Annotated in this window: 51 protein-coding genes and 1 pseudogene (2 of these 52 cut by a window edge); 34 read left to right on the top strand and 18 right to left on the bottom strand. The window is 70.7% G+C overall.

Annotation, left to right across the window (positions count from 1 at the left end; translation table 11 throughout):
- The 4 genes from ACQEVY_RS40085 to ACQEVY_RS40070 form a co-directional block, all read left to right on the top strand.
- Positions 1-827: the 3' portion of an ABC transporter ATP-binding protein gene (locus ACQEVY_RS40085; protein WP_432954768.1), read on the top strand. 94 nt of this gene lie to the left of the window's left edge; 827 of the gene's 921 nt are visible here — the last part of the coding sequence; the start codon falls outside the window, past its left edge; its stop codon occupies positions 825-827.
- Positions 828-838: 11 nt separating this feature from the next.
- Entirely contained in the window at positions 839-3,406 is a 2,568-nt protein-coding gene (locus tag ACQEVY_RS40080; protein WP_432954767.1) for an ABC transporter permease, read from the top strand.
- Positions 3,407-3,452: 46 nt separating this feature from the next.
- A complete protein-coding gene (locus tag ACQEVY_RS40075) occupies positions 3,453-4,334 on the top strand; it encodes an LLM class F420-dependent oxidoreductase (RefSeq protein ID WP_432954766.1) in 882 nt (293 codons plus the stop codon).
- Between the two features lie 127 nt (positions 4,335-4,461).
- Positions 4,462-5,154, top strand: a complete 693-nt coding sequence (locus tag ACQEVY_RS40070; protein ID WP_328773127.1) for a FadR/GntR family transcriptional regulator — start codon at positions 4,462-4,464, stop codon at positions 5,152-5,154.
- A gap of 36 nt (positions 5,155-5,190) precedes the next feature.
- On the opposite strand, the gene ACQEVY_RS40065 is transcribed toward ACQEVY_RS40070, so the two are convergent.
- Entirely contained in the window at positions 5,191-6,369 is a 1,179-nt protein-coding gene (locus tag ACQEVY_RS40065) for an aminotransferase class V-fold PLP-dependent enzyme (protein ID WP_432954765.1), read from the bottom strand.
- Between the two features lie 414 nt (positions 6,370-6,783).
- On the opposite strand from ACQEVY_RS40065, the gene ACQEVY_RS40060 reads away from it, so the two are divergent.
- From ACQEVY_RS40060 to mug, 11 genes are all read left to right on the top strand, one after another.
- On the top strand, positions 6,784-7,503 hold the full coding sequence (locus ACQEVY_RS40060; RefSeq protein ID WP_432955646.1) for an amino acid ABC transporter ATP-binding protein: 720 nt from the start codon (positions 6,784-6,786) through the stop codon (positions 7,501-7,503).
- Between the two features lie 127 nt (positions 7,504-7,630).
- Positions 7,631-8,533 carry a glutamate ABC transporter substrate-binding protein gene (locus tag ACQEVY_RS40055; protein WP_432954763.1) on the top strand — a complete coding sequence of 301 codons (903 nt, stop codon included), beginning with the start codon at positions 7,631-7,633 and terminating at the stop codon, positions 8,531-8,533.
- 19 nt (positions 8,534-8,552) lie between these two features.
- A complete protein-coding gene (locus ACQEVY_RS40050) occupies positions 8,553-9,203 on the top strand; it encodes an amino acid ABC transporter permease (RefSeq protein ID WP_432954761.1) in 651 nt (216 codons plus the stop codon).
- A complete protein-coding gene (locus tag ACQEVY_RS40045) occupies positions 9,200-10,021 on the top strand; it encodes an amino acid ABC transporter permease (RefSeq protein WP_432954760.1) in 822 nt (273 codons plus the stop codon). The genes ACQEVY_RS40050 and ACQEVY_RS40045 overlap by 4 nt, the downstream gene beginning before the upstream one ends.
- A gap of 83 nt (positions 10,022-10,104) precedes the next feature.
- The gene (locus ACQEVY_RS40040) at positions 10,105-10,530 is read left to right on the top strand and encodes a GNAT family N-acetyltransferase (RefSeq protein WP_432954758.1); all 426 of its coding nucleotides are present in this window, start codon (positions 10,105-10,107) and stop codon (positions 10,528-10,530) included.
- A gap of 184 nt (positions 10,531-10,714) precedes the next feature.
- Complete coding sequence (locus tag ACQEVY_RS40035) at positions 10,715-12,064, top strand: hemolysin family protein (protein WP_432954757.1); 1,350 nt, start codon at positions 10,715-10,717, stop codon at positions 12,062-12,064.
- The gene (locus ACQEVY_RS40030; RefSeq protein ID WP_432954756.1) at positions 12,061-13,074 is read left to right on the top strand and encodes a hemolysin family protein; all 1,014 of its coding nucleotides are present in this window, start codon (positions 12,061-12,063) and stop codon (positions 13,072-13,074) included. Before ACQEVY_RS40035 ends, ACQEVY_RS40030 begins: the two co-directional genes overlap by 4 nt.
- Before the next feature lie 110 nt (positions 13,075-13,184).
- Positions 13,185-13,967: an SGNH/GDSL hydrolase family protein gene (locus tag ACQEVY_RS40025; protein WP_432954754.1), complete on the top strand. Its 783-nt coding sequence runs from the start codon at positions 13,185-13,187 to the stop codon at positions 13,965-13,967.
- Positions 13,968-14,147: 180 nt separating this feature from the next.
- Positions 14,148-14,486, top strand: a complete 339-nt coding sequence (locus ACQEVY_RS40020) for a DUF4326 domain-containing protein (RefSeq protein ID WP_432954752.1) — start codon at positions 14,148-14,150, stop codon at positions 14,484-14,486.
- Between the two features lie 82 nt (positions 14,487-14,568).
- A complete protein-coding gene (gene purB / locus ACQEVY_RS40015) occupies positions 14,569-16,011 on the top strand; it encodes an adenylosuccinate lyase (protein WP_432954751.1) in 1,443 nt (480 codons plus the stop codon).
- Positions 16,008-16,556: a G/U mismatch-specific DNA glycosylase gene (mug, locus tag ACQEVY_RS40010; protein ID WP_432955644.1), complete on the top strand. Its 549-nt coding sequence runs from the start codon at positions 16,008-16,010 to the stop codon at positions 16,554-16,556. The genes purB and mug overlap by 4 nt, the downstream gene beginning before the upstream one ends.
- Before the next feature lie 4 nt (positions 16,557-16,560).
- Here mug and ACQEVY_RS40005 read toward each other — a convergent pair whose 3' ends face one another.
- The 3 genes from ACQEVY_RS40005 to ACQEVY_RS39995 all read right to left on the bottom strand — a co-directional run bounded on the left by ACQEVY_RS40005 (position 16,561) and on the right by ACQEVY_RS39995 (position 18,749).
- Positions 16,561-17,004 (bottom strand): hypothetical protein, encoded by a 444-nt coding sequence (locus tag ACQEVY_RS40005; protein ID WP_432954750.1) that lies wholly within the window; start codon positions 17,002-17,004, stop codon positions 16,561-16,563.
- A gap of 63 nt (positions 17,005-17,067) precedes the next feature.
- Positions 17,068-17,805 (bottom strand): ABC transporter permease subunit, encoded by a 738-nt coding sequence (locus ACQEVY_RS40000; protein ID WP_432954748.1) that lies wholly within the window; start codon positions 17,803-17,805, stop codon positions 17,068-17,070.
- Positions 17,806-17,807: 2 nt separating this feature from the next.
- Positions 17,808-18,749, bottom strand: coding sequence for an ATP-binding cassette domain-containing protein (locus ACQEVY_RS39995; RefSeq protein ID WP_432954746.1), 942 nt, complete (start codon positions 18,747-18,749; stop codon positions 17,808-17,810).
- A 108-nt stretch (positions 18,750-18,857) separates the two neighbouring features.
- Between ACQEVY_RS39995 and ACQEVY_RS39990 the strand changes: the two genes are divergently transcribed.
- The 3 genes from ACQEVY_RS39990 (at position 18,858) to ACQEVY_RS39980 (ending at position 21,952) form a co-directional block, all read left to right on the top strand.
- On the top strand, positions 18,858-20,015 hold the full coding sequence (locus ACQEVY_RS39990) for a sensor histidine kinase (protein WP_432954744.1): 1,158 nt from the start codon (positions 18,858-18,860) through the stop codon (positions 20,013-20,015).
- Between the two features lie 14 nt (positions 20,016-20,029).
- The gene (locus ACQEVY_RS39985; protein ID WP_432954742.1) at positions 20,030-20,695 is read left to right on the top strand and encodes a response regulator transcription factor; all 666 of its coding nucleotides are present in this window, start codon (positions 20,030-20,032) and stop codon (positions 20,693-20,695) included.
- Positions 20,696-20,794: 99 nt separating this feature from the next.
- On the top strand, positions 20,795-21,952 hold the full coding sequence (locus ACQEVY_RS39980; protein WP_432954740.1) for an ROK family transcriptional regulator: 1,158 nt from the start codon (positions 20,795-20,797) through the stop codon (positions 21,950-21,952).
- Positions 21,953-22,430: 478 nt separating this feature from the next.
- Here the strand turns inward: ACQEVY_RS39980 and ACQEVY_RS39975 are convergent, their stop codons facing one another.
- Together ACQEVY_RS39975 and ACQEVY_RS39970 are read right to left on the bottom strand one after the other, a co-directional pair.
- Positions 22,431-23,192: a GntR family transcriptional regulator gene (locus ACQEVY_RS39975; RefSeq protein WP_432954738.1), complete on the bottom strand. Its 762-nt coding sequence runs from the start codon at positions 23,190-23,192 to the stop codon at positions 22,431-22,433.
- A gap of 129 nt (positions 23,193-23,321) precedes the next feature.
- Complete coding sequence (locus ACQEVY_RS39970; protein WP_432954736.1) at positions 23,322-24,212, bottom strand: RNA polymerase sigma-70 factor; 891 nt, start codon at positions 24,210-24,212, stop codon at positions 23,322-23,324.
- A gap of 217 nt (positions 24,213-24,429) precedes the next feature.
- On the opposite strand from ACQEVY_RS39970, the gene ACQEVY_RS39965 reads away from it, so the two are divergent.
- Positions 24,430-25,305, top strand: coding sequence for an alpha/beta fold hydrolase (locus tag ACQEVY_RS39965; RefSeq protein ID WP_432954735.1), 876 nt, complete (start codon positions 24,430-24,432; stop codon positions 25,303-25,305).
- A 153-nt stretch (positions 25,306-25,458) separates the two neighbouring features.
- Here the strand turns inward: ACQEVY_RS39965 and ACQEVY_RS39960 are convergent.
- Positions 25,459-26,244 (bottom strand): annotated as a pseudogene (locus tag ACQEVY_RS39960) (DMT family transporter); the annotation flags it as partial.
- A gap of 47 nt (positions 26,245-26,291) precedes the next feature.
- Between ACQEVY_RS39960 and ACQEVY_RS39955 the strand changes: the two are divergent.
- From ACQEVY_RS39955 to ACQEVY_RS39945, 3 genes are all read left to right on the top strand, one after another.
- Positions 26,292-27,791 (top strand): PLP-dependent aminotransferase family protein, encoded by a 1,500-nt coding sequence (locus ACQEVY_RS39955; RefSeq protein WP_432954733.1) that lies wholly within the window; start codon positions 26,292-26,294, stop codon positions 27,789-27,791.
- A 533-nt stretch (positions 27,792-28,324) separates the two neighbouring features.
- On the top strand, positions 28,325-29,914 hold the full coding sequence (locus ACQEVY_RS39950; protein WP_432954731.1) for an alkaline phosphatase D family protein: 1,590 nt from the start codon (positions 28,325-28,327) through the stop codon (positions 29,912-29,914).
- A 97-nt stretch (positions 29,915-30,011) separates the two neighbouring features.
- On the top strand, positions 30,012-31,358 hold the full coding sequence (locus tag ACQEVY_RS39945) for a GNAT family N-acetyltransferase (RefSeq protein WP_432954730.1): 1,347 nt from the start codon (positions 30,012-30,014) through the stop codon (positions 31,356-31,358).
- Here the strand turns inward: ACQEVY_RS39945 and ACQEVY_RS39940 are convergent.
- Complete coding sequence (locus ACQEVY_RS39940; RefSeq protein WP_432954728.1) at positions 31,355-32,596, bottom strand: trans-sulfuration enzyme family protein; 1,242 nt, start codon at positions 32,594-32,596, stop codon at positions 31,355-31,357. The genes ACQEVY_RS39945 and ACQEVY_RS39940 overlap by 4 nt on opposite strands.
- Positions 32,597-32,656: 60 nt before the next feature.
- On the opposite strand from ACQEVY_RS39940, the gene ACQEVY_RS39935 reads away from it, so the two are divergent.
- Together ACQEVY_RS39935 and ACQEVY_RS39930 are read left to right on the top strand one after the other, a co-directional pair.
- Positions 32,657-33,157 carry an Lrp/AsnC family transcriptional regulator gene (locus ACQEVY_RS39935; protein ID WP_432954726.1) on the top strand — a complete coding sequence of 167 codons (501 nt, stop codon included), beginning with the start codon at positions 32,657-32,659 and terminating at the stop codon, positions 33,155-33,157.
- Positions 33,158-33,250: 93 nt separating this feature from the next.
- Positions 33,251-34,942 (top strand): DUF885 domain-containing protein, encoded by a 1,692-nt coding sequence (locus ACQEVY_RS39930; protein WP_432954724.1) that lies wholly within the window; start codon positions 33,251-33,253, stop codon positions 34,940-34,942.
- Positions 34,943-35,086: 144 nt separating this feature from the next.
- On the opposite strand, the gene ACQEVY_RS39925 is transcribed toward ACQEVY_RS39930, so the two are convergent.
- The 3 genes from ACQEVY_RS39925 to ACQEVY_RS39915 form a co-directional block, all read right to left on the bottom strand.
- Entirely contained in the window at positions 35,087-35,932 is an 846-nt protein-coding gene (locus ACQEVY_RS39925) for an SDR family oxidoreductase (protein ID WP_432954723.1), read from the bottom strand.
- A gap of 317 nt (positions 35,933-36,249) precedes the next feature.
- The gene (locus ACQEVY_RS39920) at positions 36,250-36,765 is read right to left on the bottom strand and encodes an immunity 21 family protein (protein ID WP_432954721.1); all 516 of its coding nucleotides are present in this window, start codon (positions 36,763-36,765) and stop codon (positions 36,250-36,252) included.
- Positions 36,766-36,847: 82 nt separating this feature from the next.
- On the bottom strand, positions 36,848-37,318 hold the full coding sequence (locus ACQEVY_RS39915) for a rhodanese-like domain-containing protein (protein ID WP_432955643.1): 471 nt from the start codon (positions 37,316-37,318) through the stop codon (positions 36,848-36,850).
- 189 nt (positions 37,319-37,507) lie between these two features.
- Between ACQEVY_RS39915 and ACQEVY_RS39910 the strand changes: the two genes are divergently transcribed.
- The gene (locus ACQEVY_RS39910; RefSeq protein WP_432954719.1) at positions 37,508-37,960 is read left to right on the top strand and encodes an Lrp/AsnC family transcriptional regulator; all 453 of its coding nucleotides are present in this window, start codon (positions 37,508-37,510) and stop codon (positions 37,958-37,960) included.
- A gap of 18 nt (positions 37,961-37,978) precedes the next feature.
- Here the strand turns inward: ACQEVY_RS39910 and ACQEVY_RS39905 are convergent, their stop codons facing one another.
- Together ACQEVY_RS39905 and ACQEVY_RS39900 are read right to left on the bottom strand one after the other, a co-directional pair.
- A complete protein-coding gene (locus tag ACQEVY_RS39905) occupies positions 37,979-40,978 on the bottom strand; it encodes an AAA family ATPase (protein WP_432954717.1) in 3,000 nt (999 codons plus the stop codon).
- Complete coding sequence (locus ACQEVY_RS39900; protein WP_432954715.1) at positions 40,975-42,138, bottom strand: exonuclease SbcCD subunit D; 1,164 nt, start codon at positions 42,136-42,138, stop codon at positions 40,975-40,977. The genes ACQEVY_RS39905 and ACQEVY_RS39900 overlap by 4 nt, the downstream gene beginning before the upstream one ends.
- Before the next feature lie 391 nt (positions 42,139-42,529).
- On the opposite strand from ACQEVY_RS39900, the gene ACQEVY_RS39895 reads away from it, so the two are divergent.
- From ACQEVY_RS39895 to ACQEVY_RS39860, 8 genes are all read left to right on the top strand, one after another.
- Positions 42,530-42,928, top strand: coding sequence for a hypothetical protein (locus ACQEVY_RS39895; RefSeq protein WP_432954713.1), 399 nt, complete (start codon positions 42,530-42,532; stop codon positions 42,926-42,928).
- 212 nt (positions 42,929-43,140) lie between these two features.
- Positions 43,141-45,555, top strand: coding sequence for a hypothetical protein (locus ACQEVY_RS39890; RefSeq protein ID WP_432954711.1), 2,415 nt, complete (start codon positions 43,141-43,143; stop codon positions 45,553-45,555).
- A 91-nt stretch (positions 45,556-45,646) separates the two neighbouring features.
- The gene (locus tag ACQEVY_RS39885) at positions 45,647-47,053 is read left to right on the top strand and encodes a hypothetical protein (RefSeq protein WP_432954709.1); all 1,407 of its coding nucleotides are present in this window, start codon (positions 45,647-45,649) and stop codon (positions 47,051-47,053) included.
- A complete protein-coding gene (locus tag ACQEVY_RS39880) occupies positions 47,050-48,366 on the top strand; it encodes a serine/threonine protein phosphatase (RefSeq protein ID WP_432954707.1) in 1,317 nt (438 codons plus the stop codon). Before ACQEVY_RS39885 ends, ACQEVY_RS39880 begins: the two co-directional genes overlap by 4 nt.
- On the top strand, positions 48,363-49,586 hold the full coding sequence (locus ACQEVY_RS39875; RefSeq protein ID WP_432954705.1) for a protein kinase domain-containing protein: 1,224 nt from the start codon (positions 48,363-48,365) through the stop codon (positions 49,584-49,586). Before ACQEVY_RS39880 ends, ACQEVY_RS39875 begins: the two co-directional genes overlap by 4 nt.
- 41 nt (positions 49,587-49,627) lie before the next feature.
- Positions 49,628-50,338, top strand: coding sequence for a vWA domain-containing protein (locus tag ACQEVY_RS39870; protein ID WP_432954704.1), 711 nt, complete (start codon positions 49,628-49,630; stop codon positions 50,336-50,338).
- Entirely contained in the window at positions 50,335-50,763 is a 429-nt protein-coding gene (locus ACQEVY_RS39865) for a hypothetical protein (protein ID WP_432954702.1), read from the top strand. The genes ACQEVY_RS39870 and ACQEVY_RS39865 overlap by 4 nt, the downstream gene beginning before the upstream one ends.
- Before the next feature lie 70 nt (positions 50,764-50,833).
- A complete protein-coding gene (locus tag ACQEVY_RS39860; protein ID WP_432954700.1) occupies positions 50,834-52,009 on the top strand; it encodes a hypothetical protein in 1,176 nt (391 codons plus the stop codon).
- On the opposite strand, the gene ACQEVY_RS39855 is transcribed toward ACQEVY_RS39860, so the two are convergent.
- The 3 genes from ACQEVY_RS39855 to ACQEVY_RS39845 all read right to left on the bottom strand — a co-directional run bounded on the left by ACQEVY_RS39855 (position 52,004) and on the right by ACQEVY_RS39845 (position 54,083).
- Positions 52,004-52,636: a YigZ family protein gene (locus ACQEVY_RS39855; RefSeq protein ID WP_432954698.1), complete on the bottom strand. Its 633-nt coding sequence runs from the start codon at positions 52,634-52,636 to the stop codon at positions 52,004-52,006. The genes ACQEVY_RS39860 and ACQEVY_RS39855 overlap by 6 nt on opposite strands.
- A 92-nt stretch (positions 52,637-52,728) precedes the next feature.
- Positions 52,729-53,301: a SixA phosphatase family protein gene (locus ACQEVY_RS39850; RefSeq protein ID WP_432954696.1), complete on the bottom strand. Its 573-nt coding sequence runs from the start codon at positions 53,299-53,301 to the stop codon at positions 52,729-52,731.
- Positions 53,298-54,083 (bottom strand): hypothetical protein, encoded by a 786-nt coding sequence (locus tag ACQEVY_RS39845; RefSeq protein WP_432954694.1) that lies wholly within the window; start codon positions 54,081-54,083, stop codon positions 53,298-53,300. Before ACQEVY_RS39845 ends, ACQEVY_RS39850 begins: the two co-directional genes overlap by 4 nt.
- 217 nt (positions 54,084-54,300) lie before the next feature.
- On the opposite strand from ACQEVY_RS39845, the gene ACQEVY_RS39840 reads away from it, so the two are divergent.
- On the top strand, positions 54,301-55,194 hold the full coding sequence (locus tag ACQEVY_RS39840; protein WP_432954693.1) for an arginase family protein: 894 nt from the start codon (positions 54,301-54,303) through the stop codon (positions 55,192-55,194).
- Positions 55,195-55,203: 9 nt separating this feature from the next.
- Here ACQEVY_RS39840 and ACQEVY_RS39835 read toward each other — a convergent pair whose 3' ends face one another.
- Complete coding sequence (locus ACQEVY_RS39835; protein ID WP_432954691.1) at positions 55,204-55,944, bottom strand: class I SAM-dependent DNA methyltransferase; 741 nt, start codon at positions 55,942-55,944, stop codon at positions 55,204-55,206.
- A gap of 58 nt (positions 55,945-56,002) precedes the next feature.
- On the bottom strand, positions 56,003-56,420 hold the 3' portion of the coding sequence (locus ACQEVY_RS39830; protein ID WP_432954689.1) for a VOC family protein. The gene runs 38 nt beyond the window's last position; only the last 418 of its 456 coding nucleotides appear in the window; its start codon lies beyond the right edge, outside the window; its stop codon occupies positions 56,003-56,005.

Genomic DNA, 56,420 nt, shown 5'->3' with positions numbered 1-56,420 from the left:
GCGAGACGACCGTGCTCGCCCTCGACTCAGTCGACGTCGATATCGCGCGCGGTCGTTTCACGGCGGTCATGGGTCCGTCGGGCTCGGGGAAATCCACGCTGATGCACTGTCTGGCGGGGCTCGACTCCGTGTCGGCCGGACAGGTCTGGCTGGGCGACACCGAGATCACCGGGCTGCGGGAGCGCGAGCTGACGCGGCTGCGCCGGGACCGGATCGGCTTCATGTTCCAGTCGTTCAACCTGATCCCGACGCTGAACGCGATCGAGAACATCACGCTGCCCATGGATATCGCGGGCAAGAAGCCCGACGAGAAGTGGCTGAACCAGGTCATCGACACGCTTGGTCTGCGCGACCGGCTCAAGCATCGGCCCGCGCAGCTGTCCGGCGGGCAGCAGCAGCGCGTCGCCTGCGCCCGCGCGCTGGCCTCACGCCCCGAGCTGATCTTCGCCGACGAGCCGACGGGCAACCTCGACTCACGGGCCGGACTCGAAGTCCTCGGCTTTCTGCGGGAGGCCGTCGATGAGCTGGGCCAGACCGTCGTCATGGTCACGCACGATCCGGGCGCGGCGGCCCACTCCGACCTGGTGCTCTTCCTCGGGGACGGCCGGATCGTGGACCAGATGGCGCGGCCCTCGGCGGAGGCTGTGCTGGAACGCATGAAGCGCTTCGACACCATCCGCGGCCCGTTCGAGGACGGCGCCGCCCCCGATCAGGGCGTCGCACCCGGCCAGGGCAGCGCACCCGATCACGGCGTCGCCCTCGGCAAGGGCACCACTAGCGACCAGGGCACCGCTTCCGACCAGGGCATCGCCCGCGACCAGGACTGAGGCAGGCCGTCGTGCTGAAGGCGACACTGAGGAGTTTCCTCGCGCACAAGGGGCGGCTGCTGCTCTCGGCGCTGGCCGTCCTGCTGTCCGTGGCGTTCGTCGCGGGCAGCCTGATCTTCTCGGACACGGTCACCCGTACCTTCGACCGGCTCTTCGCGTCCACGTCGGCCGACGTGACCGTGCTGCCGCGCGAGGATCTGGACTCGCAGTTGCCCTCCGGGGCCGTCCAGACCGTGGACGCGAGCATCCAGGACCGTATCGCCCGGCTCGACGGCGTCGCCGACACGCATCTGGACGTCTCCGTCGAGGGCGTCACCGTCGTCAACAGCAAGAACGAGTCCGTGGGCCCGACCACCGGCGCGCCCACCATCGCCGCCGGTTGGTACATCACCGATCGCAGCCCCGTGGAACTGACCTCCGGCCATGAGCCGCGCGGGCCCGGCGAGGCGCTGATCGACGCGGACACGGCCGACAACAAGGACGTAGGCATCGGTGACACGCTCACCGTGATCGCACAGCCGGGTTCGTTCAAGGTGAAGATCGTCGGCATCGCGACCTTCACCACCACCAACCCGGGTGCGGCCCTCGTCTTCCTCGACATTCCGACCGCGCAGACCAAGCTGCTGGGCAAGGAGGGCCTCGCCACCAGCATCGCGGTGACCGCGGAGGAGGGCGTGAGCGACGCCGCTCTCAAGCAGCGCGTATCTCGCGAGGTCGGCACCGAGACCTATGAGGTGGAGACCGCCGACGAGCAGGCAGAGTCCGCCGCCGCCGAACTGGGCGGCTTCCTCGACGTGATCAAGTACGTGATGCTCGGCTTCGCCGGAATCGCGGTACTGGTCGGCGTGTTCCTGATCGTCAACACCTTCTCCATGCTGATCGCCCAACGCACCCGCGAACTGGGCCTGTTGCGCGCCCTCGGCGCCGACCGGCGGCAGGTGCGCCGGTCCGTGCTCCTGGAGGCGACCCTGCTGGGCCTGGTGGGCTCAACGCTGGGCCTGGCCACCGGGATCGGGCTCGCGTTCGGGCTGATCGAGCTCATGAGCCTGCTCGGCATGAACCTGAAGTCCACCGAGATGGTCATCGGCTGGGCGACCCCCGTCTCGGCGTACGCGGTCGGCGTCGGCGTCACCTTCGTCGCCGCGTATCTTCCGGCGCGACGGGCCGCCGGAGTGTCGCCGATGGCCGCGCTCGCGGACGCCGAAATCGCCGGTGTGGGGCGGCCGTTGCGGGTACGGGCCATCGTGGGGACGGTCGTCGGAGCGCTCGGCTCCGCCGCGCTCGTCGGGTGCGTGACCGCGACGGAGACGGGATCCGCCGCTTCCCTGCTGGGACTCGGCGTCGTCCTGACCCTCATCGCGACCGTGATCGCCGGGCCGCTGCTCGTACGGCCCGTGATCCGCGTCCTCGGCGGAGCGTTCCCGGCCGTGTTCGGCTCGATCGGGCGGATGAGCCAGCGCAACGCGCTGCGCAATCCGCGTCGTACGGGTGCCACCGCGGCGGCGCTGATGGTCGGCCTCGCCCTGGTCGGCGGGATGTCCGTGGCCAGCGAGTCCATGACCAAGTCCTTCGACCAGCAGATCGACGAGACGCTCGGCGCCGACTTCGTGGTGCAGAACAGCAACTTCCAGCCGTTCCCGCAGGAGATCACCGAGAAGGTCGACGCTACGGACGGCGTCGGAATCGTCGTACGCCAGCGGTTCGCAGCCATCGCGGCACGGCTGCCCGACGGCGACCGCGTCGAGACGGGCGCAGCAGGCTACGGCGACCAGCTCGACGAGGTCGCCAACATCACGTACGCGCAAGGCGACACGGCGGCGGCGCTGGCCCCCGGAAACATGGCCATGGACGTCGACTACGCCAAGGACCACGACGTACGCATCGGCAGTGTCATTCCCGTCGAGTTCCAGGGCGGCCGGCAGACCGAACTGCGGGTGGCCGCGCTCACCGACCAGGAGGGCGGCGAGGGCTTCGGCGCGCAGGGAGCGATGTACTTCGGCTTGAAGACACTTGAGGAGCACGTGCCGGGCGGTCAGGACTCGACGCTGTACGTGAACGCCGCCTCGGGCACCTCCGTCGACACGCTGCGCGAGCGCCTGGATCAGACGCTCGACCCGTATCCGCAGGTGGAGGTGCGCGACCAGGCCGACTACAAGGAGCTGATCCGCGGCCAGATCGCCGTACTGCTCTATCTCGTCTACGCCCTGCTGGGCCTGGCGATCATCATCGCGGTGCTCGGTGTGGTCAACACCCTTGCCCTGTCGGTCGTGGAGCGCACCCGCGAGATCGGGCTGCTGCGTGCGATCGGCCTCGCCCGGCGGCAGTTGCGGCGGATGATCCGGCTGGAGTCGGTGGTGATCGCCGTGTTCGGCGCGGTGCTCGGGCTGGCGCTGGGGCTTGTGTGGGGCGTGTGCGTGCAGCAGGTTCTGGCGTTGCAGGGCATGACGGCGCTGGCGATCCCATGGGGCACCATCGTCGCGGTCGTGGTGGGTTCGGCGGTCGTGGGCATCGTGGCGGCGCTGCTGCCCGCCTTGCGTGCCTCACGGATGAACGTTCTGGCGGCCATCGCGCACGAGTGATGTACTCGGCTGAGGTACTCAAGTCCCTTGAGGGTGAGGAGAGTTCATGCCGCGTCCGTTCCGGTTCGGTGTCAACCTGATGCAGCCCGCGACCGCCGAGGAGTGGCGCGCGAAGTGCCGGCGGGCCGAGGAGCTCGGGTACGACGTGATTCTGGTCCCCGACCACCTCGGTATGCCCGCACCATTCCCGTCCCTGGTCGCGGCGGCGGAGGCGACCGAGCGGCCGCGGCTCGGGACCTTCGTGCTCAACGCCGGTTTCTGGAATCCGGCGCTGCTGGCCCGCGAGGTCGCCACCACGGACGCGCTGACGGGCGGCCGTCTCGAACTCGGCCTGGGCACCGGCTATGTGGCGGCCGAGCACGAGAGCGCGGGCATTCCGTGGGGATCGCCGCGTGAACGGGTGGACCATCTGGCGCGTACGGTCGAGGAGTTGGACCGGCTGCTCGGCTCTGAGGAGCACCAGCCGCAGGCGATGCAGAAACCCCGTGTGCCGCTGCTGATCGGCGGCAACGGCGACCGGATGCTGAAGCTCGCCGCCGAGCACGCTGACGTCGCGGCGTTCACAGGCGCCCGGTCGATGCCGGACGGCATGCTCGAGGCGATCACGGCCGAGGAACTCGGCGAACGGGTCGCTCTGTACCAGGAGTTGGCCGCCGGCCGGAAGGAACCGGCCGAGCTCAATCTGCTCATCCAGATCGTCGCCATCACAGAGGACCGGAGCGCCGCCATCCAGGAGTGGCTGCCCCACGTCCCCTACCTCACCGAGCAGCAGGTACTGGACCTGCCGATCGCGCTCCTCGGAACGCTGGACGAGATCGTCGACCAGGTGCGTGCCCAGCGCGAGCGGTACGGGTTCTCGTATCTGACGGTGCTGGAGCCGAACATGGAGGCGTTCGGGCCGGTGATCGAGGCGTTGCGCGGCGAGTGAGTGAGTGAGTGAGCGTGCTCGTTCATGAACCGGTTGGTGCTGCTCGGCGCTTCAGGCTGGGCTGATTGACTGCTTCTTCCCTGCATGGGAGGCTGGTCCTACCAGTAGTACCAGATCCGGGAGTCCCATGTCACCGCAGAATCCCCCAGGCAGGCGCCGCAAGCCGGAGCTGGTCGCCGAGCAGTTGCTCGAGAAGATGCGCGGCGGCAAGCTACCGGTCGGTGAGCGGCTACCGTCGGAACGCGAGCTGGCGGGCGAGTACGGCGTGAGCCGTAACGCGGTCCGGGAGGCGCTGGCCGTTCTGCAGCTCAGCGGGCATGTCGACACCCGGCTGGGCGACGGCAGCTATGTCGCCGAGCCGGAGCGCGTCCTCCCCGAGGCGGGCGATGCCGGACTCACCGCCGCGCTGAACATCAACGAGCTGCTTCAGGCTCGGGAGGCCCTGGAGCTGGCCAGCGCGCTGATGGCGATCCGCAAGGCCACGCGGTCCGACCTGCTCAAGATGGACGCCCTGGTGGCCGAGATGGAAGAGCATCTCGAGCAGGAGGACTACGAGGCGTATCTGCGGACGACGATGGACCTGCACCGGGCGGTCGCGGCCGCGTCCCGTACACCGCTGCTGGTGAGCCTGGTGACGGAGCTGACCACCAGACACCAGAACCACGAGTGGCTGCTGCACGGCCAGTACACGCCGACGATCGGCGCCTATTCGCTCGACGTCCACAAGGCGCTCGTACAGGCGATCCGCGACAAGGACGTCGCGTCGGCGTACGAGGCTACGACGCAGCACTACCACGACTACCCGGTGCTGCAACGCTGATCAGTACGGAAGTCGCTGGACACGGACGCCTCCTCCTCAGGCCGCTCGGTGGGCGCGCTTGTCCAGGCCCCGCCGCAGGATCCCGGCCAGCAGGTCCACGTCGTCGGAGTTGTTGTACAGACCGAATGAGACTCTGATCCCGTCCCGTACAGACGACACCCTCACGTTCTCGGAGGCGAGGAACTCGGGCCAGCCGGGCGCCTGAAGAGCCAGTACGTAGATGTGCGAGCGGCGCTCACGCTCCCTCGGTCCTGCCAACGGGATGCCCAGGGCGTCCAGGTGCTCGATCAGCCGGTCGCCGAGATCCAGTACGTGCTCTTCTACGCGGCGCACACCCACCTCCTCGAAGAGGGCCAGGGCGGCGCCCAGGGCGTGGATCGCGGGCAGGTTGAAGTTGCCGATCTCGAAGCGCTGGGCGTCGGGGCGGAGTTTGACCTGCTCCGTTCCGATGACGAGGTCCTCGTCGGTGTCCGCCATGCCGGCGAGCGCCGTGTACGTGGGCGGCAGCCGCTCGGCGTCGTACGGCGTGAACAGCAGGCCGAGCCCCTGGGGTACCAGCAGGCCCTTGTGGCACCCCGCGGCGAGGGCGGTGACCCCGAGTTCCCGCGCGTCCACGTCGAGGACGCCGAGGGACTGCATGGCATCCACGACCACTTCGGCGCCGTGCCGCTTCGCGAGCCTTGCGATGGCCGCGACGTCGTTGCGCTGGCCGTTGTGGAACATGACGTGGGACAGCGCTATGGCACGGGTCCGGGCGTCCACGTACGGCGCGAAGGTGTCGGCGTCGGCCCACTTCTTGCCGGGCCCGCCGTCCTGCGGCACCAGCCGGACCTCCAGGCCTTTGGCGCGCAGGCCCAGCCATGCGTACAGGAGGTTGGGGTGGTCGCCCTCGAGCAGCAGCACATTGTCACCCGGTTCCCAACGCAGGCCGTGGGCTGCGATGTTGAGCCCCTCTGAGGTGTTCTTGGTGAAAGCGATCTCCCGGGGGTTCGCGCCCAGGAAACCGGCCAGCCGGGCCCGGACCTCCTCGACGCGGGTCAGCCAGTGCGTCTTCGGGCCTGCGGTATGCAGGGCCTGGTCGTAGAAGGCGTCGAGGCCCGCTCGGACCGTCAGGGAGAGGGGGGTCTGGTGAGCGGCGTCCAGGTAGAGGAACTGGTCCGCCGCCGGGAACCGGGAGCGCAGTTGCGCGATGTCGATGGTTCGGGTGGCACTCACTGGCGCGTTCCTTTTCCGCGCCTGCGCCGGCAAGGCACATCGACGCTCGTCGCATAACGCCCCTCGGGATCGGCTTGCATATCCGAGAGGCATTGGTTGAACCGGTAGGACCAATCTGCCCTACCATCGCCACCGAGTCAAGAGGATCTCGGCCGGAGGTCCGACGCTCAGTTTCAGCTGGTCACCGCAGCTCGCAACGCAGATGTCACAGGCCATTCCAGATCGACCCTTGACAGAACCCGCCCCCAGCCAGTCCACTGGTCCTACAGGTTGGACCAACTCACACCCGGTCGCCCCCACCGCCTGCTCTCCACAGCGAGGTAGCAGTTCATGTCTTCCTTGAAGAACCACGGCACCGAGACCATCGCCGACGCATCACCGGAGGAGGCGAGCCACCAGGCCCCGCTGCTGTCCATGCGGGGCGTCAACAAGCACTTCGGCGAGTTGCACGTCCTGGCCGACATCGATCTCGATGTCGGCGCGGGAGAGGTCGTCGTCGTGATCGGCCCCTCCGGCTCCGGCAAGTCGACGCTGTGCCGCACCATCAACCGGCTGGAGACCATCGGTTCGGGGAGCATCACACTCGACGGACGTGAACTGCCGAGCGAAGGAAAGGAGTTGGCCGCACTCCGGGCGGACGTCGGAATGGTGTTCCAGTCCTTCAACCTCTTCGCCCACAAGACGGTGCTGGAGAACGTAACGCTCGGCCCGGTGAAAGTCCGGCGAATACCCCGGGCTCGGGCCCAACAGCAGGCGCTGCGGCTGCTCGACCGGGTGGGAGTGGTCGCCCAGGCGCACAAGTACCCCGCTCAGCTCTCCGGGGGCCAGCAGCAGAGAGTGGCGATCGCCCGCGCCCTGGCCATGGACCCCAAGGTGCTGCTGTTCGACGAGCCCACCTCCGCTCTCGACCCCGAAATGGTCAACGAGGTCCTCGACGTCATGGTCTCGCTGGCCCGCGAGGGGATGACCATGGTCGTCGTCACGCACGAGATGGGGTTCGCGCGCAGTGCCGCCGATCGCGTGGTCTTCATGGCGGACGGCCGCATCGTCGAAGAGGCGCTTCCCCAAGACTTCTTCTCGGCGCCGAAGAGCGAGCGGGCCAGGGACTTCCTGTCCAAGATCCTCACGCACTGAAGTCCCGCACTCAGGTCACTCAAGTCACCCACGAAGTCGCCCTCCGCGTGGCCCACCACGTCACCCCACGACGTCATCAACCACCCTGCTTCACCCACCTGTTGACAGCCCTGCCAGGAGCACCGCCATGACCATGACCCAGCTCAGACGTGCCCTCGCCGTGACGGCCACCACCGTTTCCCTCGCCCTCGCCCTGTCCGCCTGCGGAGGCGGCTCGGCATCCACGGACGACACCGCCGAGGTCGCCGCCAACCCCGACTTCGCCGCCGGCACCACCATGGCCCAGCTCGCAAAGGCCGACAGGATCACGATCGGTACGAAGTTCGACGTACCGCTCTTCGGTCTGAAAGGACTCGACGGCGAACCCGCGGGATTCGACGTGGAGATAGCAAAGATCATCGCGGGAAACCTCGGCATCGCGGCGGGAGACATCGACTGGGTCGAGACCCCCTCCAAGGTCAGGGACGAGTACCTCGCGCAGGGCAAGGCGGATCTGATCACCGCGACCTACACCATCACCGACGAGCGCCGCACCCGCGTGACCTTCGCCGGGCCCTACTACAACGCCGGCTCGACGCTCATGGTCAAGAGCGACAACGAGGAGATCACCGGGCCCAAGTCCCTCAAGAAGTCCGGTCTCAAGGTCTGTACGGCGACCGGATCCGTCGACGCCGAGGTCATCAAGGAGTACCTCTCGAAGCCCGAATCGCAGCTCGTCCAGTTCGACGTGTTCAGCAAGTGCGCCGAGGCTCTGCGCACCGGCCAGGTGGACGCCGTCACCACCGACAGCGCCATCCTCCTCGGCTTCGTCTCCACCTCCAAAGGCAAGTTCAGGACCGTCGGAGACACCTTCTACGACCAGCCTTTCGGCATCGGCATCAAGAAGGGCGACGTCGAGTTCTGCGAGTTCGTCAACGACGTACTCACCGAGTCCGTCAGCGACGGCAGTTACGCGAAGGCATGGGAGAAGACCGTCGGCGACGCCGCCCCGAAGACTCCCGAACTGCCCCGACTCGGCCCCTGCGAGTGAGGCGGTCCGGAGGAGTGTCATGGATGTGATCACCGGCAACGCCGGCCTGTTCTGGTCCGGCTGGCTCAGAACCGTCGAGATCTGCCTCTACGCGGCCATCGGCTCCCTCGCGGTCGGCCTGGCCGTGGCGGTGGCCCGGGTCTCGCCCGTCCCCGTGCTGCGGAGCCTGGGCGCGCTGTGGGTCCAGTGGCTGCGCAACTGCCCGCTCACCGTCGTGTTGTTCTTCATGGCGTTCGGCCTACCCGAAGTCGGCCTGCACGGCAGCTACTTCTGGTTCGGTGTGACGGGACTGGTCTGCTACACCTCGGCCTTCGTCTGCGAGGCCGTACGCAGCGGAATCAATGCCGTGCCGGCCGGTCAGGCGGAAGCGGCGCGGTCCATCGGGCTCACCTTCGGCTCGGGCTTGCGGCAGGTCGTCCTGCCGCAGGCACTGCGGTCGATGGTCCCTCCCCTCGGCAACGCACTGATCGCCATGATCAAGAACTCGGCGATCGTGGGCGCCTTCGGTGTGGGCGGTGAGCTGTTCAGCGTCGCCGACACCCTCACCTCGGCCCGAGGACTCCCCGCCCTGCCCACCCTCACCGGCGTCGTGGTCGGTTACCTCCTGCTGATACTGCCCTTCGGGTTTCTGCTCGGCACCCTGGAACGAAAGGTGGCGATCGCCCGGTGAGCGCACCGAACACCGCCCCCGCGCTGTACGACGCCCCTGGCCCACGGACCCGAAGGCGCATCCGCTGGGGCACGGCCGCGGTGGTGCTCGTATTCGCCGCCCTGCTCGTCACCCTGGTCACCAGGCTCGATGCCCAGGGTCAGTTCGCCGAGGCCAAGTGGGGGCCGCTGCTCGATCCGACCCATGAGCAGTTCGGGCAGGTATGGGACTTCCTGGGCGCGGGCCTGCTCGCCACGCTGCAGGCGGCCGCCATCGCCATCGCGCTCTCCCTCCTCCTGGGCACCGTCCTCGCCGTCACCCGGTTCACGGCCGCCGCCTGGTACCGGTGGGCGGTCGTGGGCTGCATCGAGTTCCTGCGCGGCGTACCGGTCGTCATGTCCGTCTTCTTCGCCGCCCGCGTCCTGCCGGAACTCGGCGTCGACCTGCCGGTGATGTGGTTCCTCGTCATCGGACTGACCCTGTACAACTCCGTGGTCATCGCCGAAGTCATCCGCGCCGGCATCCAGGCCCTGCCCAAGGGCCAGGCCGAAGCCGCCCAGGCCATCGGCCTCACCCGGAGCGCGACCCTGCGCCTCGTCCTGCTCCCCCAGGCGTTCCGCATCACGCTCCCCGCCCTCATCGGGCAGCTCGTGGTCGTACTGAAGGACACCTCACTCGGCTTCATCATCAGTTACGAGGAACTGCTGCGCCGGGGCCAGATCGCCGTACAGACACTGGAGAACCCCCTCCAGATGTTCTTCGTCATCGGAGCGATCTTCATCGGGGTCAACTTCAGCCTCTCGAAACTGGCGGAAGCCGTGGAGCGCCGGGCGGGCTGAACGCGGCGGCCGGCCGATCTCCGTGATTCCCCGGCACGGGAATCTGTTCGCCAGACAGGCCGACGATCTGCTTGGCTCGCCCCATGAGCGATCTCCACATCCGCAGCGCAACCCCCGCCGATCTCGACGCCGTCCTCGCCTTCTGGAAGACGGCCGCCGAGGGCACGAGCATCAGCGACGACCGCGACGGCGTGGAGCGGCTCGTCGCCCGTGACGCCAAGGCGCTGATCATCGCCGAGTACGGGGGCGAGCTCGTGGGCACAGTGATCGCCGGCTTCGACGGCTGGCGTTGCCATCTGTACCGGCTCGCCGTGCATCCGGACCGCCGCCGCCTCGGCATCGGCTCGGCGCTGCTCGCCGCCGCGGAGGAACGGTTCGTACGGCTCGGCGGGCGGCGCGGCGACGCGATGGTGCTGCAGCGCAACGAGACCGCGCATCATGCGTGGCGGGCCGCGGGGTACACGCCCGAGGAGAAGTGGCGGCGGTGGGTGAAGCCGCTCGGCGCATGACCGGCGTACGCGCGACTTTGCTGACCCTTTACTATGTGAGGACTTGGTCTTCTTCTTCCTAGGAAAGGTGTGAGCGTCCGCCCATGGGCGAGCCTCCCAGTCCCGGCAGCCCGCGCGGCCTTGCGCCGTGCGGGCATCATGCGATTCCCAGCCCTCTGTCCGACCATGGGACGGAGGTGACCCGATGACCGAAGTGCTCCTCCTCGCGGTGGCGGTTCTGCTCTCCCTGGCCTGCGGAGCATTCGTCGCCGCCGAGTTCTCGCTGACCACGGTCGAGCGCAGCGAGCTGGAACGAGCCGCCGAGCGCGGTGAGGTCGGTGCCTCGGGCGCTCTCAAGGCCGTACGGAATCTGACCTTCCAGCTTTCCGGCGCGCAACTCGGCATCACCGTCACCAACTTGATCGTCGGCATGCTCGCCGAGCCGTCCATCGCCAAGCTGATCGCGGGTCCGCTGGAGGCGGCCGGCATGGGCCCCTCGGTGGCCTCTTCGACCGCGCTGGTCATCGGTACGGCGCTGTCGACGGTGTTCCTGATGGTCGTCGGCGAGCTCGTGCCCAAGAACTGGGCGATCTCCTCGCCGCTGTCGGTGGCCAAGAAGGTGGCGACGCCGCAGCGCTGGTTCAGCACGCTGTTCCGGCCGTTCATCACGCATCTCAACAACACCGCGAACCGGGTCGTACGCCGCTTCGGTGTCGAGCCCACCGAGGAGCTGGCCTCGGCCCGTGGGCCGCAGGAGCTGATGGCCCTGGCCCGCCACTCCGCGAGGGAGGGCGCGCTGGAGGCCGACACCGCCGAGCTTTTCGTACGGACGCTGAACCTCGCGGACCTGACCGCGGAGAACGTGATGACGCCGCGCGTCCAGGTCATCGCCCTGGACGTCCAGGCGACCTGCGAGGACGTGGCGAACGCGACGCGGGCGACGGGTCTTTCGCGCTTCCCCGTCTACCGCGGCAACCTCGACTCGGTCGTGGGCGTCGCGCACATCAAGGACGTACTGGCGGTGCCCGCCGAGCGCCGCAGCCGCAGCTCGGTCGCGCAGCTGATGCGCGAACCCCTGCTCGTACCGGAGTCGCTGACCGTCGACCGGCTCCTGGACCGGATGTCCGGGAAGCGCACGATGGCCGTCGTCATCGACGAGTACGGCGGCACCGCCGGGGTCGCCACCCTGGAGGACATCGTCGAGGAGGTCGTCGGCGAAGTGCGGGACGAGCACGATCCGCACGAGATGCCCGATCTCGCCCTGGCCGGCAAGGACGACGACGGCAGGGCGCTGTACAACGCCGACGGTGCGGCCCGCACCGACCAGCTCGCACGGGTCGGGCTGCGGGTGCCCGAGGGGCCGTACGAGACGCTGGCCGGGCTCATCGCGACCGAACTCGGCCGCATTCCCACCGTCGGCGACACCGTGGACGTCACCGGCTGGCGGCTCGAAGTGACGGACGCATCGGGGCACCGGGCCGCGCGCGTGCTGCTGCACGCGCCCCTACCGCTCATCGAGGGCATCGAAGGCATCCAGGAAGAGGGGACGCTGTGACCGCCGTACAGCTGCTGATCGGTCTGGCGACGCTCGTCGTGAACGCCTTCTTCGTCGGTGCCGAGTTCGCGCTGATCTCCGTACGCCGCAGCCAGATCGAGCCGTACGCCGAAGAGGGCGACCGGCGGGCGCGGAGCGTGCTGTGGGGTCTGAAGCACGTCTCCGCGCTGATGGCCGCCGCGCAGCTCGGCATCACGCTGTGCACGCTGGTCCTGGGTGTGGTCGCGGAGCCCGCGATCGAGCATCTGCTGGAGCCGGTGTTCCACGCGATGGGGGTGCCCGAGGGCGCGGGGCACGTGATCTCGTTCGTGATCGCGCTGACCTTGGCGACGTATCTGCACATGCTCCTCGGCGAGATGGTGCCGAAGAACATCGCGCTCGCCGAACCGGTGCGCACGGCACTGCTGCTCGGCCCGCCGCTGGTCGCGCTGTCCCGGGCGCTGCGTCCGGTGATCTTCACGATCAACGCCTTCGCGAACGCGCTGCTGAAGCTGATGCGCGTCGAGGTGCGGGACGAGGTGACCGCGACCTTCTCGGACGACGAACTCGCCCGCCTCGTCCAGGACTCCAGCGCCGCGGGCCTGATCGACGACCGGGCCCAGGAGCGGCTGCACGACGCCCTGGAGCTGGGCCGCCGTCCCGTCCGGGATGTCGTCCTCCCGCTGGAACGCGTCGTCTACGCGCGCGTGGGCGTCACGCCCGAGCAGTTGGAGGACCTGTCCGCCGAGTCCGGCTTCTCCCGCTTCCCCGTCGTGGACGACGGCCGCCACATCGTCGGCTACCTCCACGTCAAGGACGCGCTGGACGCGATGCCGCGCGACCTGCCGTTCCGGGTCGCGGACATGCGCTCGATCGCCCGCGTCCGGGAAAGCACACCGCTGGACGACGTGCTCACGGCGATGCGCCGCAGTCGTACGCATCTGGCGGCGGTGTCCGGCGACGACGGGCTGCTGGCGGGGCTGGTGACGATGGAGGACGTGCTGCGGGAGTTGTTCGGGCAGCCGGCGTGAGGTGAGTGCCGGTACGTGACTGCACGTACCGGCACATTCCTGCACGTACCGGCACCTGCCCGTGGGCGGCAGACCGGTGGGTATGTGTGCGGGATACCATCGCTTCCGCCATGGAGACGAATGCCACCTACACCAGTTTTGTCGCGGTCGGCGACTCCTTCACCGAGGGCATGTCGGACCGGTTGCCCGGCGGCTCGTATCGCGGTTGGGCCGACCTGCTGGCGGGGCGGCTGGCCGCTCGGACGCCGGGCTTCCGGTACGCCAACCTCGCCGTGCGCGGCAAGCTGATCGGGCAGATCGTGGCCGAGCAGGTGGACGTGGCGGCGGCCATGCAGCCGGACCTCATCACGCTGGTGGGCGGGCTGAACGACACGCTCCGCCCCAAGTGCGACATGGGCCGGGTACGCGGGCTCCTGGAGGAGGCCGTCGAGCGGCTCGCTCCCTCCTGCAAGCAACTCGTGCTGATGCGCAGCCCCGGCCGCCAGGGCCCGGTCCTGGAACGCTTCCGGCCACGCATGGAGGAGCTGTTCACCTGCGTGGACGACCTCGCGTCCCGGCACGGCGCCCTCGTGGTCGACCTCTACGGCGCCCCGTCACTCGCCGACCCCCGCATGTGGGACGTGGACCGCCTGCACCTCACGACCGAGGGGCACCGCCGCGTCGCGGAAGCGGTGTGGCAGACACTCGGCCACGAGGCGCAGGACGCCGAGTGGCGTACACCGTTGCCCGCGAGCGCGCCGCCCGGGTGGGGCGCCCGCCGGACCGCCGACGTGCGGTTCGCCCGGCAGTACCTGCTGCCGTGGATCGGGCGGCGGCTTACGGGGCGGTCCTCGGGGGACGGCCGTCCGGCCAAGCGGCCGGAGCTGCTGCCGTACGAGGGGTCGGGGTCGTAGACGTACGAAGGGGTGGCGGCGTACGCGTACGAACGGCCGGGGACGTGGGCCTACGAACGGCCAGGTGACGTGGGCCTACGACGGGCCGGTGGACGTGGGCGTACGAGAGGCCGGTGGCGTGGGTCTCCTTCGCGTCGGATGATCGGAAGCATCGTCCCGGCGGCGCGAAGGGAGTCTCGCGTGACCACCACCGTGATCAACCTCAAGGGCCATATCCAGGAGTTCGGGCCCCGTCTGGAGAAGGCCCCCGCGGACCTCGTCTACGTCGGCCGCCGCTGGACCAGGGGCGGCTGGGACCTTCCCGAGCATCCGCTCAACAACCCGTTCGTCCCCGACACCGCCAAGAAGAAGCACGACGGCACCCGCCCCGAGGTCATGGCCAAGTACCGGGCGTACCTCCTCGAACGCCCCGACCTCCTCGACCTGGTGCCCGAACTGCGCGGCAAGACGCTGGCCTGCTGGTGCGCGCCGGAGCTGTGCCACGCCGACATCCTGGCGGAGCTGGCCGACGCGTCCTGAGCGGCCTCGGACCGCGCTTGTAGCTTCCGACGAACAACCCCATGGCGCTGGCCTGCGGGAACCGCCAGTAGAATCAGGCCACGTGACTCCCGCGCCCGCAAAGCCCCGTATCCCGAACGTCCTCGCCGGCCGCTACGCCTCCGCCGAGCTCGCCGTCCTGTGGTCCCCCGAGCAGAAGGTGAAACTGGAGCGTCAGCTCTGGCTCGCTGTACTGCGGGCCCAGAAGGATCTCGGGATCGAGGTGCCGGATGCCGCCCTCGCCGACTACGAGCGCGTTCTCGACCAGGTCGACCTGGCCTCGATCGCCGAGCGCGAGAAGGTCACGCGGCACGATGTGAAGGCGCGGATCGAGGAGTTCAACGATCTCGCCGGGCACGAGCACGTCCACAAGGGCATGACCTCGCGTGACCTCACGGAGAACGTCGAGCAGCTGCAGATCCGGCTCTCGCTGGAGCTGATGCGCGACCGTACGGTGGCGGTCCTGGCGCGGCTCGGCAAGCTGGCCGGTGAGTACGGCGAGCTGGTCATGGCGGGCCGTTCGCACAACGTCGCCGCGCAGGCCACGACCCTCGGCAAGCGCTTCGCGACCGCCGCCGACGAGCTGCTCGTCGCGTACGGCCGGGTCGAGGAGCTGCTCGCCCGTTACCCGCTGCGCGGCATCAAGGGCCCGGTGGGCACGGCCCAGGACATGCTCGACCTGCTGGGCGGCGACGCGGCGAAGCTCGCCGAGCTGGAGCAGCGCATCGCCGGGCACCTCGGCTTCTCGCAGGCCTTCACCTCCGTCGGCCAGGTCTACCCGCGCTCGCTCGACTACGAGGTCGTCACCGCCCTGGTGCAGGTGGCCGCGGCTCCGTCCTCGCTCGCGAAGACGATCCGCCTGATGGCCGGGCATGAGCTGGTGACCGAGGGCTTCAAGCCGGGTCAGGTCGGCTCCTCGGCGATGCCGCACAAGATGAACACCCGGTCCTGCGAGCGCGTCAACGGTCTGATGGTGATCCTGCGCGGCTACGCCTCGATGACCGGCGAGCTCGCGGGCGACCAGTGGAACGAAGGCGACGTCTCCTGCTCGGTGGTGCGCCGGGTTGCGCTGCCCGACGGCTTCTTCGCACTCGACGGACTGCTGGAGACGTTCCTCACCGTCCTCGACGAGTTCGGCGCCTTCCCCGCGGTCGTCGCGCGTGAGCTGGACCGTTATCTGCCGTTCCTCGCGACGACGAAGGTCCTGATGGGTGCCGTACGCGCCGGTGTCGGCCGGGAGGTCGCGCACGAGGCCATCAAGGAGAACGCCGTCGCGTCCGCTCTCGCGATGCGCGAGCAGGGCGCCGAGCGCAACGAACTGCTCGACAAGCTGGCCGCCGACGACCGCCTTCCGCTGGACCGTGCGGAGCTCGCCGCGCTGATGGCCGACAAGCTGTCCTTCACGGGGGCCGCCGCCGGCCAGGTTTCCGCGGTCGTCGGCCGGATCGAGGAGATCGTCAAGCAGCACCCGGAGGCGGCGGGTTACACGCCGGGGGCGATCCTCTGACGCGCTTCACCCCTGCGGAACTGGAGGCCGCCCGCGACCGGCTGGTGCCGGATGTCGTCGCGGACGGCCTCCGCGTTCTGTTCTGCGGCATCAACCCCGGTCTCATGACGGCTGCGACAGGCCACCATTTCGCCCGCCCGGGCAACCGCTTCTGGCCGGTCCTGCACCTCTCCGGTTTCACACCTCGACTGCTGAAGCCGTCAGAACAGGGCGAGTTGCTCTCGTACGGACTCGGCATCACGAACGTGGTGGCGCGGGCCTCCGCGCGAGCCGATGAGCTGAGCGCGGAGGAGTACCGGGAGGGCGGCCGGCTGCTGAGCCTGAAGGTGGAGCGTCTGCGTCCGCGCTGGCTTGCGGTGGTGGGAGTCACCGCGTACCGGGTGGCCTTCGACGAGCGCAAGGCTCAAGTGGGCCCGCAGGAGCGGAAGTTCGGTGATACGCGGGTGTGGGTGCTGCCCAATCCCAGCGGGCTGAACGCGCACTGGACGGCGGAGACGATGGCGGAGGAGTTCGGGCGGCTGCGGTTGGCGGCTGCCCAGACTTAGCGGGTCACGGTGGATCTATCTCGGTGACCACGGCAAGGAGTTGGAACGGCAGCTCCTTGTCCCACTGGGACACACCCAGAACAACCCAGCGGCCGATCTCCTCGCACCTCCACGAGTGCACGTCCTGCACATGGGAGCTGAGCGAGCCCCATGGCTCAGGTATGTCCTCGCCGCCCATGGCCCGCTCCTGGATGCTCCACAGCGAGAATTTCTGCGGCGCACCCCAGCGATCGGTCAGCCGCTCGGAGAGGCCGTCCCTGTCCGCTTCGTACTGCACGGCCGTCTCCTCCCGCTCCGTCCCGTCGTCCTCCCAGAAGTCGTCGCTCGTCGCCAGTTCGGCTATGTGGAACCCAGGTCCTGCGGTGCCGACGTCCGACCGGCCGTGCTCCGTGGAAAAGGGTCGGGAGCACAGCTCGTCTATCGTGGCGAGTTGCTGCGCGAGGGTCATGAGATCCAGTAAACCCTGCGGCACTGACATTTGGTGGTCCGTCAGCCGCGACTCAGCCGCTGCTCAAGCGTCCCGACGCCGTACGCTCCAGGCCCCCGCCGCCAGCGCGGCCGCGGCCCACAGCGCGGTCACCGCCAGCCCGCTCCAGGGGCCGAGCGCACCGTCGGACGTTTCGTGGAAGACCACCTGGCCCGCCTTGTCCGGCAGGAAGTCGGCGACTCCACCGGACACTCCCCCGACGACGAAGGACACGATGAGCAGGAACGGGATCAGGATGCTCAGGGTGGCGACTCCGCTGCGCAGCAGAGCGGTCAGGCCGGCCGCGAACAGGGCCATCAGCGCGAGGTAGAGCCCGCAACCGACGACACCGCGCAGTCCCTCGCCCCAGCTCAGCCCGCTCCCCCGGTCACCGAGGACCGCCTTGCCCACGGCCAGACTCACGAACCCGGTGACCAGCCCGACGACAAGGGCTGGTACGCCGACCGCCGTAGCCTTCGCCGCGAACCACCGGATCCGATCGGGCACCGCGGCCAGCGAGACCCGCAGCGCACCGCCCTGGAACTCCGAGGACACGGCCTGCGCGCCGAACGCGATCGCCGCGATCTGCCCGAAACTGACCCCGAAGAACGCCGAGAACAAGGGGTCGAAGTCCTCGCCGGGGGATTCGCCCGAGGAGGCGTCGAGCCCGGCGATCGCGGAGAAGGCCGCGGTGACGAGTACGACGGCTGCCAGTCCGGCGACAAGGGACCGCAGCGTACGGATCTTGAGCCACTCGGAGTGGAGTACGGGTGTGAACGGCACGGTCAGGCCTCCTGCGGCTGGTTCGATGTCTTTGAGGTCTGGGCTGCGAACTCGGCCTCCGTGGCGGTCAGATCGAGGTAGGCCTGCTCCAACGTGCCCTCCTCCGCGGCGAGTTCCAGGATGGGCACTCCGGTGCCCGAGGTGAGGCGGCCGATGTCGTCCACGCGCGCGTAGTGCACGATCCACCGTTCGTCCGCGCCCTCCACGGCGTCGTATCCGTGCCGGGCGAGCAATTCCCGAAGTGCGGCGCCGTCGGTGGTGCGTACGCGTACGCGTGGCTGCACGCGCGCGTCGATGAACTCCCGCATCGGCATGTCGGCGAGCAGGCGCCCGCGGCCCAGGACGACGAGGTGGTCGGCGAAGGACGCGGTCTCGTTCATGAGGTGGCTGGAGACGAGCACAGCGCGGCCCTCGCGGGCGAGTCGGCGCATCAACTCCCGGATCCAGATGATGCCTTCGGGGTCGAGCCCGTTCGACGGCTCGTCGAGCAGAACCACCGGCGGGTCGCCGAGGAGCGCGGCGGCGATGCCCAGGCGCTGGCGCATGCCGAGGGAGTACGTCCTGACGCGGCGGCCTGCGACCGAGGCCAGCCCCGCTTCCTCCAGGACCTCGTCCGCGCGGCGCTCCGGGAGGCGGTTGCTCGCGGCGAGCACGCGCAGATGGTCCCGCGCGGTACGCGCGCCGTGGGCCGCCTGGGCATCGAGCAGGGCGCCGACGTGGCGCAGCGGCTCGTCGAGCGTCGCGTAGGCGCGGCCGCCGATGGTGGCGGTGCCGGACGTCGGCCGGTCCAGGCCGAGTACGAGCCGCAGAGTGGTGGACTTTCCGGCGCCGTTGGGGCCGAGGAAGCCGGTGACGCGGCCGGGTTCCACGCGGAAGGTGAGGTGGTCCACGGCGCGTGTGGTGCCGTACACCTTGGTGAGCTCCTGTACGTCGATGCTGGTCATGGGCCCAGCCTGGCCGTCTGTGCGGCGCCGGGGCCTCCCCCGCGGGTGGAGAGACTCTCCCTCGCCCGGGGGAGGACCGTTGTCAGCGGCGGCTGGCACGATGACCAAATGGCCCGCTTCCTGCGCCGGTTGATCCGGGGGACGACGTACACGCGCTTGCTGCACCTGTGGGTGCCGATGCTGATAGTGAGCGTGTGGATGTTCATCATGCCCTCGCGCCCGTGGGTGCCCGCTTTGTTCCTCATTCCGCTCGGGCTCATCCCGGCCGTGCGGCACGGCGAGGGTGTGCAGGCGCGATTGCTGCTGACGCCGGGCGAGGAGGAGGAGTCGGGGATCTCCGTAGGGCCGTCGGTGACATGGGGGGACCGGTTCCGCACGGTGGTGTGGCTGGAAGCCCGCATGGTCCTCGGGTGGGGGGCCGGAGTGGCCACCGTCTGGCTGCCGGTCCTGGCCTTGGTGCTGATCCAGCTCCCCTTCGGGCACGTGCCGGACGATGTCCCGCTCCTCTCGGACGCGGACCCTCACTGGGCATACGCCCTGCTCGCACCGTTGCCGCTGATCGCCCTGTACGGGGTAGTTGTGGGACTCGGCGAGCTGATCACGGCCATCGCGCGCCACCTCCTCGGACCGTCCGCGGCCGAGCGGGTCGCCGCCCTGGAGGAGCGCACCGAACGGCTCCTGGAGCGCACGCGCATCGCCCGCGAGCTGCACGATTCGATCGGGCACGCGTTGACCGTGGCCGTGGTGCAGGCGGGTGCCGCGCGGGCTGCGGGAGACCCAGAGTTCACCGACCGGGCCTTGGGCGCCATCGAGGACACGGGCCGAGCCGCCCTGGAGGACTTGGAGCGGGTGTTGAGCGTGCTGCGCGAGTCGGAGCGGCCGGCGAGCAGCCGCCCGACGCTCGCGGAGGCGGATCGTCTGCTGGAGTCGGCGCGCACCTCCGGGGCGAAGGTCGACGCCGAGGTGACGGGTCCGCTCAAGGAGGTGCCCGGCCCGGTCTCGCGGGAGGGCTATCGCATCCTCCAGGAGTCGCTCACCAATGTGCTGCGGCATGCGGGGTCCGTCCCCGTCCGGGTCCGTATCGGGGTCGAGGACCAGTCGCTCTCCCTGGAGGTGCGCAATCCGCTGTCAGCCGAGATAGCTGGGCCCGGTCGCGGCAGCGGTCTGCGGGGCATACGCGAGCGGGCCGCGCTGCTCGGCGGCCTCGCGCGCACCGGCCCGGACGACGGCGACTGGCAGGTTCACGTCGAGCTGCCGCTGCGCTGATCTACGCTGGCCGGGTGCCGGTCACCGTTCTGCTCGTCGATGACGAACCCCTCGTACGCGCCGGTCTGCGCGCCGTTCTGGAGGCGCAACACGACCTCGAGGTCGTCGGGGAGGCCGCCGACGGCGCCGCGGTGATCCCGCTGGTCCGGCAGCTGCGGCCCGAAGTCGTCCTGATGGACGTCCGGATGCCGCTCATGGACGGCATCGAGGCCACGCGCGCCGTGCTGCGGACGGTCGACCGGCCGCCGAAGATCGTCGTGGTGACGACCTTCGAGAACGACGAGTACGTGTACGAGGCGCTGCGCGCGGGCGCCGACGGTTTCCTGCTGAAGCGGGCGCGGCCGGCGGAGATCGTGCACGCGGTGCGGCTGGTCGCCGAGGGCGAGTCGCTGCTGTTCCCGGCGTCGGTGCGGCAGTTGGCCGCCGAGTACGGGGACGGTGGTGGCGGGAATCCCGCGGCGCGGGCGGTGCTGGAGCGGGCGTCTCTGACCGAGCGAGAGGCGGAGGTACTGCGGCTGATGACCCGGGGCCTGTCGAACGCGGAGATCGCCGAGCGGCTGGTGGTCGGCACCGAGACGGTGAAGTCCCATGTCAGCGCCGTACTGGCGAAGTTGGGGGCGCGGGACCGGACACAGGCGGTGATCGCGGCGTACGAGTCGGGATTCGTGGCCCCCGGCTGATCCGGGGCTCCTGGCAAGGGGCTTGTGCCAGGCACTCGCCGGGTTCGGTCGCGGCGAGTACGATCCGGCCAACACGCGCGCGAGCTGGGAGGACGTACGTTGGGGCAGCTGACCGGCGGGGATCCCTCGCTGCTGCGGAGGATCAACTCCGCGGTGGTGCTGCATGCGCTGCGGGCCACGGACTTCGCGACTCTCACCGAGATCACCCGGGTGACCGGGCTGTCCCGGCCCACTGTGGAGGGCGTCGTCGAGGGGCTGGTCGCGGGCGGGCTCGTTGTCGAGACCGCGGCCGAGGAGGGTGCCGCGCGGCGTCAGGGTCGGCCCGCACGAAGGTACCGGTTCCGGGCGGAGGCGGGGCATCTGCTCGGGCTCGAGATCGGTTCGCATCGGGTGGCCGCGCTCCTCGCGGACCTGGACGGCCGCACCCTGGGGACGATCGCCAAGGACGTGTCCGAGGCGGCGTCGGCGGACGAACGGCTCGAACGGCTGCGTACGGCCGTCGCCGAGCTGCTGCGCCAGGCGGGCGTTGCGCGCGGTTCCCTGCGGGCGGTCGGCGTGGGTACGCCCGGCATCATCGAGGCGGACGGCACCGTACGGCTGGGCTCCGCCCTGCCCGACTGGACGGGGCTGCATCTGGGCGAGCGGCTGCGTCGCTCCTTCAAGTGTCCGGTGCTGGTAGAGAACGACGCCAACGCCGCGGTGGTGGCCGAGCACTGGAAGGGCGCGGGCACGGAGTCCGACGACATGGTGTTCGTGCTGGCCGGGCTGAGCCCGGGGGCCGGTTCCTTGATCGGCGGGCGGCTGCACCGCGGGTACGGGGGTGCGGCCGGGGAGATCGGTGCGCTGCATCTCCTGGGTCGTGAGGCGACTCCGGAGACACTGCTGTCCACGACGGACAAGCCGTTGCATCCACTTGACGAGCAGGCGGTGGCGAGGGTCTTTGCGCAGGCCCGCAAGGGTGACGAGCGGGCTAGGGCGGCCGTCGAGCGCTTCATCCAGCGACTGGTGCACGATGTGGCGGCCCTGGTGCTCGCCCTGGACCCGGAGCTCGTAGTCATCGGAGGCTGGGCGGCAGGCATCGACGGCGTACTGGAGCCACTGCGCAAGGAGCTGTCCCGCTACTGCCTGCGACCACCTCGGGTGGCCCTTTCGGTCCTGGGCGAGGCGGCCGTGGTGATGGGGGCGCTGCGGCTGGCTCTCGATCATGTGGAGGAGCAGCTGTTCGCGGTGGAGGGCACGGTCACGGCACGGCGCTGAGTGTCGGGGGGGGTTGTTTCGCCCCCGCCGCCCCTACCCGTCCCATCCTCGGGGCTCCGCTCCCGAACCCCACCAGGGGCTCCGCCCCCCGGCCCCGGGTTTGTATGTCGACTGCGGACCGGTCGGGGCTGGGCGCGCAGTTCCCCGCGCCCCTTACGGGGCTTGACCCTCCGCGGGGATCAGGGGCGGAGCCCCTCGTGGGGGCGCAGGGCGCAGCCGCCAGCGGGTCCAGGGGTGCAGCCCCGGCGGGGTCGAGGAGCGCAGGCCCTCCAGAGTTCACGGGCGGGGCCCCTGTTTGCCCGCAGGGCGCAGCCACCAGCAGGTCCAGGGGCGCAGCCCCGGCGGGGTCGAGGGGCGCAGCCCCGGCGGGGTCGAGGGGCGCAGCCCCGGCGGGGTCCAGGGGCGGAGCCCCTGGTGGGGTTTGGGGCGGAGCCCCTGGGATGGGACGGGTAGGGGCGGCGGGGGCGAGGAAACCCCGTTAGGAAGCCCGCCGCTCCGGGTCATGGTGGATCTCCACCCCACCCGTGTCACCGAACGTCAGCCGACACGTATCGGCCCGGTACGTAGCGACCGACACCGCCGCGGCGCGACCCTCGGCATAGAACCGTGTCGTGACGACAAGAACCGGGGCGCCAGGAAGCCGATCGAGTTCCTTGGCGTCGTCCGCACGCGCCGAGCCAAGCTCCACAGCCCGGTCCTGCGTCTCCAGGGACAGCCGCTGGAGCTCACGCAGCACCGCCCGCGCCCGCCCCGCCCCCGACGCCGCATCGATGGCGGACAGCGCAGGCACCGACGAGACAGGCACGTACAGCAACTCGGCGGCCACAGGCTGCCCATGCGTCACCCGGGAGCGACGTACGGTATGCACCTGCTCCTCATGTCCGATCTCCAGGATGTCGGCCACCGCCGCAGGCGGAACCACCACCGTGCAGTCCACGGCCCGCCAGGCATCCCCTGCCGCCCCCGGCCACGCATGCTGCTCGGAACCCACATCCACACCCATACGCGGCGGAGCCACGGTCGTGCCGACCCCGCGCCGCCGCTGAAGCCGACCTTCGAGTTCGAGCTGCTCCAGAGCCTGCCGAAGGGTGGCCCGGGCAACCCCGAACCGCGCGGCAAGATCACGCTCGTTCGGCAGAATCTCGCCCACCGAGAACTCGGAGTCCAGCGCCTCACTCAGTACGGTCCGCAAGTGCCAGTACTTGGGCTCCGGCACCGTATCCAACTGCGTGGTCCCCACCGTGTCCTCCGCAATCGCCGTGCCCCGGCGGCTTTCAACGCCCTTGTTTATTAAAGGTTCTTGCACTATCTCCTGCGACCATAAGACGGCCCCCACCCTTGGTCAAGACCAATCCTGGACACAGGAACCTCAGGCGTCGGCCAGCGACAGCAGCTTCTCCGGGTTGCGCATGATGTAGATGGACTGGATCCGGCCGTCGGCGACCTCCAACTGGAAGACGCTGTCGGGCTTGCCCGCGGACAGGGCGAGCAGCGCGGGTGCGCCGTTGACTTCGATGAAGCGGAACGTCGCGTCCTGGATGCCGCCGCCCTGCCGGGCAGCACCGATGACGAAGCGCCCCACCTTGTCGGCCGACTCGATCGCGCGCACCGGCGCCTTGGCCAGGCCACCGCTGTCGCCCACCAGGCGGACATCCGGGGCCAGCAGCGTCAGCAGCCCCTCCAGGTCGCCCTCGGTCGCCGCGGCGAGAAAGCGCTCGGTGAGTTCGCGTTGCAGCGCGGGGTCGACCTCGTAGCGGGTGCGCCTCTCGTCGACGTGCTTGCGGGCCCGTCCGGCCAGCTGGCGCACCGCGGGCTCGCTGCGGTCGAGGGTGGTGGCGATGTCGGCGTACGGGAATCCGAAGGCCTCGCGGAGGACGAACACCGCGCGTTCCAGGGGCGACAGGGACTCCAGGACGACGAGGACGGCGAGCGAGACCGAGTCGGCGAGCACGGCCCGCTCCGCCGCGTCCGGGACGGTGTCGGCGAAGTCGGTGACGTACGGCTCGGGCAGCCACGGTCCTACGTAGGCCTCGTTACGCGACTGGATCTGGCGCAGCCGGTCGATGGCGAGGCGGGTGGTAATGCGTACGAGATAGGCGCGTGGTTCGCGCACCTCGGCGTGGTCGGCGCCGGACCAACGCAGCCACGCCTCCTGGACGACGTCCTCCGCGTCGGCCACCCGGCCGAGCATGCGGTAGGCGACGCCCATCAGGACGGGACGGTGCTCTTCGAAGACCTCGGTCACAGTGTCGGTAGCCACGAACCCATCCCATCCGACGCTCCGGACCGTGTCCAGGCAATACCTGGGCCAACCCGGTGACGGGCGGGACGCGTTGAGGGGCGTACGGCCTGCGGGTTTGCACCAGCATCGCTTGGGGACTACCGGCCGGTAGCAGTTGCTGACAAACTGTCTAGGAGAGCAGGTCGTGTGCACCCGCTGCCCACGGCCGCCGCGCCCCCAGACGAGGAGCAGTGCCATGTCCGCCCCGGTCAGCCACCCCGTCCCCTCCACGTTCTCCGGCGGCCCGCAGTCCGTGACCTTCTCCGTCCCCTCTCCGCTCGGCCCGCTGCCCGTGACCCTCGCGTACACGCGCGTGGGCAGCGGCGAACCGCTTCTGCTGCTGCACGGGATCGGCCACCACCGGCAGGCCTGGGACCCGGTCATCGACATCCTGGCCGTCGAGCGCGATGTGATCGCGGTGGATCTGCCCGGCTTCGGCGAGTCCCCCGCGCTGGCCGACGGGCTCGCCCACGATCTGCCGACGATGAACGCCGCGCTCGGCGCGCTCTGCCAGGCGCTGGAGATCGAACGCCCGCATGTGGCGGGCAACTCGCTGGGCGGGTTGCTGGCCCTGGAACTGGGCCGCGCCCAGCTCGTACGGTCCGTGACGGCGCTGTCACCCGCGGGCTTCTGGTCGCCGGTCGAGCGGCGGTACGCCTTCGGTGTGCTGCAGGCGATGCGGCAGACGGCGATCCGTATGCCGTTGCCGGTGGTCGAGCGGCTGTCGCGGACCGCGGCCGGGCGCACCGTGCTGACCAGCACCATCTACGCGCGCCCCGGCCGGCGTTCACCCGAGGCGGTCGTCGCCGAGACGCTCGCGCTGGCTCAGGCCAAGGGATTCGTCGAGACGCTCCGGGCCGGCGTCTCCGTCCAGTTCACGGACGACGTCCCCGGGCTTCCCGTCACCGTGGCGTGGGGCACAAGGGACCGGCTTCTGGTGCGGCGGCAGGGGGTCCGCGCCAAGTACGTCATCCCGGACGCCCGGCTCGTACGACTGCCCGGCTGCGGCCACGTCCCGATGAACGACGACCCGGCCCTCGTCGCCCGCGTCATCCTCGACACCAGCCGCTGAGACGGCAGGCACTGGAACGGCAGGCACTGGAACGGCAGGCGCTGAGACGGCAGTGGCCGGCCTCCGCGCCCGAAGCCTCAACGCCCCTGATCCCAGGGCGACTCCGGCTCCCACCAGGGCACTGCCGGCTGCCTGGGCCGGCCCGTAGGAGCCCGTGCCGACGAGTGGGGCAGTGAAGGCGGCGGCGACGGGGATGAGGCCGGAGAAGAGGGTGGCGCGCTCCGCGCCGATCCGCTGCATGCCCATGTACCAGCAGACGAAGCCGATGACCGTGACGATCACCGCCTGCCACAGGAGCGCGGCGAGTTCGGTGCTGTCGGGCGTACGCAGCCACGCGCGGCCCTCGACGATCAGCCCGGCCAGCGCCGACTCGACCGCCGCGAGCCCGCACACGGTGGCGGCGAGCAGCCGAGGACCGAGCGGTCGCAGTACGGGCACGGCGAGGACCGCGAAACCGACCTCGCCGAGGAGCGCACACACGGAGAAGGCGATGCCCGCGCCGTCCGTGTGTCCCCAGCCCTGGACGGTGAAGGCGCCCACGGCGACGAGCAACGCGCCGTACAGGACGGTGCGTTGGGGCCGTCGGCCGTCCAGGAGGGGCATGAGTACGGCCACGAGCACCGGGGCGCAGCCCACGAAGACTCCCGGGACCGCCGGTTCCGCGGTGCGTTCGGCGGCGAGCACGGCGAGGTTGAAGCCGACCATGCCGATGGCCGCGACGAGCGCCAGCCTTATCCACTGGCGTGCGGTCAGCGCGCGCAGGGGCGCTGTGCCACCACTGCCGACCAGGGGCAGCAGCAGCAGACAGGCGAGGCCGTAGCGCAGGAACTGGCCGCCCGCGTACGGGTATTCGCCCAGGACGCTGTTGGCGGTGAAGGAGCCTCCGACGAGGATGCAGGCCAGGGCGGCGAGCAGGGAGCCGCGGGTGGTGGCGTTCATGGAGGCGACGCTATGGACCCCACCGGTCCGGTTTAAGGTCCACTTTCATGACGCCATCGGGGACCAATTCGGCTCGGCTTCCGGATACGCCCGGATCAGCTTCGGGTCCGTCCGGATCATCAGGTACGTCCGGATCGGCGGCCTGGGCCGCCGCCTGGGAGTTGCTGCTGCCGGCCGCCTCGGCGCCGGCTCGCGCGCGTGGGCGCTCCTTGCAGGCCGCGTTGCGGGAGGCCGTCCGCTCGGGGCGGCTCGCACCCGGCACCCGGCTGCCGTCCAGCCGTGAACTCGCCGCCGATCTGGGGGTGTCTCGGGGGTTGGTCACCGAGGCGTACGAGCAGTTGACCGCGGAAGGCTATCTGCGCAGCGACCGCGGAGCCGGTACGTGGGTGGGCGGCGCCGTCCGGGCCGCCCACCCACGCGCGCGGGATCTCGCGCCCCGCTCCCCCGGCGCACACGTCGACTTCCTGCCCGGCACCCCGGATCTGGCGCTCTTCCCGCGCGCTGCCTGGGCGGCCGCACAGCGCGGCGTACTGGCCGAACTGCCGCACCACGCGCTGGGTTACCCCGATCCGCGCGGGCTGCCCCGGCTGCGTACGGCCCTCGCGGAACTGCTGACCCGGCGGCGAGGCGTGGTCGCGGACCCGGAGCGGGTGCTGGTCGTCTCGGGCGTGGCGCAGGCGACGACGCTCCTCGGTTTCGTGCTGCACGCGCGCGGCGTGCGGGCCGTCGGCGTGGAGGACCCCGGCACGCCTGAGCACGGCGGGCTGTACGCGTCGGCCGGACTCCGCACCGTACCGCTGCCGCTGGACGACGAAGGGCTGGCCATGGGGCCGCTGCGGGAGTCGGGCGTACGAGTCGTCGCGACCACGCCCGCGCACCAGTTCCCGTCGGGGATCGCGTACTCCGCGCGGCGGCGGGCCGAACTCCTTGACTGGGCGCACTCCGTGGACGGGCTTGTCGTCGAGGACGACTACGACGGGGACTTTCGCTATGACCGGGCGCCGGTCGGGGCCCTTCAAGGGCTCGATCCGGAGCACGTCGCGTACGCGGGGTCCGTCAGCAAGTCGCTGGCGCCGGGGTTGCGGCTGGGGTGGCTGCTGGTGCCGTCGTCGCTGGCCGAGGAGGTCGTCGAGCGCAAGCGCACGATGGATCTCGGTAATCCGGTCGTCGACCAGGCGCTTCTCGCCCGCTTCATGGAGCGCGGCGACTACGACCGGCAGCTTCGGCGCTGCCAGCGCGCGTACAGGGAACGGCGCGATGCCCTTGTGGCTGCTCTGGAGCACCACTTCCCCGGCACGCAGGTGTCCGGGATCGCGGCCGGACTGCACGCGATCGCGACGCTGCCTCTCCGGTACGGGCCGCCGCCACGCTTCCTGGCACGCGTGGCCGCGGCGGGCGTCGCGGTGCGTCCTCTGACGGATTACGCGCAGACGCCGGTCGGGGAGGAGGAGGGGGCGGTGGTGCGGCTGGTGTTGGGGTACGCGCATGTGCCTCCGGCGCGCATCTGGGAGGGGGTGGGGTTGATGGCGACGGCGGTTGCGGGTTGACGAGCGTTTCTTCGCCCCCGCCGCCCCTACCCGTCCCGTCCTCGGGGCGCTGCCCCGAACCCCCACCAGGGGCTCCGCCCCTGGACCCCGCTGGGGCTGCGCCCCCGGGCCCCCCTTTCGGGGCTCCGCCCCGGACCCCGATTCGGGGGCCAGCCCCCGGACCCCCGGTCCTCAAACGCCGGACGGGCTGATTGATCGCGGCTCGGGCTGATTTGCCGACAGGCGGGCTGACTTCCGCCGGCCAGGTTGATGTTGGCGTCGCCTCGGCTGAACTTTGCAGCCGAGGCCAGCATCAATCAGCCCGTCCGGCGTTTGAGGACGAGGCCGCCAGGCCGATTGCGGGGTCTGGGGCGCAGCCCCCAGCTGGGTCCAGGGGCAGCGCCCCTTGGTATGGGACGGGTAAGGGCGGCGGGGGCGCCCCCCCCTGTTCCCAAGCCGCCGGGGGCAGTTGTTCACTTGTGGTTTCCATGCGCGCTGTGGTGCACCAGTAGTTGTGACCCTGCACAGTGGTCGACCGCCCCAGGAGGCACTCCATGTCAGACAGTCCGACGAGCCCGCTCGCCGCCCGCCGCAGCGTCCTGCGCGGCACCCTCGCCGCCTCCGCGGCGCTCGCCGTGCCCGCCACCCTCGGCTCGGCGCCGGCCTTCACGCTGTCGGGGCGCCCGAAGGCCGGCTGGGGCGTACAGAGCGGCGACGTGAGCGCGCAATCCGGCCTGGTGTGGGTGCGTTCGGACCGCCCGGCGCGGATGATCGTGGAGACGTCGGCGACCGAGTCGTTCCGTAAGGCTCACAGATGGCACGGCCCCCTCCTGGGCCCGGGCACGGACTTCACCGGCAGCACCCGCCTGCGCGGACTGCCCGCGGGCGAGCAGATCCACTACCGCGTCCTGCTCGCCGACCCGGACGACCCGCGCCGTACCGGCGAGCCGGTGACCGGCAGCTTCCGTACGGCGTCCTTGGGACGGCGCGACGATGTGCGCTTCGTGTGGTCCGGCGACCTGGCGGGCCAGGGCTGGGGCATCAACCCGGAGTTCGGCGGCTACACGATCTTCAAGGCGATGGGCGCGCTCGACCCGGACTTCTTCCTGTTCAGCGGCGACACGATATACGCCGACGGGCCGATAGCCGCGACAGTGCCCCTGCCCGACGGCAGCACCTGGCGGAACATCACCACCGAGGAAAAGTCCAAGGTCGCTGAGACCCTGGCCGAGTTCCGCGGCAACTTCCGCTACAACCTGCTGGATGAGCACCTGAAGAAGTTCAACGCGCAGGTGCCGTCGATCGTCCAGTGGGACGACCACGAGGTCACGAACAACTGGTTTCCGGGCGAGACGCTCACCGACGCGCGGTACACAGAGAAGAACGTCGACCTGCTGGCGTCCCGGGCCCGGCGGGCGTTCAGCGAGTACTTCCCGATGTCCACCCTGCGGCCGGGTGCCAAGGAGGGCCGGGTGCACCGGGTGGTGCGCCACGGTCCGCTGCTCGACGTGTTCGTACTGGACATGCGGACGTACCGCAACGCCAACTCCCCCGGTACGGAGACCACCGACCCGCAGGGCATCCTCGGCGCCGAGCAGTTGGAGTGGCTCAAGCGGGAGCTGTCGCGGTCGCGTGCGGTGTGGAAGGTGATCGCCTCCGACATGCCGCTCGGCCTGGTCGTGCCGGACACCGGTGACGGCAAGCCGAACATCGAGGCCGTGGCCCAGGGCGACCCGGGCGCGCCCCTCGGACGTGAGCTGCAGATCGCCGAGCTGCTGCGGTTCATCAAGCACCGGAAGATCACGGGCACGGTGTGGTTGACGGCGGACGTGCATTACACCTCGGCGCAGCACTACCAGCCGTCGCGGGCGGCGTTCACCGACTTCGAGCCGTTCTGGGAGTTCGTCTCCGGCCCGCTGAACGCGGGTGCCTTCCCGGCGAACGCGCTGGACAACACGTTCGGTCCGGAGCGGGTGTTTGTGAAGGCGCCCACGGTGGCGAATGTCTCCCCCGCCGGTGGTTACCAGTTCTTCGGCGAGGTCGACATCGACGGCGGCAGCGGGGAACTGACGGTTCGACTGCGTGAGCAGGACGGAACCGTGCTGTACACGAAGGTGCTGCAGCCGGGCCGGGTCGGTCAGTAAGCCAGCAAATATAGTTCTAAATAGGACAGAGAGTGTCTTAATCGCTCAGTCACAAAGCGTTCGTGATCACGCAACACCCTTCCTGCACAGTGGTTGCATGACTTCAGACATGACTGACGCAGCACGTACGAAACGTACGAAGAACAACCGTCCGCAACAGCACGGGAGCCGCGGACTCATGGCGCGGCTCCTCGGCTGGCGGGAGCGACGCACCCACGATCACTCCCCTCCGAAGCGTGATACCGGCGCCCGGCCGTCCGCCGAAGTGCGGGAGGCCGGGCCCCCCGAGGCGGCTCCGGCTCTGCCGGAGGCCGTCAGCGCCGAGGCCGTTCTCTGGCGGATGCGGACGACCGTGCGGGACGAGCCGGGCTCGCTGGCCGCGCTGTGCACCGCGCTCGCGGAACGGCGGGTCGACATCCTGAGCCTGCAGACGCATCCCCTGGCAGAGGGAACGGTCGACGAGTTCCTGCTGCGGGCCCCCGCGGAGGTGGACGCGAACGACGTCACCCGGGCGGTTACGCAGGCGGGCGGCGCCGGCACCTGGATCGAGCGGGCCGACGCGCACGACCTGGTGGACGCGCCCACACGCATCCTGGGCCTGGCGACGCGTACGGCACTGGACTCGGCCGAACTACCGCTTGCCTTGCGGCAGTTGCTGGGTCGGTGCAGCATCCGGTCGCTGCCCGCCGGGGCTGTGGACGTGGACGGCGCGGACGCGGAGGTGCCGGCTGAGGGGGCCCTGGCTCATGCCGATGGGGCGCCCGAGAACACCCTGATGCGGTTGCGCGCACCTGAAGGCGGAGTGATCACTGTGGAGCGGCCGTATCTGCCGTTCACTCCGACCGAGTTCGCACGGGCCCGCGCGCTGGTCGAGCTGGACGCCCAGCTCGGTCCGCGTCTGCCGCGCAGGCAGGACGTACTGACGCTGCCTCAGGGCAACGCCATCACCGTACGCCGTGCCGGCACCCATGACATCGATGCCGCGAAGGCCATGCACGAGCGGTGCTCACCGCGCACACTCAGCCTGCGCTACCACGGCCCGATCCGTGACGCCGACCGCTACCTCAACCACCTCCTCAGCCCCCGCTTCGGGCGAACCCTCGCCGTGGAGACCGCCTCGGGTCGCCTCGTCGGTCTCGGCCATCTCCTCTGGGACGGCGACGAAACGGAGGTCGCGCTGCTCGTCGAGGACGCGTGGCAGCGGCGCGGCATCGGCAGCGAGTTGCTCGGCCGGCTGGTGACGATGGCCGTCGAGGCCGGCTGCGACAGCGTGTACGCGGTCACGCAGTCGTCCAACACGGGCATGGTGGCCGCGATGCGAGGCCTCGGTCTCCCCCTCGACTACCAGATCGAGGAGGGCACGCTCGTCATCACGGCGCGGCTGGACGTGACTCCGGTGAGTTCACGACTGCCGTACGACCAGGAGCAGCCCGTAGCGGATTAGCGTTCAGCCGTCACTGAACGGCTCGGCCGGCCCGGCGTAACTCTCCGGGCCGGCCCACTCCCCCGTACCGCCCCCAGCGCCCGCTCCAAGTCCCGCCACAGGTCCTCCACGTCCTCCAAGCCCACCGACAGCCGCAGCAACCGGTCGCTCACCCCGGCCCCGCGGCGGTCCTCCGCGTCGACGATGCGATGGCTGATCGAGGCGGGGTGCTGGATGAGCGTGTCGACGCTGCCGAGACTGACCGCGGGGGTGATGAGGCGGACGCCCGCGATCACTTCGTGGGGATCGCCGGAGACCTCGAAGGCGATCATGGCGCCGCCGAGCCTGGGGTAGTGGACGCGGTTGACGCGCGGGTCGGTGGCGAGGCGGCGGGCCAGTTCCGCGGCGTTCGCGGAGGCCGCGCGGACGCGTACGGGCAGCGTGGACAGCCCGCGGAGCAGCAGGTAACCGGCGAGCGGATGCAGCACACCACCGGTGGCGAACCGGACCTGGCGCAGGCGGCGGGCGAACTCCTCGTCGCAGGCCACCACCCCGGCCATCACATCGCCGTGACCGCCCAGGTACTTGGTGGCGCTGTGCAGCACCAGCCGCGCCCCCTGCTCCACGGGCCGTTGGAGCACCGGCGTGGCGAAGGTGTTGTCCGCGAGCAACGGCACGGTCCCGCAGGCGTGCGCGATCGCCCGCAGGTCGAGTTCCGCGAGCGTCGGGTTGGCCGGTGACTCGACCATCACCAGGCCCGTGTCCGGCCGCAGCGCGTCCGCGATGCCCGCCGGGTCGACCCAGGTCACCTCGGTGCCGAGCAGCCCGGCCGTCAGCAGGTGATCGCTGCACCCATAGAGGGGCCGTACGGCCACGACATGCCGCAGGCCCATCGCGTTCCGTACGAGCAGTACGGCACTCAACGCGGCCATGCCGCTCGCGAACGCCACCGCGCTCTCGGTGCCCTCCAGCCGGGCCAGAGCCGTCTCGAACCGCGCGACGGTCGGATTGCCGAGCCGGCCGTAGACCGGCGGCCCCTCCAAGGTGGCGCCGTTGGCGGCGAAGTCGTCGATCCGGGCGGCCTCGCCGCGACTGTCGTACGACGGATAGGTCGTCGACAGGTCGATCGGCGGGGCGTGCAGCCCCTGCCGGGCAAGGTCGTCCCGCCCGGCGTGCACGGCCTCGGTGGCGAGGGCCCGCACCTCGTCCCGTACGTCTACGTCGTCCATCACGTCGTGCGCATCGTCAAAGGCGTCCATGACCAGCAGCCTGAACAGTGGCCGGGACAGGGACGCAAAATCCCGTGCTACGTTCGGGCAATGTCCGAATCTGTCGTACTGGATCCGGTGGACCTCCATCTTCTGCGGCTGCTGCAGAACGACGCACGGGCCACCTACCGCGACCTCGCCGCTCAGGTCGGCGTCGCGCCCTCGACCTGCCTGGACCGGGTGACGCGGCTGCGCCGCGCGGGCGTCATCCTCGGTCATCAGCTGCGGCTCGATCCGGCCAAGCTGGGGCGGGGGCTTGAAGCGCTGCTGTCCGTGCAGGTCAGGCCGCATCGGCGGGAGTTGGTGGGCCCGTTCGTGGAGCGGATCCGGGCGTTGCCGGAGTCCCGTACCGTCTTCCATCTCACCGGCCCCGACGACTATCTCGTCCATGTCGCGGTGGCGGACATGGCGGATCTGCAGCGCCTGGTCATCGACGAGTTCACCTCGCGGCGCGAAGTGGCCCGCGTCGAGACCCGGTTGATCTTCCAGCAGTGGGAGTGCGGGCCGCTGCTGCCGCCCGCCCCGCGCACGACCGGCGCGGAAACGGGCTGACCGCACGGCCGCCGCCCGTATATCGGCCAGACCTACCTGGCCTGCCCGTATATCGGGCTGACGCGCACGGCCTCCTCGTATGAGGATGTCCGCATGTCACAGACGAAGAGCCCGCTGCCCCGCGAGGTCGCCGACGCGTATGTCGACGACCTCATCGCCCTCGACCCGGTCACCGGTACGTATCTCGGCGTGAAGGAGAGTTCCAGCAGGTTGCCCGACCTTTCGCCCGCCGGTCAGGAGGCGGTCGCCGACCTTGCGCGGGCCACGCTCGCGAAGCTTGACGAGGCGGAGCGGCAGCCGGGTGCGGACAGTGACATCGAGCGCCGCTGCGGACGTCTGCTGCGCGAGCGGCTGACCGCCGAACTCGCCGTGCACGAGGCCGACGAGGGGCTGCGGTCCGTCGGCAACCTGGCCACGGTCGCGCACTCGGTGCGCGAGGTGTTCACTGTGACGCCGGCCGAGACGGACGAGGACTGGGCCGCGATATCCGAGCGGCTGCGCGCGGTGCCGACCGCGCTGGCCGGCTACCGCGAATCCCTCGCCCTCGGCCTGGAGCGCAAGCTGTACGCCGCACCCCGCCCCACCGCGACCTTCATAGGCCAGCTCAACGAGTGGTCGGACACGGACGGTTCGGGCCGCGGCTGGTTCGAGGACTTCGCGTCGGCGGGTCCAGACTCCCTGCGTACGGAACTGGACGAGGCCGCCCGCTCGGCGACCGCGGCCGTCGTCGAACTGCGCGACTGGATGCGCGAGGTGTACGCGCCCACGATCGAGGGGGCGCCGAACACCGTGGGCCGTGAGCGGTACGCGCGCTGGTCGCGCTACTTCAACGGTACGGATCTCGACCTCGACGAGGCGTACGCATACGGCTGGGCCGAGTACCACCGGCTGCTCGCCGAGATGAAGGAGGAGGCGGAGAAGATCCTCCCCGGCGCCGAGACGCCGTGGGTGGCGCTCGCGCACCTCGACGAGCACGGCCGGCACATCGAGGGCGTCGACGAGGTCCGCGACTGGCTGCAGGGTCTGATGGACCAGGCGATCGAGGCCCTCGACGGCACACACTTCGAACTCGCCGAGCGGGTACGGAAGGTGGAGTCCCGCATCGCCCCGCCGGGCAGTGCGGCAGCCCCGTACTACACGGCGCCGTCGGAGGACTTCTCCCGCCCCGGCTGCACCTGGCTGCCGACGATGGGGCAGACCCGCTTCCCGGTGTACGACCTGGTCTCCACCTGGTACCACGAGGGCGTCCCCGGCCATCACCTCCAGCTGGCGCAGTGGGCGCACGTGGCCGGGAACCTCTCCCGCTACCAGGCGACGATCGGCGGCGTCAGCGCCAACTGTGAGGGCTGGGCGCTGTACGCGGAGAGGCTCATGGACGAGCTGGGCTTCCTCACGGACGCCGAGCAGCGGCTCGGCTACCTTGACGCCCAGATGATGCGCGCGCTCCGCGTCATCGTCGACATCGGCATGCACGCGGAGCTGGCAATCCCGGCCGACTCCCCCTTCCACCCCGGCGAGCGCTGGACACCCGAACTGGCCGAGGAGTTCTACGGCGCGCACTGCAGCCGCCCCGCGGACTACGTGGCAAGCGAACTGACCCGCTACCTGACCATCCCCGGCCAGGCCATCGGCTACAAACTCGGCGAACGCGCCTGGCTGCTGGGCCGCGAGAACGCCCGCCGCCGCCACGGCGCGGCCTTCGACGCCAAGGCCTGGCACATGGCGGCGCTGTCGCAGGGGTCGCTGGGGCTGGACGATCTGGTGGACGAGTTGTCCCAGCTCTGATCATCGCTGGGGGGACTTCGCGAAGTCCGGTGCGGCTACCGCGCCCCTTTGGGGGCGCGGGGCTGAGCCAATGTGCCGCTCGGCCGCGTGAGGCGATCGGCCACGACGGACCCGCGCTCTCGAACCGCATTCCTGGCGGAACGCTCAGCGCCGGAACCCGCCCTCCGAGTTGATGACCTGTCCGGTGACCCACTCCGCCTCATCCGTGGCGAGCCATGCGATGAGGCGGGCGGGGTCGTCGGGCATGCCCCACCGGCCGGCCGGGAACATGGCGGCGATGGCCGCATAGGCGTCGCCGGTCATGTAATCCGTGTCCACAGGGCCTGGGTTGACGGTGTTCACCGTGACCGCGTACTCGGCGAGAGTGGTCGCCAGGGACCGGGTGATCGAAGCGAGGGCGCCCTTCTGAAGGGCGTACGCGATCTCGCCCGGCATGCCGCTCGCGATGTCCTGCCCGGAGGTCATCATCACGATCCGCCCGCCCGACGTCCGTGGCGGCAACGCGGCCCGCAGCCGGGCGTAGGCCTGGACGAGGAGGATCACCGAGCGGGTGTCGACGGCCCAGTGCGCGTCGAGCATCGCGGTGTCGATCTCATCGAGGGTCCCGTCGAAGCCGCTCAGCGCATGGTTGGCGACAAGGATGTCGATACGTCCACCAAGCGCGTCCGCGGCCCGCACGACCAGTTCGGCGGGCACGGCCGGATCGGACAAGTCCCCCGGACCGTCCACGACCTGCGCCTCCGGGTCCCCCAGCACCTCGCGCACACCCTCAGCCACCTCCTCGGGCCGATCGGCACCCCAGGGCATAGCGGCGTCATGCGGCACATGGTGGTGCAGATACAGACTCGCTCCATACGCGGCAAGCCGCCGAGCCACGGCATAACCGATGCCTCCCCGTCTGCTGGCACCGGTCACGAGGGCGGTACGTCCGCGCAGCGGCAAGGGTTCGCGACGCAGCGATTCGGCGGTGGGATGCGGAAGTTGGGGCATAGCGAACCATGATGGTGGGGCAAGCGCCTGGCCCGCACATGATTTTTCCGCGGCCAGCACCCCGACGAAACCGGCACCCTCCCGCCGGCGGGAGGGGACGTGGGCCGGTGCGTCCTATGCCCGTCGCTTAGCTTCGGTCTGGGCACACCAGAACCCTGTACCAGCAAGGGGCCGTATGCCCCGTTGGCGACGGGCTGACGCACCGGACCGCGGCCCCGCACCCACCAACCACCCAAGGGGCGCGGGGAACTGCGCGAGCAACCACGACGGCGCCGCACCCGCCCAACCGCCGGAGGCACCCCGCCCCCCTCGGACGGTCAGCTGGCGATCCGCCGAAGTTGGACCAGCCCCAGCCACGTCTCGGGCCCGGGCTCCGCATACGCCGCCCGGACCAAGTACCGCCCCGCGTCCAGCGCGACCCGCACATGCCCCGCCTTCTCGGCAGAGTTGCCGGCCCAAGCCGCGTCGAACAGGACCACCGCTCCCGGGACGTCCCAGTGCACCTCCCGCTGCCACACCGCCGCGTCAAGGGCCGCCGGAACACCGGCCAGCAACTGACCCTCCGACTCCGCGGCGCACCACCGTACGAAGGTCCCGTACTCGGGCAGATAGGCGGTCGAGGCGGGATCGTCGCCGAGAACGAGGGCCGTGGTGTTGCCGACCGGAAGCAGACCGATGTACCCGTCCACGTCACAGGCCCGGTCGTAGTCGGAAGCCAATTCGACGCCGTCCGCCCCCGTCCAGAACGGCAACACCACCTCCGGAATCGCAATGAGGGGCCCACCGCCCGACTCCACCCACTCGACCGCACCCTGCTCCGCGTGACTCACCATGCGGCAGAAGCTACACGCACCACGCGACACGTAAATGGGTGCGTCACGCACGCGCCACAAGGGCAACTTGGAGCACAAGCACTCAGCAACCGCAGTCCGCCGCATCGACCGGCGCCGTCAACCCGTCGGGCGTACGCCGCTCACGCCCCTCCCGGGTCTCGAACTCGAAGCCCTCGCGCACCCAGTACTCAAAGCCACCGAGCATCTCCTTGACCTGGAAGCCAAGTTGAGCGAGGGCGAGCGCGGCACGGGTCGCGCCGTTACAGCCGGGGCCCCAGCAGTAGGTGACGACCGGCGCGGACTTGTCGAGGAGTTGCTCGGCCTGGTCCGGGATGAGGGCGGTGGGCAGATGGATCGCACCGGGCACATGACCCTGGTCCCAGGACTCGGTGGAGCGGGAATCGAGGACGACGAAGCCGGGGTCGCCGTCGGCCGCGAGCGCGGCGGCGACGTCGGACACGTCAGCGTGGAAGGCAAGGCTCGCCCCGAAGTGAGCGGCGGCCGCGGTGGGAGACGCCGGGGGCACGCGCAGAACGGGGTTCACTGCGGCGATGGTTGTGCTGTTGCCGGTAGCGGACGCAGTCGAAGTCGCCGTTCCAGTCGGGGTCGCGGTCTTGGTCACGGTGTGGCCTTCCGTCGGGTTCCGTGCCCAAGAATCTATGGCCGGTAATCCGCCCGCCTGAAGAGGCGATCCACGGCCTCACCCATGGTCAGCCGGGAATTCCTCTGCTATTCCTCGACCATGACCGCGTATTCCCCGGACGCCACCGACTGGCGCATTCTCGAGGTCCTTCAACGCGAAGGCCGGGCGAGCTTCGCCGATCTGGCGCGCGCCGTCTCCATGTCCGCGAGCGCGGTCACCGAACGAGTGCGCAGGCTGGAGGAGGCCGGCGTCATCCAGGGGTACGCGGCGGTCGTGGACCCGGAGAGGCTGGGCCTGCCGATCATGGCATTCGTCCGGCTGCGCTACCCGACCGCGAACTACAAGCCGTTCCACGACCTCGTCGCCGCGACACCCGAGATCCTCGAAGCCCACCACGTAACGGGCGACGACTGCTTCGTCATCAAGGTCGCGGTGCGCTCCATGAGCCACCTGGAGGAGGTGTCGGGCAAAATCGCCACGCTCGGCTCGGTAACCACGAGCGTCGTCTACTCGTCACCACTGCCCCGACGCCCCATCGGTATCGGCCCCTGACCCCGACCCCCGCATCGCTCACCGCCCCCGCTGGCGCACAACCGACCCCGACCGCCCCTTCACCACCTCCAGTTGGGCATGAATGCGACGCCGCAGATCCGGTACGTGACTGACGATGCCGACACTACGATCCCGCTCCCTCAGCGAGTCGAGCACGTCGAGCACCTCGTCGAGCGTCTGGTCGTCGAGGCTGCCGAAGCCCTCGTCGATGAAGAGGGTGTCGAGGCGGACGCCGCCCGCCTCATCGGTGACGACGTCCGCGAGCCCCAGGGCCAGGGCGAGGGAGGCGAAGAAGGTCTCGCCGCCGGACAGCGTCGCCGTGTCGCGTTCGCGGCCGGTCCAGGCGTCGACGACGTGCAGTCCGAGGCCGCTGCGACCGCGCCCGGCACGATCGTCGGAGTGGACGAGGGTGTACCGGCCGGAGGACATGCGCTGCAGGCGTGCGGTCGCGGCGGCCGCGACCTGTTCCAGGCGGGCGGCGAGGACGTAGGACTCCAGGCGCATCTTGCGTTCGTTGTCCGCGGAGGTGCCCGCGGCGAGGGTGGCGAGGCGGGCCACACGGTCGTACTCCTCGCGCAGCGGGCCGAGTCGGCGCACGGACGCGGTGGCCCGGTGCGTGAGCCGGTCGAGTTCCGTGCAGCGCCGGTCGGCGGCGTCGCGGGCGGATGCGGCCTCGCGGGCCCGGCGGGCGGCGTCGGCGGCGGCCTGTTCCGCGGCGGCGAGGTCGGCGGGAGGCTGCTGTGCAGCTGCCGCGGTGTCGGCTTCGGCGAGAACGGCCCGTACGGCCGCCTCCTCCTGTTGCCAGGCGTCGAGCCGCCGTTGGAGTTCGCGGTGGGCCGCGTCGTCGAGGAGCGCGGCCGCCGCGGCCTGCGGCGTGTCGAACCCGGCGCGGAAGGCCGCGTCGGCGAGTCGCGCGTCGGCGTCCTTGAGCCGCTGCGCGGTGTCCGCCGCGAGGCGCGCGGCGTCCGCGGCCTCGGTGAGCTGCGCGGCCTGCCGCTCCAGTTGTGCGGCCCGCGCGGAGACACTGCCCGCAGCGCCCCGGGCCTGCGCCAACTCCTCCGCCAACCCAGCCCCCTCGCGGTCGAGCGTCTCCCGGCGCGCGGCACGCGAAGCGGCGCGCAGCGCGGCTTCCTGGTGAGCGGCGAGACGGCGTTCGTGCTCGCGCTCGGCCTGTCGCAGGGCCTCACCCGCCGCGTGCAGACCGGAGGCGGCGGCGCGCGCCTCGGCGTGTTGCCGCGCCAACTCCCCGGCCTGCTCGGCGAGTTGCTCGGTGGGCGTGTCGCCCGCCTCGGCGGTCGCAGCGGCCAGCGCCTCGCGTACGAGGCCGAGGCGCCGCTCGGCCTCGGCGCGCTGCTCGTCGGCTTCCTGGTAGGCGACGAGCGCGGACTCCTCCGCCTGTTGGTCCACGTGCCCGGCGATCTTCCGGGCGGGCGCCGGGTGTTCGGTGCCGCCGCAGACCGCGCAGGGTTCGCCGTCCACGAGGGCGGCGGCGAGCTCCGCGGCGATGCCCTTCAGGCGCTGTTCCTTGAGGTCGAGCCAGTGGGCGCGGGCGTCCGCGGCGCGCTCCCGTGCGGCGAGCACGCGCGCCTGGGCGTCGTCCGTGTCGCCGGCGAGCTGGTCGCGCAGCCGTGCCGCCTCGAGCCGTACCCGGGCGGGCTCGCGCTGGACGGCGAACTGCTCGGCGCGGTTGGCGGCCTCCTGCGCGGATTCGATACGGGCCTGGAGCCCGGCACGCGTCGTCTCCCAGGAGGCGAGCCAGCTCTCCGCGTCCTGGAGCACATCCTCGTCGGCGCGCTCTTGGCGGTCCAACCTCTCGCGTTCGGAGGCGAGTTCGGCCAGCCGGTGCTCGGCTCGGCGGGCCGACTCCAGGCCGCCCAGCTCCTCGGCGGCCTTGCGCGCGGCAGCCGCGAGACCACTGGCGCCGGCGTCGGCGAAGGTCTCCGGGAGCAGCGCACGCGCGCGTGCCTCGTCGGCAGCCGCCCGCCGGTGCTCGGCCTCCGCCGCGTCGCGCAGGGACAGCGCGGGCGCCACGGCCTCGGCCTTGCGAGCCCGCTCCATCCACGCCCGAGCCTCCCGGTGCGCCTCGGCGCGTTCCTCCAGGCGCGCGGCCCGCTCCCGCGCCTCGGCGAACCGCCGCTGCAACCGCGCCACTTCGCGTACGTCAGCGAGAACACGATCCGCCTCCGACTGCCCCGACTCGGCGGCCTTCTGCGCGCAGTGCGCCACGGTGAAGCGTTCGCGTGCCGTGCTGCGGGCGATCGCGGCCCAGGACAGTACGGACTCGGCCAGCCCCGGGTCTCCGGGTGCCGCATCGGGCAGCGGCAGCTCCACGATGTCCCCCGCGGCCTGCTGCATACGGTGCGCGTCAGCGAGCAACTCCGCGTCCCCTTCGCGAACTTGGGCCTCCGCGGCGCGTCGCAGCTCGGCCAGGCGCTGTTCGACGGCCGCGAACCGGCGGGTATCGAAGAGCCGGCCGAGGAGCCTGCCGCGGGCCTCGGCGTCGGCCCGTAGGAAGCGTGCGAAGTCGCCCTGGGGCAGCAGTACGACCTGACAGAACTGCTCGCGGCTCATGCCGAGCAGCTGCGTGATCTCCTCGCCGATCTCCTGATGGGAGCGGCTGAGATCCTTCCAGGAGCCCGCAGCCACGTCGTACTCACGCAGCCAGCTCTGGGCCTTGTCGACGGTCGTGCCCGGCCGGTTGCCCTTCTTGGGACGCTCCCAGGGCGGCTGCCGGGTGATCTCCAACCGCCGTCCGGCGACGGTGAGTTCGAGCCGGACCTCGGTACGGGTGCCGGGCGAGGCGTGGTCGCTGCGCAGCGCCATGCCCTGGCCGCTCTGCCGAGCGCCCGGCACCGACCCGTACAGGGCGTAGCAGACCGCGTCCAGCACCGAGGTCTTGCCCGCACCGGTCGGCCCGTGCAGCAGGAAGAGCCCGGCGGCCGACAACTCGTCGAAGTCGACCGACTGGGCCCCGCCGAAGGGCCCGAACGCGGTGATGTGCAGCCGGTGCAGCCTCATCGGGCCACCTCGTGGACGGCCTCGTCGGCGCGTACGGCGTCGAACGCGTCCCGGAGCACGGCCTGTTCGCGCGCGTCGGGCCCCGCTCCGCGCACATGGGCCACGAAGTCCTCCGCGATCTCCTGGTCACTGCGTCCCGCCAGCCGCCGGGCGTACGAGACGTCCGGATCGTCCGGGGCCCGCTCGGGATCGAAGACAAGGCTGAGCGTGTGCGGGAAGCGCTCGCAGAGCCGTGCCATCGGGTCGGCGGGCCGCACCGGATCGGTGAGGGTCGCCTCGACCCACGCCTCCTCGTGGCGCGCCAGCTCCGGGTCCGCCAGCAGGTCCTCCAACTGCCCCCGGATACGGGCGAGAGCGCGCGGTACGGGACAGTCGATCCGCTCGGCGTCCAGCGAACCGTCCGCCCCCAGGTCGACCAGCCACATGCTCTTACGGTGCTCGGCCTCCGAGAAGGAGTACGGCAACGGAGAGCCCGAGTAGCGCACGCGCTCGGTGATGGTCTGGCTGCCGTGCAGATGACCGAGCGCCGCGTAGTCGACCCCGTTGAAGACCCCGGCCGGTACGGCCGCGACCCCGCCCACCGTGATGTCCCGCTCGCTGTCGCTGGCCTCTCCCCCGGTGACGAAGGCATGCGCGAGGACGACGGAACGGGTGCCCCGCGCGCGCGTGGCGAGGTCGGCGCGGACCCGCTCCATAGCCGCCGCGAGCACTGCCTCATGACCAGGCTTCTCGACCCCGAACTCGTCCTTCACCAGGGCGGGTTCGAGATACGGCAGCCCGTAGAAGGCCACATCGCCGTGGTCGTCGGCCAGCACCACGGGCGTACCGCACGCCGAAGGCTCGGTCCGCAGATGGATGCCCGCCCGGTCGATCAGCCCGGCCCCAACCCCCAGCCGACGCGCCGAGTCATGGTTCCCGGAGATCATCACCGTCGGCACACCCAGGTCGGCCAGCCGGTGCAGGGCGTCGTCGAAGAGCTCGACGGCGGCCAGCGGCGGCACCGCCCGGTCATACACGTCCCCCGACACGACCACCGCGTCCACCCCGCGCTCGCGCACGGTCGTGACCAGGTGGCCGATGAACTCGGCCTGGGCGCCGAGCATGTTGACCCGGTGGAACGCCCGGCCGAGATGCCAGTCGGAAGTGTGCAGCAGCCTCATGATCCCCGAGACTAACGGCCGGGTCGGACATCACAGGCGGCTACTGCCGTATCGGCCTCGCGCCCAGCCTGTCCCGCCGTCGTGTAGACGGCCGCCCTCGTCCCGGCGCAACTCGCAGCCCTTCCCTCACGGTCACGTCCAACTGCGGTGCCGCAGAGGTGGACGTGACCGTCGATCAGGTCAGTTTTGAGCCAACTTCCTCGTTCGATTCACGCACTTCTCGCTCTGAGTTCTTCGCCCGATACCTGCTCGTGACCACGCCCACCTGATGCTCCTGGTGACCGTTCGGCTACTTTCGGCCAACCTTGCATGAAGCGCACCCTGCCGCACACCCGCCCCCCTAGATTGACTCCGCTCTTTGCTGAAAAGCGGAAATTCGGGGGAATCGAATATGGATCCGGTGACGGCCGCCGCGGCCGCAGGTGTCGCGCTCGTGGTCAAGGGAGCGCTCGAATCGGCAGGCCAGGAGGCCGGCCGCGTCGGCTGGAGCGGCGGTGCACGGCTCGTCGAGCGGATACGCGCGCGGTTTCGCGGCGACGCGGACGCGGAGCAGGCTCTGGACCGCGTGACCGGTGCCCCGGATGACGAAAGCGCCCATCAGACGCTGGAGCGGCTCCTCGCGGCGCACATGCTGTTGGACCCGGAGTTCGAGGCCGAAATCCGGCGACTGGTCGACGAGGCCGTCGCCGCACAGGGCAAGGACGGCGCACAGATCACGGCGGCGCTGATCAAGAACGCCCACGTGTTCAACGGCAAGGTCGAAGTGCAGGGGGACTGGAAGACGTCGTAGGGCCGCGTAGTCACCAGGGCCCAGTGGACGGCACCGGCCGGTCGGACATCGCCGCCGGAGCTTCCCCGGCCCGGAGTCGCAGCTGCCGCACGGAGCGCGGGTCTGTACTCGCCTCGGCGAGATCCGACCCGTACCGCATCCGTTCGCCCGGTTCACGGCCGGGCGAACGCACCGCCCGCCCGTCATAGAGCCAAGGCCGAAGACCAGGAGCGATGAGCGAGGACACCGCCTCTGAGAGCCCCCGTGCCGGGGCCGGGACCGCTGAGAAACGAACCGATTCACCCCGGGAGCCAAGGGAAGCAAAAGCCCCGAAGGACCCCAAGGATTCGAAGAGAGACTCCTCGGAGGCCGGGTCGCCGGACACCAAGGACGAGAAGGCAGCCACTCCCGAGCGTCGTCCGCTCGCTGAGGAGCAGGACGGACCGGTCAGTGAGTCGGACGCCCTCCGCTCCCTCACAGAGGGAGGCGGGCACGACGAGGCCGAGCGGTCCGAGGCTCTGCGGGCCGGAGCCATCGCCGACCTCATCGCCCAGCGGCTGAACGCGGACGCGTCAGGAACCCGCATCGGCACCCTGGCTCTCTTCAACGAGACCGTGAGCTTCGGCGGGGGATTCCACACCGGTGACGCGCACGCGACGCGAACCCGTCCGGCCGGGGCATCCGTCCTGGCTCTGGAGGCGGCCGAACTCGCCGAGCACACCGAGCTGTTCGTGCAGCCCGACGGGTACGACGAAGCCCTGGACGCCCTGCGCGAGCGACGTCTGCTGGTGCTGACCGGGCCGCCCGGCAGCGGCCGGGAGGCCACGGCCGTGAACCTGCTCGCAGAGTCGCTGGCCCTGGGCGGCAGCGAGGGTGGCTGCCACCGGCTGCTGATTCCCGCGGCCGTACTGCAACCGGGCTGGGAACCCCCGGCCAAGAACGCCGGCTACCTGGCGGTTCTGGAGGACGGTCCGGCCGGCGTACGGGACTTCGCGGGAGCGTTCGGCGTGCCGGGCGCGGTGGCGTCGGCGGGCCTCATGCCGTGGGGCGAGTCCGGTGGTGGATTGCACCGCCTGGCGGCCGTCGTCGCCGCCCTGCGTGCCGCGGACTGCCATCTGGTGCTCACCGGGGGGCATGACCTCGATGTACTCGCGGCCGGGCCGGGCGGCGAGCACGTCGCCCGGCACTCGCTCGCACCGGTCGACCCCCTGGCCATCGTCGAGCGGCGCGTCCTGGGACATGCCGGCAGTGCCGACGCGCACGCGGATCTCAAGGCTCTGCTGGGGAGCACAGGCGCGGTGGGCGCGCTGAGCGAACAGCCCGCGGCCCACAATGCCGTCCGGCTGGCCTCCGTGATCAGCGCCGGGGGCGACGTGGCAGCGACGGTGGCGGCGCTGCACGATCCGAGCGACCAGGTCCGCGCCTGGTTCAACCGACACCGCGGGCCCGAGGCGGTCGCCTTCGCCCTGGCCGCCGCCGTACTGGAGGAAAGCGGCTACCTCACGGTCGCGGACGCCGCGGTGAAGTTGCGCGCCGTTCTCGCCCCGCCCGACGAGGCACCGCCCGACCTGCGGTTCGGCGACCGTCTCGGGCACGAACAGCAGTGGATTCGGCTGGACTTCCCCGATGACGGGGCGTTCGGTGCCGGTCCGCCCCGGGTCCGCTTCCGTAACGCCCTGCTCGGCCAGGTCATCCTCGCCTACGCCTGGAACGCGCTCGACGGCCGCCGCGATGCCGTCCTCGACTGGCTGCGCCGGCTGCTGAACCACGCCGACCTGGAGGTGCGCGCCCGGGCGGCCGTCGCGGCCGGTGTCCTCGCCCTTGCCGATCCGCACTACGCCGTGCACCGGTACCTCACGGCCTGGGCAGGCAGCACGTCCTGGCCCCTGCGGCAGGCCGCGGCCACCGCACTGGGCGTGGCGGGCAGCCGTCCGGAGACCGCCGACGCGGTCTGGGAGCTGCTGCACCGCTGGGCCCGCGGTGATGCCTCGGCGTACCAGCGACGACTGGCCGGTACGGCGGCCAACGCGGTGGGCGGACTACTGGGCCGCACTTCCCCGGACCGGGCGGTGGCCGTGCTGCGCAGCGCGCTGGACCGCAAGGACGACTGGGGGACGCTGCCCTCGGTGGCCTGGGGCGGAGTTCACCTCATCCACCAGGGGCAGGCCGGGGTCCTCCTGGACGGCTACCTGGACTGGTCCGAGCCCCAGGATCTGTCCCCCATGGTCGTGAAGACCCTCTCCGCCTTCGTGTTCACCGTTTCCCGGCCATACGAGGAGCCCGTCGTCGGCGCGGACGACATCGGCCACGCGTACGTCCCCGGCGTGCCCGCGCTGCTGAGCGGCCTGCCGCGGCACGGCGACCGGCTCGCAGAGCTGTGGGCTCGGGCGCTGGCCCGGCGGCCGGTGCAGGACTCCGCGCTGGAGGCGCTGCGCGAGTGGATCGACGAGAACGGCGAGTACAAGGCGTACAACGGCAGGACTCCCGGGGCACTCGATGAGATCGCCAAGCTCCTCGTCGCCATCGCCCGCAGGCCCGGACGGCACCGCGACCGGTTGCTGTGGTGGCTGGCGAAGTGGGCTGCCGACCGTGACCGCCCGTCCGCCAACGCGGAACGGCTGCGGCGGGCGGTGGAGCGTGCGTCGTGACCGGTTCGGGCGTGACGCCACCGGGACTTCGCGATCCGGCGCAGCAACAGACAGCAGATGAACGAGTGCAGGAAGAGGGAGGGGAGAAACCTTGGAGGAACAGACCTACGACCCGGTGCTGGGCAGCGAGGCGCTGCCCAAGTGGCGGCTGACGAATCCGCTGCGGCCGCCCGCGCCTGGCCGCGCCCTGGTCCTCGTCCGGGACAGCGGCTCGTCGCTGACGATCCGCAGCGGTGAGGAGATCCCCTCCTCGCGGTTCGGGACGTACCAAAGCGTGTTCACCGTCGACATGACGGAGCACCGGCTCATCCTGGACATCCCCCTGATCAGCCGCGACCCCGCGTTCTCCTTCCGTAGCCGGGTCGACCTGGTGTGCCGGGTCGCCGACCCCGCGAAGGTCGTCCAGCGCGGCATCCGGGATATGAGCGGCGCGTTGTACGGCGTTCTTCGTCAGACGCTGCGCTCGGTCGCCCGGGACTACGACATCGCGGAGTTCCACGAGGCGGAGATGGCCCTCAACGTCGCCCTGGCCACCTTCACCGGCGATGACGCCATCCGGCTGCGCAACATCCAGATCGAGCTACTCATCGACGAGGACGAGATCACCGCCAGCGGGCGGGAGTTCCGTGACGTCGTGCGCGAGACACGGCTCGAGGGTATGCGCCGCAGGCGTCACCTGGACATGATCCGCGAGGAGGGCGTGGACGGGCTGATCGCCGGGATCATGGAGAAGGAGGGCCCACGCGCCGCCCTCGCGTGGATCGAGAAGAACGAGGCGGAGAAGCGGGAGGTCCGCCGCGAGGTCATGCGCATGGTCCTGGAGCGCGGTGACGCCGACCGCGAACCCTTCGAACAGGCCGAGTTGGAGCGTGCGGTCCTCGATGAGGTGCTCCGCGACGGCGACGGACTGTTCGAGGCCGCTACGCGTCGCGGGCGGCTCCGCGGCAGCCTGGCCCGCGCTCTGGAGGCAGGGCCGGACGAGGCGGTGCCCGAATCCGACGATGCCGAGCTCGCACGCGAACCGTTGAAGGGCGAGGTACTCCGCGACTGGTACGACGAGGACGCCGGTCGTCCCTCCTCCCGTGGCGGCACGGACAGTGGGCGGTTGGGCGGTGAGACCGCCCGCCGGTCGCGGGGATTGCGGGACGGACGGGCGACCGGCGCGAGCCGCGTCTCCGGCTCCTCCCGCGTCCCGGGGCCACCCGCCGACGAACCGCTGCCGGAGGCGAGCGGTACGAGCCCGGACCGGCGACCGTCCGAGGCACCGAGCACGAAGGACGCCACGCGGGAGGAGCGTTCCGAGGACGTGCCCACCGCGCGTCGCTCCGCCGACAGCGGGCCCGCGGACGCGAAGCACACCGGCTCCGGCCCGACCACCGATCCGGACGTCGCGTCCTCGGCACCTGCGGCCCCCCGGGTGAGCAGGGTGCGCGGAACCGCCAAGCGCCCACGCGGGGGCACATCCGGCACCTCAGGGCACGACGGGGAGCACCGATGACCGATCACGACCGTTCGGACCGGCGGCCGGCCCCCGCATGCGCGCCGCCCGGCTCGCCGCCGGCCGCCCCGCAGCCGTACCCGTCGGGTTCGGCCGCCTGGTGGGACCCGTCGCCCCAGCCGCCGCGCGCCTCCACGACGGCAGCGGACCCGTCTGGCGCGGCTGGGCGTCCGGTGGTGCGGGCGGAGGAGCGCGGGTCGAGCCCCGACGGGCTCGTGGACCGGACCTCCGCGGACCGGTCGCCGCCGCAGCGGATCTGGTGCGAGAGCCACCCTCGACTGCAGGCCCTGTCCGTGTGGACCGAGCGCGTTCCGGGCCGCGGCGAGGACGCCGAACCCTTCGTCGCCCATCATTCGCTCAGCTTGCAGGGCCTGCTCTCGGTGTTCGACGGGTCCGGCGGCGCCGGCGCCGCACCCGTGTGGCAGGCCCCGGACGGCACGTCCCGTACCAGTGCGTGGGTCGGCGCGCGCGTGGCACGGCTGGCAACCGACTGCTGGTTCCGCGAGGTGTCGACGGGCGGCGAACCGGCCACACCGGAGACCCTGCACGAGTACCTCCAGTACTTCCTGGCATCCGCTCCGCAGCGCCGCAGCAAGATCAGCGGAACCATGCGCCGCCAACTGCCCACCACGCTTGCCGCCGTGCACTACCGCGTACTCGACGCCCAAGGCGGCCTGGAACTGCAGCCGCTGTGGGCCGGGGACTCACGGGCGTACGTCCTGGGCGAGGAGGCCGGCCTGCAGGTGCTGACCCGGGACCACACCCAGGAGAGCGACGCCCTGGAACTCCTGCGCACGGACCCGCCGATGACCAATCTGGTATGCGCCGACCGCGAGTTCGCGATCGACAGCCAGCGGCTGCGGTATCAGATGCCCTGTGTCCTGGTGGTCGCGACCGACGGGTTCTTCGGCTACGTGCACACCCCGCCCGACTTCGAGTGCCTGCTGCTGAGCACGCTGCAACAGGCCCACAACGAGGGCGAGTGGGCCGACCTGATCCGTCGCGAGGTGCAGAGTTACACGGCGGACGACGCCTCGCTCGCCGTACTGGCCCTCGGCTACTCCACGTTCGAGGAACTCCGCGACCGGTTCGGGCCCCGCTACCGGGAGTTGACCGACCGCTACGTACACAGCCGGCCGCGCGGCCTGGACCGCCCGGCCGCCGCGTCCGAAGGCGTCGCGGCACCGGCACCGGCACCGGAGGATCCCGCGAGGCTTCCGGCACGTGTCCGCGACTGGCAGGACACCACGTGGCACACCTACCGGGCCGGCTACGAGATGCATCTGCCGCCCGCACCCGAGGAGCGCGCATGAAGCAGGGCGATGTCATCGGGGGTTACCGCATCACGAGCGAGCCCACGAACGCCAACGGCGGCAAATGCATATGGGCGTTCGCCGAGAAGGGGGGCTCACAGTATTTCGTCAAGAGGTTCCTGGAGCCAAAGCGGCCCCGCGACGACGACACGCGTGATACGCCGAGTCTGCGGATCCGCCGCCAGCTCGCCCGCGAGTTCGAGGAGCGGCACCGGACGATCATGAAGCGGCTGCGCCCGGACGCGCGCGGCGGCGGAAACCTGGTGCTCGCTACGGACTTCTTCCACGAGGGCAGCACGTACTACAAGGTCACGGAACGGATCGACACCTCCAGTCTGGAGAAGCCGCAGGCTCTTGAACCCCGCCAGAAGATGGTGCTGTTGAAGACCCTGGGCATGAGTCTGAAGCAACTCCACGACATCGACGTCGTGCACGGGGACCTCAAACCGCTGAATGTCCTTGTGCAGAAGCGGGACGGCGCCGCGTTCCACACCGCGAAGCTGATCGACTTCGACGACTCGTATGTCTCGGGGAATCCGCCGGACCCTGACGACATTGCGGGCGACTCGGTCTACGGCGCGCCCGAGTGGCGAAGGTATATGCAGCGCGAGGACTCGGCCGGCCCCGAGCATCTGACCTGCGCGGTCGACGTATTCGCACTCGGGCTGATGACCCACCTCTACCTGACGGGCGAACTGCCGCACCACGACAAGCGATATGGCTCGCCGGCCGACGCGGTCAACGCGGGCGAGCAACTCGACCTGGACACCCGCCTGTCGGACACCATGATGGGTCTGCTGCGAGCCATGACCACGCGGACCGCCAGAAGCCGGCCCCGGATGGCGACGTTCCTGAAGACACTCGCCGATCCGAAGGTCTGCGCTCTGCAGCACCGACGCCCCGGCACGGCCACCGTCAAGGGCCCAGCGAGGGAAGCCACCGGCGGGACCGCCGATTCCGGCGCGGCCGAGCCGGCGGATTCCGGCCCACGGACGAGCCGTATCAAGACCAATCTCAAGTCGACGGGACGCCCGGGCGGCAGCCGGACGGCCGAGCGGTCACCGTCACCGTCGCCTTCGAAGCCCGTTCCACCGCCCGCGACCGAGGCAGCGCCTCCCGCGCCCACACCGCCGTCCGAGGGCGCTCCCGCTCCGCGGTCCTCCCGAGTCCGGATCAATCTGGGCAACCGCGATCGCGACTCCGGCCGCGGCTCCTCGTGACCACCCGCCCCGTCCGCCCCACTACCAGGAGAAACCCCGCAATGAGCGCCAACATCGAGCAGTACCAGGGAAATCTGCAGTACGCCGTCGACATCGTGCTGTGCGTCGACGCCACGGGGAGCATGTTCCCCGTCCTCGACAACGTGAAGTCGAGTGCTCTGCAGTTCCACGACCGGCTGAACGACGTGATGGCCAAGAAGGGCAAGGCGATCAGCCAGCTGCGGCTGAAGGTCATCGCCTTCCGTGACTTCGGCGACGACGCCTCGAACGCCATCCAGCAGACCGAGTTCCTCCATCTGCCATCGCAGGCCAGGGACTTCGAGGACTTCGTCCGCGGTATCGACGCCACCGGCGGTGGCGACATCCCCGAGTCGGGCCTGGAGGCGCTCGCTCTGGCGATCAACTCCCCCTGGGAGACGGGGCTCGACCGTCGCCGCCATGTGATCGTGATGTTCACCGACGCGCCCGCCCATCCGCTGGGCACCATCGGCACATCGGCCCCGACGTATCCCGCGGGCATCCCCCGCGGCATCGACGAGCTCTTCGAACAGTGGGGCTATGCCCGCAGTCAGACCGCGGTCATGGAGCAGTCGGCGAAGCGGCTGGTGCTGTTCGCGCCGGACGAGAGCCCCTGGTCGGACCCGATCGCCGAAGAGTGGGACCTCACACTTCACTTCGCCTCCAAGGCTGGCCAGGGCCTGGAGGAGTTCGAGATGGACGAGATCATCGAGACGATCGCGAACAGCCTGTGAAGCTGGACTGGCGGCCGGACTTTCAGCTGGAGTGCGACAGTGACGGCCTTCTGATCCTCGACTGGCACCGGTTCTGCCGGATCACATCGAACGTGCGCCACTGCGCCTCGATCAGGCTGGTGCCACAAGGCCCGGACGGAGCCCACCAGTGGATCTTCCAGTTGCGGGCACAAGAACGTCCGACTCCGGGGCTCCTCGTGATCCGGGTGGACGTTCCGCCGGACCGGGTGCGCGAGGCGGAGGAGTACACCGAGGTGCTGCGGCGCCGCTACGGGGTCCCTGAGCGCCAGGATGACGCCGGCGAGGAAACGGTGCTGGAGCGGACCCCGGTGGACTCGCAGCAGTGGATCGTCGCGCCCGCGGGCCCGGCGTCCGAAGAACTGTTCCAGGACGTGATGGCTCGGGTCGCCGACGACCCCGGCTGAACCTCGCGGCGGCCGGCGGAGATTCACGGTCGGCCCGGTCCCGGACGAACCAACAGGAGGAGAGCAAGGGGTGGCGGCATCGGCCAACTGGCGCTGCGCGGACTGCGACACGTACAACGATCCCGCGGAGACGTCCTGCACGATCTGCGGAGGCATCCGGTCTGCCGCCGCGCCCCGCGCGAGCTCGACCACCCCGAAGCCCGCGGCCAAACGCACCGGCTCGAAGCCGGCGAAGTCCGAGTCCTCCGGCGCGGGTTCGGCCTCACCCAAGTCCACGTCCTCCCGTGCGGGTGGCGCCCGTCCCGCCGCCAAGCGGCCCGGGACCGCGCGGCCGTCCGCCGACTGGCGCTGCACGAAGTGCGACACCAACAACGGGCGGAGGGACCTCTCCTGCATCGTCTGCGGCACGGGATGGAAGACGGCCACCAAGAAGACCGCGCCGAAGACCCCGTCGTCCGGGGATTCCGGAGCCAAGAAGGCGGCAGCCCCGCGCAAGACGACACCCAAGAAACCCACGCCGAAGAGGACGCGGCCCACCACCTCGACGCCCCGGGAGCGAACGCCTCCGAGATCCTCGGGCACCGGCACGTCGGCCGGCGGTGCGCGTCCCCACGCCGGGAGCACCCGTCCGAGCGCCTCTTCCGGCGCACGAACGGACGGAGCCTTCTTCCCCCCGCCGGGCCCCACGGGCTACCGACCGCCCACGGCCCCCTTCGTCGCCCCGACCACTCCGAGTCCGGGCCCGACGTACACCCCGCGCCCCATGCCCCCGCCGCGCCCTGGACGGCCGTCGCCCGCGAAGAAGTCCAACTGGCTGGGCGGCTGCGTCGGGGCCATCGTCATCTGGGGCGTGCTGGGGGCGCTGGTCGAGGGGTGCGAGAACGCCTTCGACTCCGACGGCTCTCCGGACGGCGGCTCCACCCCGGCCAGCACGGCGCCCGCCTGCCCCGGCCGCATCGCGGCGGAACTCCCCAGCGGCGACGGCGCCGAACTGGTCGAGGCGTTCCGCACGGCGAACAAGCAGATCACGTTGTGCCGCACCACGGACGGTTCGCTGTACTACTTCGGCGAGTTCAGCGACCAGCGCGAGAAAGGCATCGCCATGGAAGCCGAGGAGACGTCCGACGGGTATGAGGCCTACAACGACCCGTACCGCTATGTGATCCACGACGGAGTCGTGACCATCTACAACGCGGACACCCAGATCGGCGAGGAGGACCTCACCCCGGAACCGTCACCGTCATGAGCGGGCGTCCCCGTACGCCTCTCCCCCCAGCTCGAACCCCGCCGTCCCCGCCGTGGCATCGGCCAGCCACGCCCGGAACGACTCCACGTCCGCGTCCGGGAGGGCGATTTCGAGGGTGACGGCCTCTCCGTAGCGTACGTCGCGTATCTCGCGGCCCGTCGAGCGCAGGTCGTTCTGTACCTTGCCGGCCCGCTGGTGGTCGACGGTGACGGTGGCGAGACGGAAACGTTTACGTGTGAGGGTGCCGACGGAGTCCAGGGCCTCGCCGACCGCTCCCCCGTATGCCCGGATGAGGCCGCCCGCGCCGAGCTTGACGCCGCCGTAATAGCGGGTGACTACGGCGACGACGTACCGCAGGTCGCGGCGCAGCAGCATCTGGAGCATCGGGACGCCGGCCGTGCCGCCCGGTTCCCCGTCGTCGCTCGCCTTCTGCACGGAGGCGTCGGCGCCGATGACGTACGCGTAGCAGTTGTGCGTGGCGTCCGCGTGCTCCTTGCGGACGGCCGCGATGAACTCCTGGGCCTCCTGTTCGGTGGCCGCCGGGGCGAGCGCGCACAGGAAGCGGGAGCGGTTGACTTCGGTCTCGTGCACGCCTGCGCGGGCCACCGTGCGGTACTCGTCCTGCATCGGGCCAGCGTATGCGCCGCACGGGAAGGGGCCGCACTCGAAAACGTTCCGCACGCGCGCGTGCCTCCCGTCGGGGCCACGCGCCGCGAAAGTCAGCCCTTCTTGTCCCGCATTTTCTTGTCAGGCTTCTTCTTGCCGCGCGGCACGGTCATGTCGGTGAGCAGGGCCATGCCGGGGCCGAGGGACCGCCAGGTGTCGCCGTACCAGGTGAGGACCGCGATCGCCGACGTCGGGAACTTCGTGCGGACCTCGTCCAGCGCGTCATCGAGGCTGTCCCCGGCCAGGGTGAGCACCAGCTCCTCAAGGCCGGGGTTGTGCCCGATCAGCAGCAACGTCCTGATCTCGTCGGCCACTTCGTGCACCGTTGCCAGCAACTCGGGTACGTCGGCCCCGTACAGCCGCGGATCGTGGCGTACGGGAGGAGGTGTGGCCCATTCCGCCGCGGCCAGTTCCCAGGTCTGGCGGGCGCGTACGGCGGTCGAGCAGAGCGCCAGGTCCGGCCGCAGGTCGGCGGCGACGAGGGCGCGGCCGGCTGCCGGGGCGTCGCGGCGGCCACGCGGTGCGAGCGGTCGTTCGTGGTCGGCGACACCGTCCGGCCAGGCCGACTTGGCGTGCCGCAGGATGACGAGGCGGCGGCGCTGGGGCGCTCCGGCGGGCGCGTTCATGACGGGGTCCCGCGGCCGATGTCACGGGTGAGTTCGAGGCCGAGGAGACGGTCGGCGTAGGCGTACGTCTCGAAGCGGGCGCCGTCGGGAACGGTCTGGGAGGTCGCGACTCGGCGCAGTACGTCGAGTACGGCGGGCACGTCCAGGTCGTCCTCCCAGGCGGCGCGCAGCTGCTGGCGTACGGGATCGGGGATGGGACCGGACGGATGCGTGGCCCAGGTGGCGACGGCTCCCCGCCAGTGGCTGAGGACTTTCTCGGCGTCGGCCAGGGCGGCCGGTCCGAGCCGGAGGGGTTCGCTGCGGGGCCGCGCGAGCAGGGCGAGGCGCAGAGCTGAGGGGTCGCCCTCCACGCTGCCCTCTTGCGCCGGGCCGCCGCTTTCGTCATCGGACGGGAACTCGTCGTGCACGGGGGCGACCTCGACGCGTACGCCATCCGGCGCCTCGGCGTCCTCGTCGCCGTCCGGGCCTTCCGAAGCCGCGACCACATGGAGCACCTGTGCCTCGCCCAGCGCCGGTTCGCCGGCCCGGTGGTCTTCGAAGGGCCGGATGCCGAGGGCCGAGGCGCGTTCCCGGAGTTCCGTATGTCCCTCCGGGGCGGTCAGCACCGTCCAGACGGGCGTCCCGTTGAGTTCCAGGGCGCGTACGAGGATGTCGGCGACCAAGAGGACGCGCAGGCCGGTGGTGTCGGCGCGCGGTACATGGGCCTCGACGCGGGTCAGGCCGCGGCGGGCGGGGGCGGCGTCGGCGGGCTGCCCGGTTCGGGCGTCGGTGATACGGAGCACGGGGTGAGCGTAGGCCCGCGGGCGGCCGGGCGCAGGGGGACGTGCGTCATTCGGCAGCCGGGCGTTGGCGGACGCGGCCGCACCCGGTCGATCCGGGCCGCAACGGGTCGGCGGCAGCCCACGAGAGAGTGTCCGATCTGCGGCACTATGGTGCTGTGGCGGCGGTGCTCGAACAGCCCGCGCCCTCGGGCATGTCGGCGGACAAAGGGGTTCGGGCGTGCGGGAGTTGACGGTCATCGAGGCGCCGTCCGTGTTCGGGCTGCGGCCGTCCGGAGTGCAGGATCTGCCGGAGGCGCTGCGCGAGGCCGGACTGCACGACCGCCTCGGGGCGGCGGTGGCTGGGAGGGTCGAGTCGGCCGCGTACGACCCGAAGCGGGACGCCGACACCGGAGTGCTCAACCCGGTCGGCATCGCGCGGTACTCCGTCGAGCTGGCCGATGCCGTGGGCGGCGTACTGGACCGGGGCGGCTTCCCCGTGGTCCTCGGCGGCGACTGCAGCATCCTGCTCGGCAATCTTCTCGCCCTGCGCCGCCGGGGGCATTACGGCCTGCTGTTCCTCGACGGCCACACCGACTTTTACCAGCCGTCCGCGGAGCCGACCGGCGAGGCGGCCTCGATGGAACTCGCCCTGGCCACCGGACGCGGGCCCAGCCTGCTGACCGACCTGGAGGACCGTGGTCCGCTGCTGAGGGACGAGGACGTCGTCGCTCTCGGCTTCCGCGACACCGAGGAGTCCACCGCGGCCGGGATGCAGCCGCTGCCGCCGGGACTGCACGCGCTGGACCTCGATGCGGTACGGGCCCTCGGCGCCGAAACCGCCGCGCGTCAAGCGGTTGAACGGCTCAGCGGGGGCGGAAGCGGCGGTTACTGGGTCCATCTCGACGTCGACGTACTGGACGACGCCGTGATGCCCGCGGTCGACTACCGCATCCCCGGCGGACTGACCTGGACGGAACTCGAGGCCGTGCTCCGGACCGCGTTCGCCGGCGAACGAGCCGTCGGCTTCGACGTCACGATCTTCAACCCCCGCCTCGACCCCGACGGCAGCATCGCCGCCCGCCTCACCGAGTGCCTGTGCCGTGGCCTGTCGGCGCGACGCACCGATCAGTGAAACCTGCCGTCAGTCGGCGGGCTTCTCCCAGACCGAGACATGCTTGCGGCTCTCGCTGGTGAACGGCGCCCGGTCCCAGTCCTCCCAGCGGTCGCGCAGCCGCAGTCCGGCGAGCCGGGCCATCAGGTCCAGTTCCGACGGCCACACGTACCGGAACGGGTAGTACTCGTGCTCGGCGCGCCCGTCGACGATCGTGACGTAGTTCGAGCTCATCGCCTGGGTGGCGACGTCGTAGATGTCGAATGCCCACTTGGTCTGGCTGATGTGGAACGGCACGGCGTTCTGCCCCGGCGGCAGCCGGCGCAGCTCCGGCATCCCCACCTCGATGACGAAGCAGCCGCCAGGCCGCAGATGCGCGGCGGCGTTCTCGAAGCAGGCCACCTGGGCGTCCTGCGTCGTCAGATTGTTGATCGTGTTGAAGACCAGGTAGGCGACCGCGAACGTGCCCTCCACCCGTGTGGTGGCGAAGTCGCCGATCGTCACCTCGACGTTGTCCCCGCCGGGCTTGGCGCGCAGCCGGGCCACCATGGCCTGCGACATGTCGATGCCGTGGACCTGGATGCCGCGCCGGGCCAGCGGCAGTGCGAGCCGGCCGGTGCCGACGCCGAGTTCGAGCGCCCTGCCGTCGCCGGCGAGCCCAGCCAGCAGGTCGACCGCCGGATCCACCGCCTCCGGGCGGGACATCTCCGCCACCGCCTCGTCGTAGCCGGCCGCCACCTTTTCCCCGAAGTAGCCGTCCTCATCAAGCATTTGGGGACCGTACCGCCGACGGCCCGGCCGACGCCCGCGATTTTTCGGCGGCTTCTGATCAGTTCCTGTCGTCCACGGCGCCGGCCGGGCAAGGCTCACCCCGGTACGTACCGAAGGACCACCTGTTGCCCTCGGGATCCGCGATCTGGAACTCGCGGCTGCCGTACGGCTGGTCCTCGATCTCGCGGAGGATCTTCACTCCGGCCGCGCGCAGCTTCTCGTAGAGGTCGTCGACCCGGTCGGTGACGACATACGCGCCGAAGGTGCCCGGCTGCAGGGACCATGGCTTGCTGTCCGGGGCGTACGAGCCGAGCATGATCCCGCCGCCCTCGGGCCAGTCGAGTTGGGCATGGGCGACCTGGTCGCCGTCCTCGTAGACGGCGGTGCGCAGAAAGCCGACGGTGTCGACGAGGAAGTCGATCAGGGCGGGTGCGTCGTGTGCCTGGAGCGTCGGCCAGACGCTGGGGGAACGCTGC

This window comes from Streptomyces sp. CA-288835, assembly GCF_050936385.1.
Taxonomy (GTDB): Bacteria; Actinomycetota; Actinomycetes; order Streptomycetales; family Streptomycetaceae; genus Streptomyces.
This window is presented reverse-complemented; position numbering and strand designations above follow the sequence as displayed.

Bases quoted from the DNA above. Each gene is read 5' to 3' on its own strand.
- ACQEVY_RS39855 (WP_432954698.1), bottom strand. From the start codon at position 52,636: ATGCAGGACGAGTACCGCACGGTGGCCCGCGCAGGCGTGCACGAGACC.
- ACQEVY_RS39905 (WP_432954717.1), bottom strand. From the start codon at position 40,978: ATGAGGCTGCACCGGCTGCACATCACCGCGTTCGGGCCCTTCGGCGGG.
- ACQEVY_RS39940 (WP_432954728.1), bottom strand. From the start codon at position 32,596: ATGGACGCCTTTGACGATGCGCACGACGTGATGGACGACGTAGACGTA.
- ACQEVY_RS40005 (WP_432954750.1), bottom strand. From the start codon at position 17,004: ATGACCCTCGCGCAGCAACTCGCCACGATAGACGAGCTGTGCTCCCGA.
- ACQEVY_RS39895 (WP_432954713.1), top strand. From the start codon at position 42,530: ATGGATCCGGTGACGGCCGCCGCGGCCGCAGGTGTCGCGCTCGTGGTC.
- ACQEVY_RS40060 (WP_432955646.1), top strand. From the start codon at position 6,784: ATGCGGGGCGTCAACAAGCACTTCGGCGAGTTGCACGTCCTGGCCGAC.
- ACQEVY_RS39875 (WP_432954705.1), top strand. From the start codon at position 48,363: ATGAAGCAGGGCGATGTCATCGGGGGTTACCGCATCACGAGCGAGCCC.
- ACQEVY_RS39995 (WP_432954746.1), bottom strand. From the start codon at position 18,749: ATGACCAGCATCGACGTACAGGAGCTCACCAAGGTGTACGGCACCACA.
- ACQEVY_RS39955 (WP_432954733.1), top strand. From the start codon at position 26,292: ATGACGCCATCGGGGACCAATTCGGCTCGGCTTCCGGATACGCCCGGA.
- ACQEVY_RS39870 (WP_432954704.1), top strand. From the start codon at position 49,628: ATGAGCGCCAACATCGAGCAGTACCAGGGAAATCTGCAGTACGCCGTC.
- ACQEVY_RS39910 (WP_432954719.1), top strand. From the start codon at position 37,508: ATGACCGCGTATTCCCCGGACGCCACCGACTGGCGCATTCTCGAGGTC.
- ACQEVY_RS39890 (WP_432954711.1), top strand. From the start codon at position 43,141: ATGAGCGAGGACACCGCCTCTGAGAGCCCCCGTGCCGGGGCCGGGACC.
- ACQEVY_RS39930 (WP_432954724.1), top strand. From the start codon at position 33,251: ATGTCACAGACGAAGAGCCCGCTGCCCCGCGAGGTCGCCGACGCGTAT.
- ACQEVY_RS39880 (WP_432954707.1), top strand. From the start codon at position 47,050: ATGACCGATCACGACCGTTCGGACCGGCGGCCGGCCCCCGCATGCGCG.
- ACQEVY_RS40025 (WP_432954754.1), top strand. From the start codon at position 13,185: ATGGAGACGAATGCCACCTACACCAGTTTTGTCGCGGTCGGCGACTCC.
- ACQEVY_RS39900 (WP_432954715.1), bottom strand. From the start codon at position 42,138: ATGAGGCTGCTGCACACTTCCGACTGGCATCTCGGCCGGGCGTTCCAC.
- ACQEVY_RS39945 (WP_432954730.1), top strand. From the start codon at position 30,012: ATGACTTCAGACATGACTGACGCAGCACGTACGAAACGTACGAAGAAC.
- ACQEVY_RS40035 (WP_432954757.1), top strand. From the start codon at position 10,715: ATGACCGAAGTGCTCCTCCTCGCGGTGGCGGTTCTGCTCTCCCTGGCC.
- ACQEVY_RS40055 (WP_432954763.1), top strand. From the start codon at position 7,631: ATGACCATGACCCAGCTCAGACGTGCCCTCGCCGTGACGGCCACCACC.
- ACQEVY_RS39925 (WP_432954723.1), bottom strand. From the start codon at position 35,932: ATGCCCCAACTTCCGCATCCCACCGCCGAATCGCTGCGTCGCGAACCC.
- ACQEVY_RS39965 (WP_432954735.1), top strand. From the start codon at position 24,430: ATGTCCGCCCCGGTCAGCCACCCCGTCCCCTCCACGTTCTCCGGCGGC.
- ACQEVY_RS40040 (WP_432954758.1), top strand. From the start codon at position 10,105: ATGAGCGATCTCCACATCCGCAGCGCAACCCCCGCCGATCTCGACGCC.
- ACQEVY_RS39935 (WP_432954726.1), top strand. From the start codon at position 32,657: ATGTCCGAATCTGTCGTACTGGATCCGGTGGACCTCCATCTTCTGCGG.
- ACQEVY_RS40075 (WP_432954766.1), top strand. From the start codon at position 3,453: ATGCCGCGTCCGTTCCGGTTCGGTGTCAACCTGATGCAGCCCGCGACC.
- ACQEVY_RS39990 (WP_432954744.1), top strand. From the start codon at position 18,858: ATGGCCCGCTTCCTGCGCCGGTTGATCCGGGGGACGACGTACACGCGC.
- ACQEVY_RS39950 (WP_432954731.1), top strand. From the start codon at position 28,325: ATGTCAGACAGTCCGACGAGCCCGCTCGCCGCCCGCCGCAGCGTCCTG.
- ACQEVY_RS39850 (WP_432954696.1), bottom strand. From the start codon at position 53,301: ATGAACGCGCCCGCCGGAGCGCCCCAGCGCCGCCGCCTCGTCATCCTG.
- ACQEVY_RS39920 (WP_432954721.1), bottom strand. From the start codon at position 36,765: ATGGTGAGTCACGCGGAGCAGGGTGCGGTCGAGTGGGTGGAGTCGGGC.
- ACQEVY_RS40050 (WP_432954761.1), top strand. From the start codon at position 8,553: ATGGATGTGATCACCGGCAACGCCGGCCTGTTCTGGTCCGGCTGGCTC.
- ACQEVY_RS39835 (WP_432954691.1), bottom strand. From the start codon at position 55,944: ATGCTTGATGAGGACGGCTACTTCGGGGAAAAGGTGGCGGCCGGCTAC.
- ACQEVY_RS40070 (WP_328773127.1), top strand. From the start codon at position 4,462: ATGTCACCGCAGAATCCCCCAGGCAGGCGCCGCAAGCCGGAGCTGGTC.